This is a genomic window from Campylobacter sp. W0066.2, assembly GCF_024723515.1.
Classification (GTDB): domain Bacteria; phylum Campylobacterota; class Campylobacteria; order Campylobacterales; family Campylobacteraceae; genus Campylobacter_D.
The window spans coordinates 1-44,207 of sequence record NZ_JANQCV010000013.1 but is presented as its reverse complement, the minus strand read 5'-3'; the positions used below and the strand labels follow the sequence as shown (position 1 = coordinate 44,207).

44 protein-coding genes are annotated in these 44,207 nt (G+C 29.2%); 27 read left to right on the top strand and 17 right to left on the bottom strand.

What is annotated here, in order from left to right; translation table 11 throughout:
* Window positions 1-587: 587 nt before the first annotated feature.
* On the top strand, window positions 588-1,040 hold the full coding sequence (locus CAMP18498_RS06860) for a DUF411 domain-containing protein (protein ID WP_337198122.1): 453 nt from the start codon (window positions 588-590) through the stop codon (window positions 1,038-1,040).
* A gap of 10 nt (window positions 1,041-1,050) precedes the next feature.
* On the opposite strand, the gene CAMP18498_RS06855 is transcribed toward CAMP18498_RS06860, so the two are convergent.
* The 3 genes from CAMP18498_RS06855 to exbB are packed head-to-tail and all read right to left on the bottom strand — an operon-like array spanning window position 1,051 to window position 2,514.
* Window positions 1,051-1,704, bottom strand: coding sequence for an energy transducer TonB family protein (locus CAMP18498_RS06855; protein ID WP_337198121.1), 654 nt, complete (start codon window positions 1,702-1,704; stop codon window positions 1,051-1,053).
* Entirely contained in the window at window positions 1,701-2,090 is a 390-nt protein-coding gene (gene exbD, locus CAMP18498_RS06850) for a TonB system transport protein ExbD (protein ID WP_337198120.1), read from the bottom strand. The genes CAMP18498_RS06855 and exbD overlap by 4 nt, the downstream gene beginning before the upstream one ends.
* Window positions 2,083-2,514 carry a TonB-system energizer ExbB gene (gene exbB, locus CAMP18498_RS06845; RefSeq protein WP_149062773.1) on the bottom strand — a complete coding sequence of 144 codons (432 nt, stop codon included), beginning with the start codon at window positions 2,512-2,514 and terminating at the stop codon, window positions 2,083-2,085. The genes exbD and exbB overlap by 8 nt, the downstream gene beginning before the upstream one ends.
* A gap of 158 nt (window positions 2,515-2,672) precedes the next feature.
* Between exbB and cfrA the strand changes: the two genes are divergently transcribed.
* Window positions 2,673-4,766 carry a TonB-dependent ferric enterobactin receptor CfrA gene (gene cfrA / locus CAMP18498_RS06840; RefSeq protein WP_337198119.1) on the top strand — a complete coding sequence of 698 codons (2,094 nt, stop codon included), beginning with the start codon at window positions 2,673-2,675 and terminating at the stop codon, window positions 4,764-4,766.
* On the opposite strand, the gene CAMP18498_RS06835 is transcribed toward cfrA, so the two are convergent.
* Together CAMP18498_RS06835 and rho are read right to left on the bottom strand one after the other, a co-directional pair.
* Complete coding sequence (locus CAMP18498_RS06835; RefSeq protein WP_337198118.1) at window positions 4,763-6,295, bottom strand: DNA polymerase III subunit gamma/tau; 1,533 nt, start codon at window positions 6,293-6,295, stop codon at window positions 4,763-4,765. The genes cfrA and CAMP18498_RS06835 overlap by 4 nt on opposite strands.
* Window positions 6,296-6,297: 2 nt before the next feature.
* A complete protein-coding gene (gene rho, locus CAMP18498_RS06830) occupies window positions 6,298-7,602 on the bottom strand; it encodes a transcription termination factor Rho (RefSeq protein ID WP_337198117.1) in 1,305 nt (434 codons plus the stop codon).
* Between the two features lie 174 nt (window positions 7,603-7,776).
* Here rho and CAMP18498_RS06825 point away from each other — a divergent pair, with 174 nt between their 5' ends.
* Together CAMP18498_RS06825 and ccoS are read left to right on the top strand one after the other, a co-directional pair.
* Window positions 7,777-10,122: a heavy metal translocating P-type ATPase gene (locus tag CAMP18498_RS06825; RefSeq protein ID WP_337198116.1), complete on the top strand. Its 2,346-nt coding sequence runs from the start codon at window positions 7,777-7,779 to the stop codon at window positions 10,120-10,122.
* Entirely contained in the window at window positions 10,119-10,328 is a 210-nt protein-coding gene (ccoS, locus tag CAMP18498_RS06820) for a cbb3-type cytochrome oxidase assembly protein CcoS (RefSeq protein WP_337198115.1), read from the top strand. Before CAMP18498_RS06825 ends, ccoS begins: the two co-directional genes overlap by 4 nt.
* 11 nt (window positions 10,329-10,339) lie before the next feature.
* Here the strand turns inward: ccoS and CAMP18498_RS06815 are convergent, their stop codons facing one another.
* Window positions 10,340-10,645 (bottom strand): c-type cytochrome, encoded by a 306-nt coding sequence (locus CAMP18498_RS06815; RefSeq protein ID WP_087700117.1) that lies wholly within the window; start codon window positions 10,643-10,645, stop codon window positions 10,340-10,342.
* Between the two features lie 30 nt (window positions 10,646-10,675).
* Here CAMP18498_RS06815 and CAMP18498_RS06810 point away from each other — a divergent pair, with 30 nt between their 5' ends.
* The 4 genes from CAMP18498_RS06810 to gmhA are packed head-to-tail and all read left to right on the top strand — an operon-like array spanning window position 10,676 to window position 14,156.
* Entirely contained in the window at window positions 10,676-11,290 is a 615-nt protein-coding gene (locus CAMP18498_RS06810) for a D-glycero-alpha-D-manno-heptose-1,7-bisphosphate 7-phosphatase (protein WP_337198114.1), read from the top strand.
* Window positions 11,287-12,240 carry an ADP-glyceromanno-heptose 6-epimerase gene (gene rfaD / locus CAMP18498_RS06805; protein ID WP_337198113.1) on the top strand — a complete coding sequence of 318 codons (954 nt, stop codon included), beginning with the start codon at window positions 11,287-11,289 and terminating at the stop codon, window positions 12,238-12,240. The genes CAMP18498_RS06810 and rfaD overlap by 4 nt, the downstream gene beginning before the upstream one ends.
* Window positions 12,233-13,606 (top strand): D-glycero-beta-D-manno-heptose-7-phosphate kinase, encoded by a 1,374-nt coding sequence (gene rfaE1, locus CAMP18498_RS06800; RefSeq protein WP_337198112.1) that lies wholly within the window; start codon window positions 12,233-12,235, stop codon window positions 13,604-13,606. Before rfaD ends, rfaE1 begins: the two co-directional genes overlap by 8 nt.
* On the top strand, window positions 13,596-14,156 hold the full coding sequence (gene gmhA / locus CAMP18498_RS06795; RefSeq protein ID WP_337198111.1) for a D-sedoheptulose 7-phosphate isomerase: 561 nt from the start codon (window positions 13,596-13,598) through the stop codon (window positions 14,154-14,156). Before rfaE1 ends, gmhA begins: the two co-directional genes overlap by 11 nt.
* A gap of 7 nt (window positions 14,157-14,163) precedes the next feature.
* Here gmhA and pyk read toward each other — a convergent pair whose 3' ends face one another.
* From pyk to CAMP18498_RS06765, 6 genes are all read right to left on the bottom strand, one after another.
* On the bottom strand, window positions 14,164-15,615 hold the full coding sequence (pyk, locus tag CAMP18498_RS06790; protein WP_337198110.1) for a pyruvate kinase: 1,452 nt from the start codon (window positions 15,613-15,615) through the stop codon (window positions 14,164-14,166).
* A gap of 12 nt (window positions 15,616-15,627) precedes the next feature.
* Entirely contained in the window at window positions 15,628-16,974 is a 1,347-nt protein-coding gene (locus tag CAMP18498_RS06785; RefSeq protein WP_337198109.1) for an FAD-dependent oxidoreductase, read from the bottom strand.
* Window positions 16,975-17,082: 108 nt separating this feature from the next.
* Window positions 17,083-17,706, bottom strand: a complete 624-nt coding sequence (locus CAMP18498_RS06780) for a type III pantothenate kinase (RefSeq protein WP_337198108.1) — start codon at window positions 17,704-17,706, stop codon at window positions 17,083-17,085.
* Window positions 17,693-18,025, bottom strand: a complete 333-nt coding sequence (locus CAMP18498_RS06775; RefSeq protein WP_337198107.1) for a hypothetical protein — start codon at window positions 18,023-18,025, stop codon at window positions 17,693-17,695. Before CAMP18498_RS06775 ends, CAMP18498_RS06780 begins: the two co-directional genes overlap by 14 nt.
* 1 nt (window position 18,026) lies before the next feature.
* Entirely contained in the window at window positions 18,027-19,022 is a 996-nt protein-coding gene (locus CAMP18498_RS06770) for a hypothetical protein (RefSeq protein WP_337198106.1), read from the bottom strand.
* Complete coding sequence (locus CAMP18498_RS06765; RefSeq protein WP_337198105.1) at window positions 19,019-19,564, bottom strand: hypothetical protein; 546 nt, start codon at window positions 19,562-19,564, stop codon at window positions 19,019-19,021. The genes CAMP18498_RS06770 and CAMP18498_RS06765 overlap by 4 nt, the downstream gene beginning before the upstream one ends.
* 149 nt (window positions 19,565-19,713) lie before the next feature.
* Between CAMP18498_RS06765 and gatC the strand changes: the two genes are divergently transcribed.
* The 8 genes from gatC to CAMP18498_RS06725 are packed head-to-tail and all read left to right on the top strand — an operon-like array spanning window position 19,714 to window position 25,928.
* On the top strand, window positions 19,714-20,001 hold the full coding sequence (gene gatC / locus CAMP18498_RS06760) for an Asp-tRNA(Asn)/Glu-tRNA(Gln) amidotransferase subunit GatC (RefSeq protein ID WP_337198104.1): 288 nt from the start codon (window positions 19,714-19,716) through the stop codon (window positions 19,999-20,001).
* Between the two features lie 21 nt (window positions 20,002-20,022).
* Entirely contained in the window at window positions 20,023-20,592 is a 570-nt protein-coding gene (locus tag CAMP18498_RS06755; RefSeq protein ID WP_337198103.1) for a CvpA family protein, read from the top strand.
* Window positions 20,582-21,037, top strand: coding sequence for a Fur family transcriptional regulator (locus CAMP18498_RS06750; protein WP_039617809.1), 456 nt, complete (start codon window positions 20,582-20,584; stop codon window positions 21,035-21,037). The genes CAMP18498_RS06755 and CAMP18498_RS06750 overlap by 11 nt, the downstream gene beginning before the upstream one ends.
* An 11-nt stretch (window positions 21,038-21,048) precedes the next feature.
* Window positions 21,049-22,551, top strand: a complete 1,503-nt coding sequence (lysS, locus tag CAMP18498_RS06745) for a lysine--tRNA ligase (RefSeq protein WP_337198102.1) — start codon at window positions 21,049-21,051, stop codon at window positions 22,549-22,551.
* Window positions 22,552-23,793, top strand: coding sequence for a serine hydroxymethyltransferase (locus tag CAMP18498_RS06740; RefSeq protein WP_337198101.1), 1,242 nt, complete (start codon window positions 22,552-22,554; stop codon window positions 23,791-23,793).
* Window positions 23,790-24,335, top strand: a complete 546-nt coding sequence (locus CAMP18498_RS06735) for a DUF1882 domain-containing protein (protein ID WP_337198100.1) — start codon at window positions 23,790-23,792, stop codon at window positions 24,333-24,335. The genes CAMP18498_RS06740 and CAMP18498_RS06735 overlap by 4 nt, the downstream gene beginning before the upstream one ends.
* 19 nt (window positions 24,336-24,354) lie before the next feature.
* On the top strand, window positions 24,355-25,149 hold the full coding sequence (locus tag CAMP18498_RS06730) for an SPOR domain-containing protein (RefSeq protein ID WP_337198099.1): 795 nt from the start codon (window positions 24,355-24,357) through the stop codon (window positions 25,147-25,149).
* The gene (locus tag CAMP18498_RS06725) at window positions 25,146-25,928 is read left to right on the top strand and encodes a shikimate dehydrogenase (RefSeq protein ID WP_337198098.1); all 783 of its coding nucleotides are present in this window, start codon (window positions 25,146-25,148) and stop codon (window positions 25,926-25,928) included. The genes CAMP18498_RS06730 and CAMP18498_RS06725 overlap by 4 nt, the downstream gene beginning before the upstream one ends.
* Here CAMP18498_RS06725 and dnaJ read toward each other — a convergent pair.
* Window positions 25,925-27,046: a molecular chaperone DnaJ gene (gene dnaJ, locus CAMP18498_RS06720; protein ID WP_337198097.1), complete on the bottom strand. Its 1,122-nt coding sequence runs from the start codon at window positions 27,044-27,046 to the stop codon at window positions 25,925-25,927. The two genes, CAMP18498_RS06725 and dnaJ, sit on opposite strands and share 4 nt — an antisense overlap.
* Before the next feature lie 113 nt (window positions 27,047-27,159).
* Here dnaJ and CAMP18498_RS06715 point away from each other — a divergent pair, with 113 nt between their 5' ends.
* From CAMP18498_RS06715 to recR, 3 genes are read left to right on the top strand one after another with little or no spacing between them, the layout of a single operon-like run.
* Entirely contained in the window at window positions 27,160-27,831 is a 672-nt protein-coding gene (locus CAMP18498_RS06715; protein ID WP_012661225.1) for a response regulator transcription factor, read from the top strand.
* On the top strand, window positions 27,828-29,060 hold the full coding sequence (locus CAMP18498_RS06710; RefSeq protein WP_337198096.1) for an ArsS family sensor histidine kinase: 1,233 nt from the start codon (window positions 27,828-27,830) through the stop codon (window positions 29,058-29,060). The genes CAMP18498_RS06715 and CAMP18498_RS06710 overlap by 4 nt, the downstream gene beginning before the upstream one ends.
* Window positions 29,060-29,635, top strand: coding sequence for a recombination mediator RecR (gene recR, locus CAMP18498_RS06705; protein WP_337198123.1), 576 nt, complete (start codon window positions 29,060-29,062; stop codon window positions 29,633-29,635). Before CAMP18498_RS06710 ends, recR begins: the two co-directional genes overlap by 1 nt.
* On the opposite strand, the gene CAMP18498_RS06700 is transcribed toward recR, so the two are convergent.
* From CAMP18498_RS06700 to CAMP18498_RS06690, 3 genes are read right to left on the bottom strand one after another with little or no spacing between them, the layout of a single operon-like run.
* The gene (locus CAMP18498_RS06700) at window positions 29,622-30,644 is read right to left on the bottom strand and encodes a hypothetical protein (RefSeq protein WP_337198095.1); all 1,023 of its coding nucleotides are present in this window, start codon (window positions 30,642-30,644) and stop codon (window positions 29,622-29,624) included. The two genes, recR and CAMP18498_RS06700, sit on opposite strands and share 14 nt — an antisense overlap.
* Complete coding sequence (uvrC, locus tag CAMP18498_RS06695; RefSeq protein ID WP_337198094.1) at window positions 30,641-32,434, bottom strand: excinuclease ABC subunit UvrC; 1,794 nt, start codon at window positions 32,432-32,434, stop codon at window positions 30,641-30,643. The genes CAMP18498_RS06700 and uvrC overlap by 4 nt, the downstream gene beginning before the upstream one ends.
* Entirely contained in the window at window positions 32,427-32,900 is a 474-nt protein-coding gene (locus CAMP18498_RS06690) for a hypothetical protein (RefSeq protein WP_337198093.1), read from the bottom strand. The genes uvrC and CAMP18498_RS06690 overlap by 8 nt, the downstream gene beginning before the upstream one ends.
* Before the next feature lie 134 nt (window positions 32,901-33,034).
* Here CAMP18498_RS06690 and nhaD point away from each other — a divergent pair, with 134 nt between their 5' ends.
* Together nhaD and guaA are read left to right on the top strand one after the other, a co-directional pair.
* A complete protein-coding gene (nhaD, locus tag CAMP18498_RS06685; protein ID WP_337198092.1) occupies window positions 33,035-34,393 on the top strand; it encodes a sodium:proton antiporter NhaD in 1,359 nt (452 codons plus the stop codon).
* 9 nt (window positions 34,394-34,402) lie between these two features.
* Window positions 34,403-35,938, top strand: a complete 1,536-nt coding sequence (gene guaA / locus CAMP18498_RS06680; protein WP_337198091.1) for a glutamine-hydrolyzing GMP synthase — start codon at window positions 34,403-34,405, stop codon at window positions 35,936-35,938.
* Here the strand turns inward: guaA and CAMP18498_RS06675 are convergent, their stop codons facing one another.
* Complete coding sequence (locus CAMP18498_RS06675) at window positions 35,939-36,490, bottom strand: class I SAM-dependent methyltransferase (RefSeq protein WP_337198090.1); 552 nt, start codon at window positions 36,488-36,490, stop codon at window positions 35,939-35,941.
* Between the two features lie 112 nt (window positions 36,491-36,602).
* On the opposite strand from CAMP18498_RS06675, the gene CAMP18498_RS06670 reads away from it, so the two are divergent.
* The 6 genes from CAMP18498_RS06670 to CAMP18498_RS06645 all read left to right on the top strand — a co-directional run.
* Window positions 36,603-38,042: a hypothetical protein gene (locus tag CAMP18498_RS06670; RefSeq protein ID WP_337198089.1), complete on the top strand. Its 1,440-nt coding sequence runs from the start codon at window positions 36,603-36,605 to the stop codon at window positions 38,040-38,042.
* Between the two features lie 262 nt (window positions 38,043-38,304).
* A complete protein-coding gene (purD, locus tag CAMP18498_RS06665) occupies window positions 38,305-39,555 on the top strand; it encodes a phosphoribosylamine--glycine ligase (protein WP_337198088.1) in 1,251 nt (416 codons plus the stop codon).
* Complete coding sequence (locus tag CAMP18498_RS06660; protein ID WP_337198087.1) at window positions 39,552-40,010, top strand: RDD family protein; 459 nt, start codon at window positions 39,552-39,554, stop codon at window positions 40,008-40,010. The genes purD and CAMP18498_RS06660 overlap by 4 nt, the downstream gene beginning before the upstream one ends.
* Window positions 40,000-42,036 carry an LPS-assembly protein LptD gene (locus CAMP18498_RS06655; protein WP_442867729.1) on the top strand — a complete coding sequence of 679 codons (2,037 nt, stop codon included), beginning with the start codon at window positions 40,000-40,002 and terminating at the stop codon, window positions 42,034-42,036. The genes CAMP18498_RS06660 and CAMP18498_RS06655 overlap by 11 nt, the downstream gene beginning before the upstream one ends.
* Entirely contained in the window at window positions 42,036-42,692 is a 657-nt protein-coding gene (locus CAMP18498_RS06650; protein WP_337198085.1) for a sodium:proton antiporter, read from the top strand. Before CAMP18498_RS06655 ends, CAMP18498_RS06650 begins: the two co-directional genes overlap by 1 nt.
* Before the next feature lie 132 nt (window positions 42,693-42,824).
* A partial coding sequence (locus CAMP18498_RS06645; RefSeq protein WP_337198084.1) for a polyribonucleotide nucleotidyltransferase occupies window positions 42,825-44,207 on the top strand: 1,383 nt, incomplete at its 3' end.

Below are 44,207 nucleotides of genomic sequence, written 5' to 3'. Positions count from 1 at the left end.
ATTATTTATGGTTTTTATTATTATGAGCTTTAGTGATTTATATTTTGTTTTTGGGGTGGTTGGATATTTGACTTGGTTGATTTATATTTTTATTTCTATATCTTTAGTAATTTAATTGGCTTGACTGTTTTAATTTTTTCAATTTTAAATTGCTTATAGTAAATTTGTTTTTTTAGTGTTTAGTGGTTTTTATATTTTTAGTTGGTGATGGATTTTTTGGTGAGGTAGTAGAGCTGGTTAGCGGCAATACTTTAACTTGATGTTTGAATCCATTGTGGTCGATAGGTTTTAGTTTTTTATGTCTTTGTTTTTATTTGTTTTAATTGCTTATATTTTTGTTTTTAATTAATCTGATAAATTTGGGTTTAAGTTTTTAATAGAGTTTATAAATTTGGTTTGAAATTGTTCATTGAATGTTTTATTTGGTATATGGGTTGAGTTTTAGTTGTAGGTAAAAAATAAGTATTTGTGAGTGAAGTAAGAGTGTATTTTTGTATTTTTATAGATTTTAAAATAAAAATTATTGGTTTTATAAAAAATATTAATTTTTATAATGTATTTTATTTTTTTGTTTTTTTGGAGGATATATGAAAAAATTATTTTTAACTTTATCACTGGGTTTTGCAACTTTATTGGCTAATGAGAAATTATTAGATATTTATGAAAGTCCTACTTGTGGATGCTGTGATCTTTGGGCTAATTATATGAAAGATAAAGGTTATAACGTACAAATACACAAAAGTGAGGATTTTTTAAAAATAAAAGAAAAAATGAATATTCAGCCTATGTATCAAAGTTGCCATACTGGCGTAATTGATGGTTATGCTATAGAAGGGCATGTGCCTGAAGATGCAGTTGCTTGGCTTTTGAAAAATAAACCTGAAGATGTTATAGGTATTTCTGCTCCTGGTATGCCTCAGGGAAGTCCTGGAATGGAGCAAGGCTATGAAGAAGAATACCCTGTAATTTTAATGCTTAAAAATGGAGACTATAAAATTTATGGGATCTATAAAGGACATAATTTAGTCAAGACAAACTAAGCAATTTTGCTTAGTTTATTTTATATATTAATGGTATTCTTATATGAAAAGTTTTTTCATATTGTGGAAAATTTTTAGACGCTATACGTATAGTTTCTAAAGCACTATCGTTTAATAATTTATATTTTGATGGTTTTAATATTTTTAAATTTAATAGATTTTTATATTTAGTCCATGTGAATTCTACTAAAATTTCGCCACTCATTCGCATTTTTTTAGCTTGTCTAGGATAGATTAAAGCTTCATCTATGGCTTGTTTGACTTCTTTTAAAAGCTCATTGTTATTAGCTAAAGATATGCTTTCTTGAGAAGTTATTGGAGTATTTTTTTCTTGTGCTATAGTTTTTTGAGGCTTTATTTTTTCATTTAATTGATTTATTGCCTTGGTATTGGTTAAAGTATTTGTTTTTTTAGGTTGCATAATAGCTTTTTCTTTTGTTTGTTCTAGCTTTTTTATTTTTTCTTGTTTAGGTTGTTCAGTTTTTACTTTAGGGGAATCTTGTAAAAATTGTTTTATAGCTATATTAAATTTTTTTTCTTTTGAAGCACTATGTTGTATATGTAAAAAATTCTTAGTATAAATAAAAACAAAAAATAAAGGCAAAAAGAGAAATAAAGTGATAAAAAAGGATTGATTTTTATGATTGTTTATAAATGTTTTCATCTTTTTTGCTCTGTTAAAATTTGAAAATTTTCATGATTTTTATTTTTTAAAATATCAATAATTTTTACAAAACTTTCAAATTTTGCTTCTTTATCACTTTTTAACTCTACTAATGTTTTAGAATCTATAGTGTCAAATTTTGCTTTTATTTCTTCTAAGGAAGCTGTTTTTCCATCGATATAAAATTTATTTTCTTTATCAATCAAAATACTCACTTTGTCTTTGTTTTCACTTATAGAATTTGAATTTTCACTTTGAGGTAGATTGATTTTAATTTCACCATGCGCGATAAAAGTGGATATGCTTAAAACAATAGCTAGTAAAACAAGCATTATGTCTATAAAAGGAATGATGTTTAAACCTTCATTTTTTGGTAATTTAAGCATTTTTGTCCTTAAAAATGCGATATGCATTACTCAAGGTTGATATTTTTCTAAGTAATCCATTATAAGCCATCAAAGAAGGAATAGCAACTAAAATTCCCAATGCTGTAGCCTTTAATGCTAATGATAAACCAATAACAATAGATTTAACATCAATATTCCCACTTGCTCCCATGTCGTAAAATGTAATCATAATCCCCACTACAGTTCCTAAAAGTCCTACATAAGGAGCATTAGTGTAAATGATATAAAGCATGGTGAGATTTTCACTAATTGCATCATCAAATTTTTCTTGACATTGATAGTCGTTTAGCTTAATTTTTCTAAAAAACAAGATACGTTCTATAGTACACCATATAGCAATAAATGCCATTATTCCTAAAACAATAAATATAATTAAGTCAATGTAAGTTTTTAAAAATTCCATCATACCCTCATTTTAAAAATTTTTGTGATTATATTACTAAAAATTAAATTTTTTATTAATAACAATTATCATAATTGATACAATAAATTTATTTTAAATTAATAATTATTATCATAATATTCTAGTTTTGAAAATTTTATTTATCATGAAAGGAAATAATGAAAAAACATTGTTTATCATTTTGTGTCGCTAGTTTTTTGGTCTGCAATGCTTTATCACAAGAAGTTTTATTAGATAGCTCCATAGTAAGTGCTTCTGGTTTTTCTCAAGATATTAAAGAAGCCCCTGCTACTATAAATGTGATTAGCAAAAAAGATTTAGAAAGTAAGCCTTATAGAGATGTTGCCGAAGCTATTGCTGATATTCCTGGTGTGGATTTATTTGCTAGCAAGGGAAAAACTGGATCTTATAACATTACCATGAGAGGTATTACTGGATATACTTTAATTTTAATTGACGGACGCCGTCAAGGTATAGGTGGAGAAGTTGGACCTAATGGTTTTAATGAAATTTCAAATTCATTCCTACCTCCAATTTCTAGTATAGAAAGAATAGAAGTGATAAAAGGGCCAATGAGTACTTTATATGGCTCTGAAGCTTTAGGTGGTGTTGTAAATATCATCACAAAAAAAGTAAGCGATAAATGGGAAACATCAGTTGGTTTAGATAGTATTTTTAATGCACATAAAGAATGGGGTAATACTTATGGTACAAGTATATATTCAAGTGGTCCATTGATGAATGATCGCCTAGGATTAACCTTACGTTTTAGAGAGTTTTATAGGGAGCAATCTAATGTTGAATTTAGTAATGGGAGTGGACAAAGAGTGCAAGGTGATCAAGCACAAAGTCCTACAAAAGCTAATAATTTTAATTTAGGAACTAGGTTAAATTACTTAGTAGATGATTATAATACTTTGATATTTGATATTGATTTTTCAAGAAATCACTATGATAATAAAAAAGGCCAACTAGGCACATTAACAAAACCAACAGATAAAAATGATGGCTCTTTAACAGGTGGTTATACAGACACTATGCAAGTGGATAAGTTGGTAACTTATTTAAGTCATGAGGGTGTGTATGAAGATTTTTCGATTACTTCTACCTTGCAGTATAACCGTGTAAGTAATGATGGACGCGAGGTAGTTGGTCAAAAAACACAACCATTTTTGGGACAAAATAGAGATATAGTTGCTGAAGATATTATTGTAGATACAAAATCAGTTATACCTTTAGGCCAAAGTCATATTTTAAGCGTGGGTGGTGAATATAGACTTGAAAAAATGCAAGATAAAATCGCTAATCCTACGAATTTTGATCAATATTTATTAGCCTTTTTTGCAGAAGATGAATATAGTATAAGAGATGATTTAAGATTTACTTTTGGTGCAAGATATAATTATCATGAAATTTTTGGAAATAATATTTCACCAAGGGCTTATTTGGTTTATAATCCTACTAGCAAGCTTACTTTAAAAGGTGGTGTTTCAACAGGATTTAGAACCCCATATGCCAATAGATTGATAGCTGGTGCTTATAATTATAGTGGACAAGGAAAATATCCTATGTATGGAAATCCGAATTTAAAAGAAGAAACATCGCTTAATTATGAATTAGCTGCTGTTTATAATAATGACTTATTTTATATTTCAGCAACTGGGTTTTTGACAAATTTTAAAGATAAAATTTCTAGTCAAAAATTTAGCAATAGCAGTATGATTTTGGGTATTGGAAAGTGTGAAGCTGACACTTGTTATCAAGCGATTAATCATGGCAAGGTTGAATACAAAGGCATAGAGCTTGGAGTAGGGATTACTCCTATAGATCATTTAAATTTAGATTTAGCTTATACTTATCTTGATAGTGAAGTAAAAGATGCACAAGATAAAACTGTGATAGGAAAGCCAGAGATTGATAGTTTAAAACACAACATCATGTTAAAAGCAAGTTATAATATCTTTAATAAATTTACTCCATGGGTAAAAGGCGAGTGGCAAATAGATCGTTATATGGGTGATACAAATATTAATAGAGAATATTATCAAGATGTCTTTTTAGCTTCTATGGGTGTGCGTTATGATATCAATAAAAATTGGAATATTAATGCGGCAATTTATAATCTTTTTGATAAGAGTTTTACAAATGATTGGGAATCTTATAAGAGCGATGGCAAAGATGTTTGGGTAAATACTTATAACCGTATAGAAGAGGGAAGAAGAATTTATATTTCAATCAATGGTAGTTTTTAATTTTGTATTGTCGGAGAGCCAAAGAGTTTATTAAGAGCTTCTTTGGTTTCGTCTTTAGGATCGTATTTTTTAGCGTCTTTTTTAAAATTTTCAAAATGCTCATTTAAATTTGGAGTGCTTTTTACTTCTTGTTTTATGGGGGTTTTGAATATATCTTGTAGTTTTTGAGTATCTATGGTTTCTATTTTTTGGATTTTGATTTGTGCTTTTTCTCCAAAAAGCTCATGAAGTAATGTTTTGATTAATTTAAAACCATTGTTTAAAACCATTCTATCATCATCTTTAGCATGTGAGCTAATACTTAAAATGTCTTCTTCAAAAGAAACGAACTGTGTGGTTTTTTTGAAAACTTCAGCTAAGTCATAATCTCTTTTATATATCGCTTTTAAGAGATTTTCATAAGGACTAAGTTTTTCTTCTTTAGGGGTTTGTTGAATAGAAGGAATTTCTTGTTGTTTTGGATTTGGCATGCTATCTTGTTTTGAACTTTTAATAGCCTCATCAATGCTTTTTAGATAAGTTGCTTCTATAAGCATGAAAGCCATAACGCAAAGTACAAAACTATCATCATCACTAGAATTTAACATAGTCTTAGCGCGTGAAAGAATTCTAAAAAATCTTTCATAAATTAACATAGAAAAAAGATTATTTTTGGCAAAAAATGCTTCTTTTAGAAAAAATATCATCTCATCAATAACATTGTTTGCTTCATAATCTTCAAATTCTTTTAAAAACTCAAGAACTTTATCTTTATCATTAGCTAAAATGGCTTGATAAAATTCTTCAATTTTAGCTGGATCTAAAAAGCCCAACATGGCAGTAATTTTTTGTGTTTGTATATCATTTTGACAATATACTATGGCTTGATCTAGTAAGGTTAGGGTGTCTCTTAAAGAACCATTTCCGCTTCTTGCAATGAGTTTTAAAGCTTCTTTTTCATAGTTGATATTTTCTTTTTCCAAAATCCACTCAAGATGATTTAAGATATCATGGATAGAAATTTGCTTAAATCTAAAATGCTGTGTTCTTGAAAGAACTGTGGCAGGAAGTTTTAAAGGATCAGTTGTTGCTAGTATAAATTTAATATAACTTGGTGGTTCTTCTAAGGTCTTAAGCAAGGCATTTGCAGCTTGTGGGGTGAGCATATGCACTTCATCGATAATAAAAATTTTAAACCTAGCTAAAGATGGAGCGTATTTGACTTGCTCGATAAGCTCTTGAATGTCTTCTAAGCTTCTATGGCTTGCAGCATCCATTTCTATAATGTCTATATTGGAGCCACTGAGTGAAGATAAACATTGAGAACATTCACCACAAGGGTTAGCACTTGGTCCTTTTTCGCATACTAGGGCTTTTGAAAAAATTCTTGCACTTGAAGTCTTTCCGCTTCCACGTAGTCCTGAAAACAAATAAGCATGTGCTAAACGGTTGTTTTCAAGAGCATATTTTAAGCTTGTAGAAACAGTATTTTGCCCTACAAGTTCATTGAAATTTTTTGGTCTGTATTTAACAGCAAGAGCTTGAAGCATTGCTACTCATTCATGATGGATAATAACTCTTCATTGCTTTTGGTTTTTAGCATTTTAGAGTATAAGAATTTTAAAGCCTCTATATCATCCATTTGTGAAATAGCTGATCTAATTGCCCAAATTTTTTGAAGCTTTTCAACACCTTGGAGCAATTCTTCTTTTCTAGTGCCTGATTTTATGATATTAATTGCAGGGTAAATTCTTCTATCGGAAATATTTCTATCAAGAACGATTTCACTATTTCCTGTCCCTTTAAATTCTTCAAAAATCACTTCATCCATTCTTGAGCCTGTTTCTATCAAAGCAGTTGCTATAATGGTTAATGAGCCACCATGTTCTATATTTCTAGCTGCACCAAAAAAGCGTTTTGGTTTATGTAAGGCATTTGCATCAACCCCGCCACTTAAAACCTTACCACTACTTGGCGTAGCAGTATTATAAGCTCTTGCTAATCTTGTAATAGAATCAAGCAAGATAATGACATCTTTACCTGTTTCTACCATCCTTTTTGCTTTTTCTATGACAAGCTCAGCTACCCTAACATGATTATAAGCGGGTAAGTCAAAAGTTGAGCTAAAAACCTCACCTTTGACACATCTTTGCATATCTGTAACTTCTTCAGGACGCTCATCTACTAAAAGTACAATCAAATGAGCCTCTGGGTGATTTTTAGCAATAGCAGTGGCTAGTTCCTTCATTAGTTCAGTTTTACCAGTTCTTGGAGGTGCTACGATTAAGCTTCTTTGGCCTTTTCCTATAGGGGTAAATAAGTCAAGCATTCTACCTGTAAGTTTTAAAGGATCGTATTCTAATTTGATTTTTTCAGTTGGAAAAATTGGAGTAAGATTGTCAAATAAAGGTCTTTCTCTAGCTTCTTTTAATGGAAGATAATTAATTGCTTCGATTTTTAATAAAGCATAGTATTTTTCTTGATCTTTTGGCTCTCTAACTTGACCGGTAACTATATCCCCAACACGTAGAGCAAATTTGCGAATTTGTGAGTTTGATACATAAGCATCATTTACACTATCGCTTAAATTTGAATCCATTCCACGCAAAAAGCCATAGCCTTCAGGTGAAATTTCTAAAATCCCTGTAAAGAGTATAAAACCACCTTTTTTGGTTTGTGCTTTTAGAATTTCAAAAATAAGATCTTGTCTTCTAAATTCTCTTGGGTTTTCTATTTCTGCTTCATTGGCAATTTTAACTAAGCTTTCTAGATCAAGCAACTTTAAATCTTCTATCTTATAACCTTCCACTGGAATGTGTGTTCTTTGATGTTGTTTTTTTTCTTTTGTATTTTCCATATATCCTCTAAAATGTAGAAAATGTAGTATTTAATAATGAATAAGAGATTTTATTCAAAAAAATGCTTCTTTGTCAAATTTTTAAAATTATAATATAGCTTTGTAAATAATTTTTAAAATAGTGATTTTAAAAAAATGATAAAATATTGTAAAAATTATCAAAGAAAGTATAAGATGAAATGCAAACACTGCCAATTAAGTTTCAGACAAGATCAAATGATAGAAAAAAATGGAAATTATTTTTGCTGTAAGGGTTGTAAGAGTGTTTATGAGATTTTACAAGAAAATAATTTGGAAGAATTTTATGAAAAACTTGGCAATCAAACCCTAACTCCTGCGATAATAGAACATAATGTTAAAGATTATGAAAAATACATACAAAAAACCAAAGAAGGTTTTCGTGAGATTTTTTTACTTATAGAAGAAATTCATTGTGCTGCCTGTGTTTGGCTTAATGAAAAAATTCTTATTAAAAGTGAAGGAGTGATAGAAGTTGATATTAATTCTATTACTCATAAAGCTAGAATTGTTTTTGATGAAAAAAGCATAAATTTAGCAAAAATTATCCAAAGTATAGAAAGTATTGGTTATAAAGCTAGTGTGTATTTGCCTACAAAAAATGAGCAAAGAGCAACTCAAACCAAAAGAGATTTTTATGCAAAATTAATAGTTGCCATAGCTTGTGTGATGAATATCATGTGGATATCTGTAGCTAAGTATGCTGGGTTTTTTAGTGGCATGGAAGTTGATACTAAGGATATTTTACATTTTGCTGAATTTTTACTTTGCACTCCTGTGCTTTTTTACACAGGTTCGATTTTTTATAAAAATGCCTATTATGCTTTGAAATTTAAAAGTGTTAATATGGACACTTTGGTAATTAGTGGAGCAAGTTTAGCTTATATATATTCAGTGTGGGCAATGTTTTCAAGAGCTTCGCAAGTGTATTTTGATTCTGTGGCAATGATTATTTGTTTTGTTTTTATAGGAAAGTACTTAGAGCTTTTAAGTAAGAAAAAAGCTCTTGATACGCTTGGTCATTTACGATCGTTTTTAAGTAATGAAGTAAGGGTATTAAAAAATGACAAAATAGAAAATATCGATATAGAAGAAGTGCAAATAGGAGATATTATAGAGTTAAAAGAAGGCGATAGAGTTTTAATAGATGGAGTATGTGTTAGTGGTAATATTAGCTTGGATATGTCTAGTTTAAGCGGAGAGAGTTTACCGCTTGATGTGCAAAAAGATGATATGATTTATTCTGCTTCTTTGGTTTTAAGCGGGAATGCTTTATATAAAGCAAACACACTTTATAAGGATTCTAAATTAGTTAGGATTATTAATTTACTTGAAAACTCCAGTTCAAAAAAAGCCAAAATAGAAAAAATGGTACAGCAAGTAAGTAAGTATTTTTCACCTATTATTTTAACTTGTGCTTTGCTTTGCTTTGCTTTTACTTTTTTTGTGTTAAATTTGGGTTTTGAAGAGGCTATGATACGCATGGTTTCTGTGTTAATTATAGCTTGCCCATGTGCTTTAGCTTTAGCTACACCGGTAAGTTCTTTAGTAGCAATTAGTGCTGGTTTGAAAGAAAAAATTTTATTCAAAGAAGCAGGTGTTGTGGAGGATTTGAGTAAATGTAATGTGGCTGTGTTTGATAAAACAGGGGTTTTAACAAAGGCTAGTTTAGAAGTTAAAAAAAGCTTTTTGGATGAGAGGTTAGATAAAAATGAGTTATTAAATTTCTTACACCTGACTAACCACCCAGTGGCTAAAAGCATTTTGAAATTTTTAGATGAAAAAATTGATAGCAGAATAGAATTTGAAAAAGTTCAAAATTTTCAAGCAAGAGGTTATAAAGCCTTTTTGGGTAAAGATGAATTTTTGGGAGGAAATGAGAAATTTTTCAAAGAAAATCATATGCAAGTACAAGAATTTCAAACTACGCATTTTATATTTGCTAAAAATAAAACTATATTAGCAGTTTTTGAATTAGAAGATAGTATGAGAGAAAACTCTGAAGAGTTGATCGAATTTATGAAAGAATGCAAAATGCAAATTTATATGTTAAGTGGTGATAATTTACATGCTGTGAGCAAGGTGGCTGAAAAATTAAAAATAAATCATTTCAAAGCTTCATGTATGCCAGAAGATAAAATGCAAATAATAGCTAACTTAAATCAAACAGGTAAGGTTTTAATGGTAGGAGATGGGGTAAATGATGCTCTAGCGCTTTCTTATGCAGGTGTTGGGGTTTCTTTAAAAGAAGGTTCTGAACTTGCTATGGAAAATAGTGATATTATATTGTTAAAAAATGACCTAAAAAGCTTACAAAAAGCCATACAAATAGCTAAAAAAACTTATCAAATTATTAAACAAAATTTGGCTTTTTCTTTATTTTATAATGCCTTGAGCATGCCTTTAGCTTTTTTTGGTTTGATTAATCCCTTAATCGCGGCTTTATCAATGTCTTTTAGTAGTATAATAGTGATTTTAAATGCTTTAAGGATTAAAAAATGAACGGTGTTTTAATGATGATGATAGGCGTTTCTTTGGTTGCTTTATTTTTGGCAATTTGTGCTTTGCTTTGGGGTATAAAGAATAAGCAATTTGATGATGATTATAAATTTACTATTTTAAATGATAGTGAAGATGCTTTAAATGATGCGGTGATTTTAGAAAAAAGAAAAAAAGAAGCTTTAGAAAAGAACAAAAAACAGCCATAAAGGCTGTTAAATTATTTTTTTAAGCTTTCAATATAATCTTCAATTGCTTTGAAATCTGCTTCTGTTAAACCTTTAAGGTTAATTTTCATGATCGCTCCTTGACCATAAGCATTTCTTTTACCTGCTGCATAGTCTTTCATATATTGTAATCTTTCAGCTGCAGTTAAAGTATTTAAAGCAGGAACTTTGTTAAGGTAAACTTTATCTGCTTTAGCACCATGACATACTGCACATTTTTTATAAAGTGTAGCACCATCTGCAGCAAAAGCTGAAACACCAAGACATGCTAAAGCTGATAAAACAAGTAGCTTTTTCATTGTATCACTCCTATATAAATTGAAAATAAAATGTTTTTAATTATATGCTTTTTTTATTTAAAGTCGCTTAAAAAACTTTTTTACTTGATAAATTATAAAATCTTAAAAAAAATTCATTATAATTTTTTTATGAAAACAAAGGCGTTATTTTTAGATAGAGATGGGATTATTAATATAGATAAAAAATATGTTCATAAGATTGAAGATTTTGAATTTTGTGATGGTATTTTTGAGTTTTGTGATTTTTTTCAAAAGCAAAATTTTTTAATTTTTGTAGTTACTAATCAATCAGGTATTGCAAGGGCTTATTATAGTGAAAAAGATTTTGAAATTTTGAGTTTGTATATGCTAGGTGAGTTTTTGAAAAAAGGTATTAAAATAGAAAAAATTTATCACTGCCCACATTTAGAAAATTGCGAATGTCGTAAGCCAAAACCTGGTATGCTTCTAAAAGCACAAAAAGAATTTAATATAGATTTTTCTCAATCTTTTTTTATAGGGGATAATTTAAGTGATATGCAAGCTGGAATCAATGTTGGTATAAAAAATCTATTTTTGATTAGTGAAAATTATAATGATGATGAAAATTATAGAGTATTTAAAAATTTAAAAGAACTTTTGCATTATTTAAAGGATAAAAAATGAAAATAGTGATAACGGGTGGAGCAGGTTTTATAGGCTCTGCTCTTGCTTTAGAACTTCAGGATAAACATGAGGTTTTGATTGTAGATAAAATGCGCTCAAGTGCTACTTTTGAAAATGGAAATTTAGAAAGCTTTGGTCATTTTAAGAATATTTTAGATTTTGAAGGTGAGCTTTATGTGGGTGATATTAATGATGAAAAAACTTTAAAAGTTATAAAAGATTTTAAACCCGATGCGATCTTTCATAAGGCTGCAATTTCAGATACAACTGTTTATGATCAAAACAAAGTTTTAAAGACTAATTTAAACACTTTTAAAGATTTTATAGAACTTGCTTTAGAGCTTAATGCAAAATTAATCTATGCAAGTTCAGCTTCAGTTTATGGAGATGCACCAAGCCCACAAACTGTAAATTTAAGTGAAGCTCCTAAAAATCCTTACGCATTTTCAAAGCTAATGATGGATAAATTAGCAAAAAAATACTTTGATAAAATACATATAGTTGGGCTTAGATATTTTAATGTATATGGCAAGGGAGAATTTTTTAAAAATAGCACTGCTTCTATGATTTTGCAATTTGGACATCAAATTTTAGCGGGTAAAAGTCCGCGTTTATTTGAGGGAAGTGATCAAATTTATCGTGATTTTGTATATATTAAAGATGTTGTGAGCGCAAATTTGCAAGCTTTAGAAGCAAAAAGTGGAATTTATAATGTAGCTACAGGTAAGGCAAGAACTTTTCAAGATATAGTTGATATTTTACAAAAAGAATTAAACACTAATTATCCTTGTGAGTATATTCCTAATCCTTATAAAAACGCTTATCAATTTCATACTCAAGCAAAATTAGATGAGAGTTTTTCATATAAAGCTAAATTTAGTCTTGAAGAGGGAATAAAAGATTATTTAGATGAGATTAAAGGGCTTTATGAAAAGGAAGTAAATGCTTGATTTTTTAAGTTCTAAAAAGCCAAAAATTTTAGTTGTTGGGGATTTTATGGTGGATCATTATATATGGTGTGATTGCACTAGAATTTCTCCAGAAGCTCCTGTAATGGTGATGAAATCACAAAAAGAAGATAAAAGACTAGGTGGGGCTGGCAATGTATATGCAAATTTAAAAAGTCTTGGCGCTGAGGTTTTTGCTTTGGGGCTTGTGGGTGATGATGAGAGTGGGAGATTTTTAAAAGAGAATTTAAATGCAAAATTATTAGTAGAAAAAGGTAGAAAAACCCCTCTTAAGAGCAGGGTTTTATCACATTCTCAGCAAGTTTTAAGACTTGATGATGAGAATGATTTTGACACTAAATTAGAAGATAAAATTATTCAAGAGTATAAAAAAATCGCAAAAGATTATGATGCGATTATTTTGAGCGATTATGCTAAAGGAGCTTTAACTTCAAAAGTTACAAAGGCTTTGATAGAGCATGCAAATACTTTAAATTTACCTATTTTGATTGACCCAAAAGGAAGTGATTTTAGCAAATATCAAAATGCAACCTTGCTAACTCCAAATAAAAAAGAAGCCATTCAAGCTTTGGGTGTAGAAAAAATTGATAATTTAGAAAAAGCTTTAAAAAAATTAAAAGATGATTTAAATCTAGCTTATTCTATTATAACTTTATCTGAAGAAGGAATAGCACTTTTTGATGAAAAATTGTATATTATTCCTGCAAAAGCCTTGGAAGTTTATGATGTAACAGGAGCTGGAGATAGTGTTATAGCTATGCTTGCTTATGCTTTAGCCTTAAAAGTTGATATTGTAAAAGCGTGCGAGCTAGCAAATGATGCAGCAGCTGTTGTGGTAGCAAAAGTAGGAAGTGTGAGTGTAAGTTTAGAAGAGATTAAAAATCTAAAAAAAGCTTCTTTTGAAGATAAAATTAAAAGCAAAGAAGAGCTTGTAAAATTAATACAAAATCAAAAAGTAGTTTTTACCAACGGATGTTTTGATATTATGCATTATGGTCATATAAAATATCTTGAAAAAGCTAAAAAATTAGGAGATATCTTAGTTGTAGGTTTAAATTCAGATGAAAGCGTAAAAAGACTAAAAGGAAGCTCAAGACCTATAAATTTAGAGTTCCAACGTGCATGTATGCTTGCGAGTATGTATTTTGTAGATTATGTAGTGATTTTTAATGAAGATACTCCTTATGAATTAATAGAGTTTTTAAAGCCTGATGTGTTAGTTAAAGGAGCTGATTATAAAGGCAAAGAAGTAGCGGGCTCAAATTTAGTAAAAAAAGTAGAATTGATTGACTTTGAAGATGGATTTAGCACTACTAATATAATTAATAGGATTACAAATGATAAATAAAATTGAAAAGGAATTTATTCAACATCAAAAAACTTTAGAACAAAGTTTGAATTTAAAAGAGCAAATTGCTATGGTTGCTCAAGAGTTAAAAGTATGTTTGGAAAACGGAGGGAAAATTTTAATTTGTGGAAATGGTGGAAGCGCTGCAGATAGCCAACATTTTGCAGCTGAACTTAGTGGAAGATATAAAAAAGAAAGAAAGGCTTTAGCTGCTATTGCCCTAAGCACTGATACTTCTGCTTTAAGTGCTATAGGAAATGATTATGGTTTTGAATTTGTTTTTTCAAGACAAGTTGAAGCTTTAGCTAGTGATAATGATGTATTGATTGGAATTTCTACTAGTGGAAAAAGTTCAAATGTGGTCAAAGCTTTTGAAAAAGCCAAAGAAGTTGGTGTTAAATGTATAGGACTTAGTGGAAAGGGTGGTGGAGTGATGAATGCATTATGTGAATATAATATAGTCATTCCAAGCGATGATACGGCTAGAATTCAAGAAATGCATATTTTAATCATACACTGCTTATGTGATTTGATAGAAGAAGAATATTAAGTTTGGGTTATTTTCCCAAACTTAAATAATATTCAATTTGATCTTTTTGTAAAATTCTAATTAAATTTGTACTTCCTGCAACACCTACTGGAAATCCTGCAGTAAGAGTGTAAACCCCATCTTTTTTTATAAGGCCTTTTTCAACTCCAAGTTTTACAGAATTGCTTAAAAGTTCTGTTAAATTTTCATGCTTTTCTATCAATATAGCAGGTTGAACTCCCCAAACTATACTTAAAAAATTTAAAGCTTTTTTAGAATGAGTAATAGCTATGATATCCATTTTTGGACGATATCTTGCTGTTTTAACTGCAGAAGCACCACTGCTTGTGATGGTAAAAATTGCATTTGCATTTAAATCAGTAGCTAATTGTGTGCTTGATTTAGCAATGATATCGGTTTCATTGAAACATTTAAAGCTTTCAAATTTTTCATAAGGATAGTTTTTTTCTGTTTCTATAATGGTTTGAGTCATAATATCAACCGCATTTGCCGGATCAATCCCCACTGCACTTTCTTCGCTAAGCATAACTGCATCAGTGCCATCAAGTACTGCATTAGCAACATCTGAAATTTCAGCTCTTGTGGCAGTTTTTGATTTTGCAAGAGAAAAAAGCATTTGAGTGGCAGTGATGACAGGTTTATTAGCCTCGTTAGCTTTTTTAATGATGAGTTTTTGTATATTTGGCACTCTATAATAAGGCACTTCAATGCCCAAATCCCCTCTTGCTACCATTATACCATCACTACAATTTATGATTTCATCGATATTTTCAACAGCATCAAATTTTTCTATTTTTGCAAAAATAGCAATTTTAGCATTATTTTCATCAAGTATTTTTTTAACTTCATCAATATCATGAGCATTTTGCACAAAAGATATGGCTAAAAAGTCAACATCATTTTTAATACCCCATGCAAGATCGTCTTTATCTTTTTGGGTGATAACATCGATATTAATTTTTGTATTAGGAAAATTAATTCCCTTGTTTGAACTAAGCACCCCGTTATTTTCTACTTGGGTTTGAATAAAATCTTTTTCAACTTGCACTACTTTAGTTTTGATGGAGCCATCACAAAGATAGATGTATTCTCCTACCTTTAGCATTGAAAGAATTTCAGGATGATTAATACAGACTTTATAATGTTCATTAGAAAGTTTTTCTCCTTCAAAAGTATCCTTGTAAAAGTCTAGTCTATCTCCATTTTTTAATTCAAAAGCTTCTGGAATTTTTAAGGTTCTAATTTTTGGTCCACTAATATCTTGTAAAATTCCAATTCTTGCATTAAGTTCAGTTGCTACTTTTCTAATAGTAGTCAGATTTTGACTATGATACTCATGGGTTCCATGTGAAAAATTTAAACGAAAAACATTCACCCCATTAATAATCATTTGTCTTATTGTAGCTTCGTTTTCACTTGCTGGTCCAATCGTTGCAACTATTTTTGTTTTTTTTAACATTTCTTATCCTTTTTATAGTAGTTCGCTAGTAAATAAATCCTCATTAAAATTAGCACCCAAGTACTGACAAATAAGTTTTGCATCTCTATAGCCATTACCAAGACAGCTTGTAGCACCTGGACTTGGTGTCATATTGAAAATTATACCTGGAATTTCAGTGATACTTGCTTCACCAAGCATTAATTCTCCTGCCTTTTTATCAAGCACTTGAGGACGCACTCCGCCAAAGTTTTTAGCATAGTAAATATCATCTGTTTTTAAACTAGGAACTATTTTTTTGGCATCTTTTACAAAAAGTCTTTTGTTAATATAAGGAATTTCAAACAAATAATTATAAAGAATATAATTTCTAATAGTAGAATCTTTAAAAAGATTAAGGCAAATTTTGACTACATTCATGTCTAAGTTAAGTGTTTTGAAAAATTCAGGTAGTGATTTAAAACCATGGTATCTTTCTAACATAGGGATAACTAAGGCAGTAGGGCCAAAGCGTGTATTCATATTAGCTAATAAATCAGGATCACCATGTAGCGCAGCAAATGGTAGTTTTGGATTTTGCACCATGTAAACTTTACCATTTAAAATTTTTCTTTTAGACATATAAAAACTTCCTGCAACCGGAAAGCAAGATTTGTCTAAACCTATACCCATTTTATGTGCTAAAAATAAAGAATGCGCTCCTGCATTTACTATAATAGATTTCGCGCTATATTCTTTAAAATCTTTTGTTTTAATATAAAAAATATCATCTTTTTTTTCTATAAACACAACTTCTTGATTATAGGCAACATGAGTATTTTTTCCTTGTTTGCAAGCTTGTTCTATAAGATTTTGACTCATCAAGCCAAAATCTACTGTAGTATAAACCGCTCCTGCTTCTACACCCATAGCTACTACTTCATCGGTTCTATCATTTATGCCATCTTCGCCTAATACAACATTAGGTTCTATTTGCTTAATTTCATCTTTAGTATAAAATTTAATATAAGGATATAATTCTTTAAATTCTTCATATCTATTTTTCATATACTCGTATTCTTTGTCTCCAACTGCAAGTGCGAGTTTTTGGTGTGAGTGCATAAACTTATTTTGTGCATTTTGCAAAAGACCATATTTTACAATCATATCTGCTGTTGTTTTAACTTTTTTTGCTTTTTCTAAAGTGTAATTTGTCTCTATATCACCACAGTGGATAGTTTGTGAATTGCTTGTGCTATGGCTATTTAAAGTTGCAGCGCTATTGTATTTTTCTAACAAAGCAATATTTTGAATATTTGTGTATCTAGCCAGCTCGTAAAATACTGCAGCACCAGAAATCCCACCGCCAATTACCACGGTATCAAAATGTTTTTGATCCATTGTTATCAATTCCTTTTGTGTGTTTGATTTTGTTAATAATATCAAAATATAGTTGTTTTGAGTAAATAAATTTTTATAATTTCAAGCGCTTGGGTATAGAAATAAATTTTAAAGTATAAAATTTTCACAAACAGCTTTTTTCATACCTCTAAAAATTAAAAATTTATCATAAATTGCATAGTCGAAAAAATTTGCAAGAAATTGCCCATCTCCGCCTGTAAAATATAATTTTTTATCATATGCACTATCTTTTATAAGTAAATATATGCTTTTAAAAACTCCATAACTTAAAGCATCAACGGTTCTTTGAGGGAAAGCATCAAAATTAATCTGTGTGTTTAGCTCGTATCTTAAACGTGATGAAATATTGGAAAAAGACTTTTTATAGCTTTCAATACCTGGGAGTATAAATCCCCCAAGATGAATAGAATTAGAAATAATATCTACAGTTATTGCAGAACCCGCATCAACTACAACACCATCTTCTATAGTGTAACATGCTGCTATTCTATCAACCCCTAAATTCTCATAAATAGTATCAAAATTAAAATATGGGGCAAGATTGATAAATAAAGGATTTTGTTCTAATCTTTGCTCTAAATTTGGATTTACATTGATATAAAATACTTTTTGTGTAGGTTCGTATTGTAAAAACTGCTCAATACTCATAGAATAAAATTTTTGCTCATTCAGAAAACTAGCGGTTGTATTACCAATATCACATAAAAGCATAATTTTTAATCCCTTTAGTAGCTAGATATTCTTTTGCTTTAGAACAAATTAAAGCTTGGTGAAATATAAAATAATTTTGAAAATTTAAGTTTAGAGTTTGGTTTATATTTTGAAAAATACTTTCAAATTCTAGACATTCTTTTGTTAAAATTTTACTTTTTGCAAAAGAAAATAAAATCAAACAACACTGTTTATTTGTATTCTCTCCATAAATACAAATTAATTTTTTCTTTTTACTAAAAGCATGGATATTTAAGGATTTAGTATTTTTTAAAACAATCCCATATTTTATAAGAATATCACTAAGCTCTTGATTCATTTTAGTTTAATTGTAAAAATTTATTTTGAAAGAAAAATTTACCATTAGCCATAAAACTTTTTTTATCAACGGCTTCACTTAGTTTATATACTGTATAATCTTTCAAATTTGTATCTAGCTTGATCAAATAACCTGTTTTTTCAAAAATATACAAAGAGTTATTGTACAAGGTGCTTTTGGAAAATAGAGCAAATTGAAATTTTACTTCATCGATTTTTCTAAGATTATAATCATTTTTAATAACTCTTCCATCTTTTGTTAGTACAAAAATTTCATTATCATTAGTGTTTACTTCTTTAATATTTTCGTTTAAATATAAGGTTCTATTTGGAGTAACAACGATGATTTTTTGTGCAGTTGCAGCAACCATAGTATCATTTTTAACATGAAGATAGATGATATTGTTAAAAAATTCCTCACTACTTACTAAAATTTCTTTACTCACTTTTAGTGTGCTTTTATTAAGTATGGCTAATTTTCCATTAAGCATAGGATATATAATAATGGTATTTAAAAAATAAGGATTAGCATAGCGACTATCCTGAGCATAAGCCGTACCAAGATTTTGAAGCATTTTAATACCAAGATTTTTATTTGCATATACTAAGGTATTGCTAGCTAAAATTAAAGCTATATCATCTCCATCTATACTTGCACTCACTATACTTTCATTAAATTTATGAGAAAATAATTCATCACCTTGTAAATTTAAAATCTTAAAATTTCCATTATCATCGCCAATAAGAACCTCTTCTTGTTGCATATTTATAATATGGTAATTTTTATCTAGTTTAAAATTAATAATATTTCCCATAGTATCTATAAAGGAATTATTGCTTAATTGTGCTATATTGTTATTGAAATTTATAATTTTACCATTAATACTTTGAGAGCTATAAGGAAGCTGTTCTGCTTGCGTTGGTTGGTAATACTCCCTTTTTGTGCCACAAGCACTAAAAAATATTAAAGCAATGATAAATAAATAAAAGTGTTTCATTTTATTCCTTGATAATGTTTTAAGCTTGTAATAATCTGCCATAAAGGAGAATTTATAGGTATTTTATTAAATTCTATATCTGCATTTTTAAAATCGTTTTGTTTTAGAAAATCAAAACCTACTAATAAGGTATTATAATCTTTCAAAAAGTCTGATTTTTGATTGTTTTGAGCAAGCACTATTTGTTTTAACAAAGGATCTATGTTAAGAATTAAAGTTTGATTAAGATCTTGATTGTTTTGACTCATCATGAATATGGTGTATAGATTTGCATTTTTTTGTTTTAATTCTTCAAGTAATTTTTGGTCTGAAGGATTTTTCAATAAGTTGTTAAAAATTATATTACTTTCTTGAATATTACTTTCTTGTTTTAGATTGTAAAAATAACTTCCGCTAAGATATGCGATTAAAAGTACAATGATTACAATGAAATAGTATTTGTATTTTTTTATAAAGCGCTCAGATTTGATAAAATTTTCCATCATTTGCTCTTGAGAGCTTAATTCTGCTTGAACCGCTTTTAGGTTTTCTTTTAAAGCCATATTTTCCCTTTTTTAGCAAGAATAAATATTATTTATTGTTTTAAGTCTATAATTGTAACATATAAAAATGAAAAAATAAATGATTTTATGTTATAATTTTTAACCTAAAAAGAGTTTTCTTGAGTTAAAAATTAAGATTAAGGTAAATTATGCAAATTGATGATAAATTATTAACCAAACTTGAAAAGCTAAGTGCTTTAAAAATTGCTGATGAGAAAAGACAAGAATTAGAAGAACAATTAAGTCAGATTGTTAATTTTGTAGAAAAATTAGATGAGTTAAAACTTGATGATGTTGAAGCTATGACTAGCACTACAAATGCTGCAACTCCATTTAGACTAGATGAAAGTAGAAAATCTGATGTGATAGATATGCTTAGCAAGCATGCTCCAAATTCTCAGGATGGATTTTTTATAGTCCCTAAGATAATTGAATAAAATATTTGGAGTTTAATATAGATGGAAAATTTTTCTTGGTTTGATGTATTTGTTTTAGGTTTAACTGCGATTTTAGGTTTAAAAGGTTTGGTAAGTGGCTTATTTAAGGAAATTTTTGGTTTATTAGGCATAGTTGGTGGGGTTTTACTTGCTTCAAGATATGCTAAAGAAGTAGCAGAAATTATTAATAATAATTTTTATGCAATTGAAAACGAAAATCTTGCGATTTTTGCAGGATTTTTGGTTTTGTTAATTGTAATTTGGGTAGCTTGTATGGCTTTAGGAAATATATTATCAAAGATTTTTAGTATGAGTGGTCTTGGTTTTATAGATCGTATAGGTGGATTTTTATTTGGTAGCGCTAAAATATTTTTGATTTTTGCAATTTTAGTGGCTTGTATTAATAATATAGAATTTTTAAATGCAAACTTAGAAAAATATGCTAAAAATAGTTATACATTAGATCTACTTAGACAAACAGGTGATTTTATAATGAATACTGATTTTACTCAAAATGGTTTAGATAAAATACAAGAACAAATTATAGATTCTAATTTAAGTCTAAATTCGGAGGTAAATAATGCAAATTGAAAATATTGAATATGATGTTTTGCTTGAGCGTTTTAAAAAAACACTTAAAGATAATGGTCTAAAATATACTAAACAAAGAGAAGTGCTTTTAAAAACTTTATATAATAGCGATATGCATTATACTCCAGAAAGTCTATATGTAGAAATAAAGCAAAAAAATCCCGAATTAAATGTAGGCATTGCAACAGTTTATAGAACTTTAAATTTGTTAGAAGAATCCGGTATGGCTACTTCTATATCTTTTGGTGCTTCAGGGAAGAAATTTGAACTTGCAAATAAACCTCACCATGATCATTTGATTTGTAAAAGTTGTGGCGAGATTGTAGAATTTGAAAATCCTATTATCGAACAGCAACAAATGTTAATCGCAAAAGAATATAATTTTAAATTAACAGGACATTTAATGCAACTTTATGGCCTATGTCCACAATGTAGTAAAAAATAAAGGTATATTTAATGTTTGATAATATTTTAGAGCAACAAAAAATTCAAAAAGCGCAAGAGTTAAAAAAACTAGGAATCAACCCTTATCCACACTTTTTAAAAAAAGAAATGAGTATAAGTGAATATAAGGCTAAATTCATCTATATTAAAGATATAGAAAATCAGCGTGATGAAAATGCTCATGGAGTATTAGCAGGAAGATTAAAGCTTCTTAGAATAGCTGGTAAATCAGTATTTGCTAATATAGAAGATGAACAAGATAATTTACAAATTTATTTCAATCAAAACATTTTAGGGGAAGAATACTTTGCCATTTTAAAAAAATATCTTGAAGTAGGAGATATTGTTTTGGTTAAAGGTTTTCCTTTTATGACAAAAACAGGAGAATTTAGTCTTCATGTAGAACAAATTCAAATAGCTACAAAAGCTATAGTGCCTTTACCGGAAAAATATCATGGACTGACAGATATTGAGCAAAGATATAGAAAAAGATATCTTGATATGATTATGAATAGTGAGGTGAGAAAAGATTTTATTTTGCGTTCTAAAATCGTTTCTTACATTAGATCTTTTTTTGATAACAAAGGATTTTTGGAAGTTGAAACACCAATGATGCATCCTATTGCAGGAGGAGCAAATGCAAAGCCTTTTGTAACTTATCACAATGCTTTGGGTGTGGAAAGATTTTTAAGAATTGCTCCAGAGTTATATCTAAAACGTTTGATTGTAGGTGGCTTTGAGGCGGTTTATGAGATTAATAGATGTTTTAGAAATGAAGGGATGGATTTAACACATAATCCTGAATTTACTACAATCGAGTTTTATTGGGCTTATCATAATTATCATGATTTAATGGATTTAACAGAAGAGCTTTTTGCTATGCTTTTAGATAGATTAAAATTAGATAAAAAACTTGAATTTGATGAAAAAATAATTGATTTTTCTAAGCCATTTGAAAGAATTACTTATAAAGACGCATTAAAAAAATATGGCGGTTTGGATGATGAGCTTATTAATAATAAAGAATTAATTTTGGAAAAGCTAAAAAAAGATGGATTTGAAGCCAATGAAAAATTGGAATTAGGTCATTTACAAGCTGAACTTTTTGATAATTATGTTGAAGATAAATTGATTGATCCTACTTTTGTGATAGATTTTCCTATTTCTATAAGTCCTTTATCTAGAAGAAGTGATAAAGATGCAGATATTGCTGAAAGATTTGAGTTGTTTATCGCAGGTAGAGAAATTGCTAATGGATTTAATGAGCTTAATGATCCTCTAGATCAATATGAGAGATTTTTAAAGCAAATTGAAGCAAAAAATGCAGGTGATGAAGAAGCATGTGAAATGGATGAGGATTTTGTTAATGCATTAGGTTATGCCATGGCACCAACTGCAGGGCAAGGTATAGGAATAGATAGATTGATTATGCTTTTAATTAATAAAAAATCAATTCGTGATGTAGTGCTTTTCCCAGCCATGAGACCACTTAAAAATGAGATAAAAGGAGAGTAAATGTTGGAAAATTTTGATAAAGAAATTTTTGATTTAACCCAAAAAGAGTTAGCAAGACAATGCGATGGTCTTGAAATGATAGCAAGTGAAAATTTTACCATACCAGAAGTTATGGAGGTAATGGGAAGTATTTTAACAAATAAATATGCAGAAGGCTATCCTGGTAAAAGATATTATGGTGGATGTGAATTTGTAGATGAGATTGAAACGATTGCTATAGAAAGATGTAAAAAACTTTTTAATTGTAATTTTGCCAATGTGCAACCTAATTCGGGCTCACAAGCAAATCAAGGTGTATATATGGCATTGTTAAATCCAGGTGATAGAATTTTGGGTATGGATTTAAGCCATGGAGGACACCTAACTCATGGTTCTAAAGTAAGTTCTTCTGGAAAGGTTTATGAAAGCTTTTTTTATGGAGTTGAGCTTGATGGAAGAATTAATTATGATAAAGTTAGAGAGATAGCAAAAGAAGTTAAGCCAAAACTTATTGTTTGTGGTGCTAGTGCTTATCCTAGAGTGATTGATTTTGCTAAATTTAGAGAAATAGCAGATGAGGTTGGTGCATACTTGTTTGCTGATATTGCGCATATTGCAGGTTTGGTTGTAGCAGGTGAGCATCCTAGTCCATTCCCTTATGCTCATGTTGTAAGCTCTACAACACATAAGACTTTAAGAGGCCCAAGGGGTGGGATTATTATGTGTAATGATGAAGAAATTGCTAAAAAAATCAATTCCGCAATTTTTCCAGGTATTCAAGGTGGTCCATTAATGCATGTAATTGCTGCTAAGGCAGTTGGGTTTAAATATAATTTAAGCGATGAGTGGAAAATTTATGCTAAGCAAATCATTAGAAATACTGCTACTTTGGCGCAAGTTTTAATAGATAGAAAATATGATTTAGTTAGCGGTGGCACTGATAATCATTTGATTTTATTAAGCTTTTTAAATAAAGAATTTAGTGGTAAAGATGCGGATTTAGCACTAGAAAGAGCAGGTATTACAGCTAATAAAAATACTGTTCCAGGTGAAACTAGAAGTCCTTTTGTAACGAGTGGTTTAAGACTTGGAACAGCGGCTTTAACAGCAAGAGGCTTTAAGGAAGAGCAAATTACTATTGTTGCAAATTATATAGCTGATATTTTAGATGATATACAAAATACTAAACTACAAGAGGAAATCAAGGTTAAACTGAAGGATTTGGCAAGTAATTTTATTATTTATGAAAGGGCTTTATTTTGATTACAACAATGGATTTAGCTTTAATTAAAATGGTTACAAGCCATTATTATATAAAGCGTGATACTATAGTAAATAAATATGAATACAAGGGTAGAATTTTCTTTGATAAATTTGAGAAAGTCAACGCTCCATTAACTGCTAGTGTTATACAAGAGCATATGGAAAAAAAGATAATCGTGGCACATTCTTTGATTAATAGTTTTGATAAGGTTGAAAATATTGTATTTGATTATAATGGTTTTAATGCAGAGCGTTTTTGGCATAGAGCGCAACTTGTTTTAAGAGAAGAAGGTTTTATTAATTTTACCGCTTATAGAACAAGAACTAATAATCACTTGCATTTATATATCCATAAAGGGCATACAACCTTTAACGAGGCTTGTTCTTTGGGTTCAAAATTATCTTTACTTTTTTCTCAAAAAATACCTGTAGAGTGGAAAGTTTTTCCTAGTATGGATATACCTAGAGAATTTAATATATTAACCTTGCCTTATGAAGTTTATCAAAAAGAACGCGGTGCTTCTTGGTCTAAACATATGTAATTTTTTGAAAGGATGAAAAATGGAAGAAAATAACAAAAATGAATTTGATGATATTATTTTACAAAAAAGTAATAAAAGTGAAAAGCTTAAAAAAATTTTACTTAGATCAATTATTTTAATCATTGTATTTTTGGTTGTTATGATAGCAATGAAGCTAATTAATGATCCAGGTGAAGAAAAAACATTGCAAATGCCATCAGAGCCACAAGAGCAAGCTACTTATGAAAATAATTTTAATTCTTTATCTATTACAGATAGCACTAAAGAAGAAGATGAATTTGAGGCTTTAGCTAGAAAATTAAAAGAAGAAAGCTCTCTGAGTGATACAAATACTTCTATAGAGGAAAAGCAAGAAGTTCCAAGTAATAGTGTTTTAGATCAAATTACTACAATAGAGCCAAAAGAAGAGCCAGCTAAGGTGGAAGAAAAACAAGAAGAGATTAAATCTATAGAAAAACCAACTCAAAAACCTTCCGAAAAACCAAAAAATAATATAGTTGAGCAGCAAAAAGCTCCAGAGCAAAGCAATACAAATGAATTATTTGAAAGTATCAAAACACCAAATATTCAAACACAACTTCCTTCAGGTGCTTATATTCAAGTTTTTTCTTTAAATAGTTTAGATCCTAAATCAAAAGAATTAAATATACTTAAAGAAAATGGATATGATTATAAAATTTATAAAACAACAGTAAATGGCAAAGAGCTAACGAAAGTTTTAGTTGGACCTTATAAAGAGAGTGAAGTAAAGACCGAATTAGAAAAAATACGTTCTAAAATTGCAAAAGGTGCTTTTACATTTAGAGTAAAATGAAAACTTTTGCAGTTATAGGTGATCCTATTATGCATTCTAAATCTCCAAGAATGCATAATAATGCCTTGCAAACACTCAAAGAAGACGCAGTTTATACAAGATATCATCTAAAAGATAAAGCAAAACTAAAAGAGATTATTCAAAAGTTAGATGGTGCTAATATCACCATACCTTTTAAAGAAGCAGCTTATAAAATAGCTGATTTTAAAGATGAAAGTGTTATACATATAGGCTCTGCTAATACTTTATTAAATAAAGATAATAAAATTTATGCTTATAATACAGATTATTTGGGATTTTTAAAAGCAATTGAGGATTTTTCTTTTATCAAAAATGCTTTGATTTTGGGTGCTGGGGGTACAGCAAAAGCTTTAGCTTATGCTTTAAAATCTAGAAATATTGAAGTTACAATAACAAATCGCTCTAGTGCTAGATTTGTAAAATTAACTGATTATCCATGTTTTTTATATGCCCAACTTGATTTAAGTAAAAAATTTGATTTGATTATCAATACGACTAGTGCAGGTTTAAATGATGAGAAATTACCTTGCCAAGAAGAGATTTTAAAAAGTATTTTTCAACATGCCAAATATGCTTTTGATGTGATATATGGTAAAAATACACCTTTTTTAAAATTAGCAAGAGAAAATGGCTTAAAAATAAAAGATGGTACACAAATGCTTTTATGGCAAGGTGTTTTTGCTCTTGAGTTATTTTTAGAATGTCAAAAAACAGAAGAAATTTTTAAAGCCATGGAAATGGCTTTAAAACTTCCTTAGTGGCTAAACCAAGATTTGATTTTATCAAACAAACTTTCTTGTTCTATAAAGTCTTCTTCATCTGCTAAGCCAAAACTTTTCTCAAGCTGTAATAGTAGATTTTTTTGTTCATCAGTAAGCGTTTTTGGAAATTTTATTTCAATTTGTACAATATGTGAGCCTAATTTTCCATTGTGAATATTTTTAACACCTTCGTTGGCTAATTCGAATTTTTGTTTATCTTTTGCACCGACTGGAAGTTTAAGATCAGCCTCTCCTCTTATAGTGGATACTTTAATAGTTTTTCCAAGAGCAGCTTGGGTAAAAAATACAGGTACTATGGTATAGATATCATCATCATGTCTGATAAATTTATCATCATCTTCTACGATGATTTTGATATATAAATCACCTCTTTGAGAAGAATTTGGAAGCTCATTTGCTTTATTTTGTACTCTAAGACTCATACCGCTGTCTATGCCTTCTGGTATATCAAGTTCTATATGATCTTTTATTTCTTCATAGCCATTACCATGACATGTTTTGCATTTATCTTTTATAATCTGACCGCTACCTTTACAATGATCGCAGCTTTGCACAAAGGTCATAAAGCCTTGTCTAACACCAACTTGCCCTTTTCCTCCGCAATGAGGACAAGTATCTAATTTTCCATTTTCTGAACCACTTCCTTTGCATGATTTACAAAAACTTTTATAGGTAAAATCGATCTTTTTTTTACAGCCAAAAACAGCTTCTTTAAAGCTAATTTTTGTTGTTATTTTTAAATCTTGAGGATATTTATTTCCTTTTTCTTTTTTACGCGTTGAGCTGCCAAAACCAAATCCATCTCCAAAAAAGCTCGAGAATATATCCCCTAAATCAACATCTCCAAAACCACCAAAACCACCGGCTTGACCTTTAAGCCCTTCTTTTCCGTATCTATCATATATGCTTCTTTTTTCATCATTGCTAAGCACCTCATAAGCTTCATTTACAAGCTTAAATTTCTCTTCCGCTTCTTTATCTCCTTGATTTCTATCAGGATGATATTTTAAAGCCATCTTTCTGTATGCTTTTTTTATGGTTTCTTTATCTGAAGTTCGGGAAATTTCTAGTATTTCATAATAATTAAGTTCCACTTTTTTCCTCTCTTGAAAAATTAATATTGTAATTTTAGCAAAAAAATAAATGAATAGTTAAATTATGTGTTATAATGTTAAGTTCGTAACATATTTTCACTAAAGGGGTAGAGATGATTAATGTTTTAATGATCGAAGATGATCCAGATTTTGCAGAGTTTTTGGCAGAATATTTGGCCCAGTTTAATATAAAAGTTACTAATTATGAAGATCCATATTTGGGAATGAGTGCTGGTATAAAAAACTATGATTGTTTAATTCTTGATTTAACTTTACCTGGACTTGATGGTCTTGAAGTTTGTCGTGAAATAAGAGAAAAATATAGTATTCCTATTATTATTTCTTCAGCTAGAAGTGATTTGAGTGATAAAATTGTAGGACTTCAAATAGGTGCAGATGATTACCTGCCAAAACCATATGATCCAAAAGAAATGCACGCAAGAATTATGAGTTTGATTCGTCGTTCTAAACGAACCAATGAAACTCCTGAGAAAATAATCAATTCAGCATTTAAAATTGATGAAAAAAGACATGAGATAAGTTACAATGATGAGGTTTTGGTTTTAACTCCTGCTGAGTATGAAATTTTAAGCTATATGATAAGACAACATGGTTTTTCGGTTAGCAGAGAACAACTTGTGTATCACTGTAAAAGCTTAAAAGATAAAGACTCTAAAAGCTTGGATGTTATTATTGGTAGACTTAGAACTAAAATTGGCGATAGCTCAAAAGCACCAAAACATATTTTTTCAGTTAGAGGAATAGGATATAAATTAATAGGATGAAAGTAACTATTAATCTTAAAATCACCGTTCTTTTTGCAACAGCTTTTTTATTTGTTTGTGCCTTGTTTGTGCTTTTAGGAAAGGTTCAGATTGATTCTTATTTAACTAACGAACAAGGAAGACAAAAAGAAATTGTAGAAAAAATAATATATAACCTAGAAAGAAAAGAAGATTTTTCAATACATGAGTATCTTCTTTCTAAATCTTTTAAATTAGTTGAAAATGAGCGTAATATAAAACATATCATTGCAAAAGGTGAAAAGGTATTTAGGATTAATTCTTTGTATGGAAGTTTTTCTTCTATTATTTATCATAATCAAATTTTTTTCTATGTAGAAAGATTGAATGCAAAATATCTTTATGAATTAAGTGCTTCTACGCGTTTAGAATATTTATTTTTATTAAGTTTCTTTTTTAGTTTGATTTTGATTATATTTTTATATTTTTCAGTATTAAGATCTTTAATGCCTTTAAAAATTCTAAAAAAGAAAATTAAAAATATTAGTGCAGGTAAAATTGAACCTTTATCTGAATACTCTCAGATTAATGATGAAATTTCAGAAATATCTTTTGAATTTGATCATGCTATCAATAAAATTCAAGAGCTTGTAAAATCAAGACAGTTTTTTTTAAGAATGATTATGCATGAGCTTAAAACACCTATTGGTAAAGGTAGAATAGTTTGTGAAATGCTAGATAATCAAAAGCAAAAAGATCGTTTGGTGGCGATTTTTGAAAGACTTGAATTGTTAATAGATGAATTTGGAAAAATTGAAAAAGTTTTATCAAGAAATTGTCAGCTTAATTTGCAAACCTATCATTTGAGTTTGATTTTAGAGCAGGCTGAAGATTATTTAATGAGAGATGATTTTTATCAAAAAGTAAAGATTACTTATAAAGAGGATACTATGATAATTGCTGATCTAGAGCTCTTTTCTTTAATGCTTAAAAATTTAATTGATAATGCTATTAAGTATTCAGTTGATAAAGCTTGCGAGATTATATGCTCTGGGGATTATATTATTGTTAGAAACAAGGGAATTCAACTTAAAAAAACTTTTGATTATTATTTAAAACCTTTTGTAAGAGAGCATAATACCCAAGTAGAAGGAATGGGACTAGGACTTTATATTATTAATAATATTTGCAATCTTCATGGTTATAATTTAACCTACAGTTATGAAGATGGTTATCATACTTTTAAAATTGTTTTTTCAAGGTTGAAATAATTTTGAAGGGCTTAGAAAAATTTAATGAGTTAATAGCTGCTTTTTCTGCATTGCCTACCATAGGAAAGAAATCTGCTTTAAGGCTTGCATATCATGTTTGCATAAAAGATCCTTTATTAGGCTCTAAGCTTGCTTATCATATTGAAGAATCCATAAGAATGATAAAAAAATGCACACAATGTGGTGCTTTAAGTGAAAATGAATTATGCGAAGTTTGTTCTAATATAGAAAGAAATCGTAATATTATCTGTATAGTTCAAAATTCTAAAGATGTTTTGGTTTTAGAAGATAGCAGAAGTTATGATGGGCTTTATTTTGTACTTGATGATACAAGTGAGGAAAATATTGCAAAATTAAGAAGTATGATTGAGTATAATAAAACTACAGAAATATTTTTTGCTTTCACACAAGGCCTAAATTCTGATGCTATTGTTTTTTTTATTGAGGAAAAATTAAAAGATTTAAATTTAAGTTTTTCGCAAATAGCTCAAGGTATCCCAAGTGGTGTGAGTTTAGAAAATGTTGATTTTATATCTTTGCATAAAGCTATAAATCATAGAACTAAGCTTGATTAATATATTTTTTTAATAATGCCAACCATTTATTTTTGTTAATATCATTTAAGATTATATTGGCAAAATCACAGTTTTTAACTCTATCTTTGGAAAAAAGTAAAATGGCATTTTGTGGATTTTTTATTTTATATTCTTGCAAAATTTGACTGATATATGTAAAATCAAATTTTATAACTTCATAATCAATTAAAATCAATTTGAAATTTAATTGTAAAGTTTTTTTAAAATCACTTAAATTATTTACAGTTTGGTTGTTTTGGCAAAATTGATTGGTTATATTTAAAATAAGATCGTTTTCAAAACTAGTAGATTTAAAAATTAAAACATTATGAGAATTTCTTTTTTTGTAAGTTTCTTGTGTGAAATTGGCATTTAAAAAATTAATAATATCTTCAGCACAAATTTTAGTAAAAGTAAAATTTAAAATATCATCAACCTTTTCTTTTGAGATAATAAGGCTAAATTTCTTTTCCTTGTAATCCTTTATAATTTCACTACTAATTCCTATATTTGATAATATACATTGCAAAAGAAAATTTTCAATAATATTGTTGTTTATAATACCTGCATGTATATTTTCAAAACAATCGTTTATAGGAATTTTATTGTGCTGGTATTGTTGTAAAATTGGTTTTAGTGTGCATAAGTTATCTGTTTGTAAGTAATTTAAACCTTGAATAAGATATTGAAAATCTTTTTGCGTAAGTTGATTTTGTAGTTTTTGATCTTGTAGTTGCTTATTGATTAAATCAAACGATAGTTTTAAATTTTCTTTTAATTCTTCTAAAGAATTTGATTTTGGTAGAGAAAGATATTTTTCAATTTCTTGGGTCAAAATTTTATTTTTTTTGATTTTTTGATTTTTTAAGATTATATAAATGCATGCAATGATAAAAATCAAAATACTCATAAAAGTATAAATGAAGAATAGTTTTTGATCGATAGGGTATAAAAAATAATAATTTAAAAAACATAAAATTAAAGTCAAAAGACTAATAAATAATATCATAAATTTTCCTTGATTAATTTAGCTATTTTTACATTGGAAAGTGATTTTAATTCATCAAAGCTGGCTTTGCTAATTTCATCAAAACTACCATAATAATCTAAAAATTTTTTAATATATCCTTGGGAAATTCCAAGTTGCATTAACCTAGAACTTTGTAAATCTTGTTTTCTTTTTGTTTTTTGATGAAAACTAATTGCAAAGCGATGTGCTTCATCACGTAATTTTTGCAAAAATTGTAATTTTTTATCATCAGTTGAAAGTTGAATTTTGCCTTCTTGAGTATAAATTTTATCTTTCGCACTTCCTTTTGCTCTATAAGCTTTTGCGTCTATTTTTTCTTTAGAAATAGCTAAAATATCTACATTTGCCCCAGAACTTTTGATGATATCATTTGCTAGCTTTAATAAAGCATCTCCCCCATCAATTAACCATAAATCAGGCGGAGGATTTTTATCAAATGACATAGCTCTTTTACTAAGAGTTTGAAGCATTTGATCATAATCATTTTTATAGGATAAATGGTAGTGTCTATAAGAACTTTTATCAAATTTTCCATCTTTATAGGCTACCAAAGCACCAACATTTGCCTCACCTTGCATATGAGAATTGTCAAAAATTTCTATATAGTTAGGATAATTTTGTAGGTTAAAAAATTCTTTTAATTCTTTCAAAAATAAATAATCATCACTTTTTAAGTGTTTTTGTATGTTTATTTTTGCATTTTCTAGTGCAAGTTCGCACAAAGCTTTTTTTTCGCCAAGTTTTGGAGTCTTAAGGTGAAATTTTCTAGAAAATCTCTCACTAAGTAAATTTTGCAAAAGGTTCATATCTTCAAATTCTTCATGCGTATAAATTCGGGTTGAATTTATTGGACTATCTTGGGTGTAATTTTCTAATATGTATTGCTTATATACAGCATTTAAGTCAAATTCTTCTTGATGATTTAGGGTTAGCACTTTATGGTTTGAGCTAATTACCCTACCATTATTTATAACAAAACGTACCATAGAGAGTATATTTGCTTCATGATATATGACAAAAATATCAAAATCTTCTAATTTTGCAAGGTCTATTTGTATTTTTACGCTTAAATCTTCTATTGTTTTGATTTGATCCCTTATAATAGCTGCTTCTTCGTAGTTTTCATTTTTTGCATATTCAAGCATTTTATTTTCTAAATTTTTTGTTAAAGATAAGGGGTTTAAAAGGGCTTGAGTGGCCTTTTGGATAATTTTTTCATAATCTTGTTTGGAAATTTTTTGCTCGCATGGTCCTTTACAACGCTTGATTTGATAAAAAAGGCAAAGTTCTTTGCAGGATTTTTTTTGTCTTAGTTCAAATGATAAATACAAAGCATTTAAAAGCTCTTTTGCTCCTTTAAAAAACGGACCAAAATATTTTATTTTGTTTTTTTTGATGATTTTTCTTGTAATTTCAAATCTAGGAAAATCTTCGTTTAAATCTATGTAAATATAAGGGTAGGTTTTATCATCTCTTAATAATATATTGTATTTTGGATGAAGTTGCTTTATAAAAGAATTTTCTAGTATTAAAGCATCGGCCTCGCTTTTTGTGGTGATAAATTCTAAATGATGTGTTTGGCTAATCATTTTTTGAATTCTTAAGCTATTATTAGGATTTGGGCAAAGATTTGGAGTAAAGTTAAAATAACTTCTAACACGGTTTTTTAAATTCTTGGCCTTACCTACATATAAAAGTTTATCTCGAATATCAAAATACTGATATACACCTGGCAAATTTGGCAAGGTTTTGAGTTCATTTTCAAGCATTTTTTATAAGCTTTCGTAATTCTTCAAATTTATTATATAAAATAGGATTTTCAAAATGATTTTTAAAATTTCCATTAGAAAGCTCTAGATGAGTTTTTTTATGATCAGCAAAAATACTATTTTTAGATATAAAGTTTTTATCGCTAAGTATTTTTATATTTTCTACCTTTGCAAAATTACTCATTGGTTTAGCTAAAGTATAGTTTTTTATGAGACTTTTAATCATTTTTTTGGTATTATCGTGATTAAGCTCCATATACGCAATGTGGTGTTTAACTAAAATAATCAAAGTATTATTTTTTATAAAGAGTTTAGTAATCATTTGTTGGTGATTATGATTAAACAAATTTAAAAACTCTTTATATTGCAAAAGTGCTTTTAAAGGTCTATAATGTTTATATTTTTCAGAATTAACAAAAATGTCAATAACATCACGACTTGTTTTAATATCATTTTTAACTTCCATTTAATTATTGTAACATTTTTTTTATTAATATTTTTAAGTGCATGTGGTTATAAAGCTGCTCCATTTTATGAAATAAAAGATAACAATGGCAGTGTAAAAGAGATTAAAAAATTCCAATCTTTGGAGAGTGAAATATGAGTAGAATACTTTTTTTACTTTGTTTTAGTATTAGCTTTTTATTAGCAGGTCAAACTCATGAGTTAAATTTGGCTTTTAGTGCTTTGGGTATAGGTGTTTTAATAATTTTTATATTAGGTTATTATTTTATCGCAGCAGAAGAAAAATATCATATTAACAAAACTAAGCCTGCTTTGTTTATAGGTACTTTATCTTTTGTTATCATAGGTATATATATGGTAATGAATGATTTAGATACGCAAATACTTGAAGAAAGTGTTAATCATCTTATTTTAGAAATTGCACAAATTGTTTTTTTCTTAATAGCTGCTATGACTTTTATAGAAGCATTGATAGAAAGATCAGTTTTTGAAACTTTAAAATACAAACTTGTAAGCAAGGGTTATACATATAGAAAGTTATTTTGGCTCACAGGTATTTTAGCTTTTTTTATTTCTCCAATTGCAGACAATCTTACAACTGCTTTGATTTTATCTACTGTGCTTTTAACCATAGATAAACATAATAAAGAATTTTTAATCCCAGGTGCTATAAATATTGTCGCTGCAGCTAATGCTGGTGGAGTTTGGTCGCCTTTTGGTGATATTACTACTTTGATGGTTTGGACAGCAAAAAAAGCCACGTTTTTTGAATTTTTTGCTCTTTTTCCTGCTTCTTTTATTGGTTGGTTGCTTACTGCTTATTTGTTATCGCGTTATGTGCCTGATATTAAGCCAAATTTCCACAAAGATAATTTAGAAAAAGTAGAAATTAAACCAGGCGGTAAAGTTTTTATTGTGCTTGGTTTTTTAACTATAGCTTTAGCGGTATTTATTCATAGTATTTGTGATTTACCTGCAATGTGGGGTATGATTTTTGGCCTTTCATTGCTTAGTTTATATATGTATTTTTTCAATAGAAAACAAGGTAAAAAAGATTTAAATATTTTTCATTATATGACGCGCATTGAGATGGATACTTTATTATTTTTCTTTGGTATTTTATCTGCTGTGGGTGCCTTGCATTTTGTTGGTTGGCTTGCTTATGCTTCTGATCTTTATGCAAAATTTGGAGCTACTAGTATTAATATAGGAGTAGGATTTTTATCTGCTATTGTAGATAATGTTCCGGTTATGAGCGCGGTGTTAAAAGCAAATCCAAGTATGGATGATACTCAATGGCTTTTAGTAACTCTTACAGCGGGAATAGGGGGATCTTTGATTAGTTTTGGTTCAGCTGCTGGAGTGGGAGTAATGGGTAAAATGAAAGGAATTTATACTTTTAATGCTCATTTAAAATACGCATGGACGATTTTGGTTGGTTATATAATATCTATTATAGTTTGGTATGTACAATTTCAATTGTTAAATTTATAAAGGAGTTAGATGAAAAAAGCAGATATTTTAGTTTTGGACTTTGGTTCACAATACACGCAACTCATTGCTAGAAGATTAAGAGAGCAAGGTGTGTATGCAGAAATTTTACCTTTTAATGTGAGTTTGGATGAGATTAAAGCTAAAGAACCTAAAGGTATTATTTTAAGTGGTGGGCCAGCTAGTGTATATGCAAATGATGCTTATTTTTGTGATAAGGGTGTTTTTGATTTAAATATACCAGTTTTAGGAATATGTTATGGTATGCAACTTATGGCACATCATTTTGGAGCAAATGTTGCCCCAGCAGGTCATAAAGAATATGGCAAAGCAACTATAGATATTCAAAATGATAGTGACTTGTTTAAAAATCTACCTAAAAAGCAAACGGTATGGATGAGCCATTCTGATAAGGTTGAGAATTTACCACAAGGTTTTGAGGTTTTAGCAACTAGCGAAAATAGTCCATTTTGTGTATTTGGAGATGAGAAGCGTAAATTTTTTGCTTTACAATTTCACCCTGAAGTGCAACATAGTGAATTTGGAAAAAGCATCTTGAAAAATTTTGCTAAGTATGCATGTAATTGTGATAGTGTATGGAATATGGGATCTTTTGCAAAAACTCAAGCACAAAAAATCAAAGAAGAAGTAGGAAATGATAAAGTGCTTTGTGCAGTAAGTGGTGGAGTTGATAGTAGCGTAGTGGCTGCATTATTAGCAAGTGCGATAAAAGATCAAGTAGTAGTTGTTTTTGTTGATAATGGTCTTTTAAGAAGCGGTGAAAAAGAACAAGTTGAGTATATGTTTAGACACACCTTGGGCATTGATTTAATCAGTATTGATGCTAGAGAGATTTTCTTAAGTCGTTTAGCGGGAGTGAGAGATCCTGAACAAAAGAGAAAAATCATAGGAAATACTTTTATAGAAGTTTTTGAAGAAGAAGCTAAAAAACATAAAGATGTAAAATATTTAGCACAAGGGACTTTGTATACGGATATTATCGAAAGTTCAGTTGTAGGAGCTAGTAAGACTATAAAATCTCATCACAATGTGGGCGGTTTGCCTGAAAAGATGAATTTAAAACTCATCGAGCCTTTAAAGGAGATTTTTAAAGATGAGGTAAGAGCTTTAGGAATGGAGCTTGGCTTAAGTAAAGATGCAGTTTATCGTCATCCTTTCCCAGGACCAGGTCTTGCTATACGTATAATGGGTGAGGTAAATGAGCCTAGTTTGGAGCTTTTAAGAAAAGCAGATGTGATTTTGATTGAAGAATTAAAAAGCAGTGGCTGGTATGATAAGACATGGCAAGCTTTTTGTGTGCTTTTAAACGTACAAAGTGTTGGTGTAATGGGAGATAATAGAACCTATGATAACGCAGTTTGCGTGCGTGTTGTTAATGCAAGCGATGGTATGACTGCAACTTTTTCTCATTTACCTTATGAATTATTGGAAAATATTTCACGCCGTATTATTAATGAAGTAGAAGGAATCAATCGCGTGGTATATGATATTTCTAGCAAGCCACCAGCAACGATTGAATGGGAATGATTATTTAGTACAAAAATATACAAAAGCAGGGGGAAGATTTTGCCAAATGATAGGTGAAATTTCTACCTTGCTAAAAGTAGCAAAAAGTTTTTTCTTAAAAGCCCTTCCTTTTGGTGTTGGGAGTATATAAGCAAATGTTGCAAAACAACCGTTTTCCTCTAAAGCATCATGAATAGATTTTAGTAATAAATCTTGCTCTTTGGAATTTAATAAAGCCCAAGGAATTCCTGAGATAATCAAATCAACACTGTTGATCGCTCTTTTTTCTAACATATTTGGTAAAAATTCTGCTGAATTAACTTCTATATCTATATTTTTTATATTTTGTTTTAATTTTTTTGCCATGTGAGGGTTGATTTCAACGGCAAAAAATCTTGCATTATGGCTTTTTTGTTTGAGGATATACTTTGTAAAATTTCCCGTACCAGGCCCTATTTCAACGATATTTTTTGCATATTGAACATGAGAAGTTATAAGTTTGCTTAATTTTTTGGAGCTTGCGCAAAATGCTCCTGTTTGTTTTGGGTTTTTAAAATATTGATATAAAAACATAAATAAAATACCTAAAGATGTTTATTTTGTGAAATTTTAAAATATAATTGTAAATTTATGAAAACAAAGTTAAAATAAGAATTGAATTTTTCTTTAGATCAAGGATTTGGATATGCACGGAAAAATAATGGTTTATGTGGATGCTACTGGAAGAGGAACAGTAATCAATCTAGCAAAAACATTTTTTGAATTTAATAAACACGCATGGCATGATAAAAGAAGTATGCCAACGGTTGGTATGTTTGTTGAATTTAGATCCGATGAAAAGCATATTACCGATTTACGTCCTTCTAAATTTCAAGAATTTACAGATAATGATTTTATTAAAGAAAGAGATTTTTGGAAAACAGATAGCGATGATGAATTAGAAGATTTAAGACTGACAAGACGCGATGCTTATGTTCAAGAACTTTATAGAGAAACAGATTATGATAATCTTGATAAAATCACATTAAATTTAACTATCCCACAAGCCATTCAAAGATATTTTTATAATGAAACCTTGTCAATTAATGCAGTAAAAGACATTAACACAGATGAGGTGCCATATATTATTGATTTTTTTGCTATGAAGCGTTTTTTATATAAGGCTTTAGATACTTTATTATTTTTGGATAATACTATCAATCAAGCTGATTTTTCTGCAATGAAAAATATCATAGTGCACCTTGAAATGTCATATAAAGATATGAAAGACAAGCAAAAGCATATCAATATGGAACGCTTATATGAAGAGGTTTTTTTATCTCATCAGTGTCATTACCAAGCGCTTTTAGCTTCGATCGATAATAGAAAAAATAGAAAATTAGCACTTTATCGTCAAATGAGCACTTTAATAACAGATATAAAATCAAAACAAGCAAGATTAGAAGCAGAAGGTGGAAAAAAACACCAAGAATTAGAAGAAATGATACAAGGTAAAAAACAAAAACTAATAGAATTAAAAAATGAAGCTGATTATTTTACTAAAAGCGTAGAAAGACTAGAGTTGATAAAAAAATCTTTTTATGAAAAAAATTTTACAATTTTTAGTAATAGTTTTAATATGGCAAGAGAAAAGCTTTTTGAAAAGATTAAGCAGGGTTTAAATATATGTGCAACAAAACTAGATATAGAGATTTGGAAAAAATCTTTAAAATCAACAAGCATTAAAAACTCTTATTTTAAAACAGCAAGTGAAATTTCTTTTTGTACGCTTTCTTTTGCTGAGCTTTATTTAAACAGACTAAACAAACATGCTTTAAACCCAAATGATCAATTGTTATTTTCATATGTAAAGAAAGTAAAAAAAGAATGTGAAAAGAAATTCCTAGTTGTAACTTCTAATCCTGATTTATATGTTAATATGAAGATTCAAATTTTTTCAATGAATCCTTATTATGTAGTTAAGCATGCACTTAAGAAAGTAAATTACCAAGGGTTAATGAAAAACACTGAATTTGATATAGTTTATGTCGATGAAAAGACTATATGGGCGCCTATTGCTGATGTTATTTTGGAAGGAAAATATTTTTTAAAGAAAGATTCTAAGACAAAATTTAAGATTTTATAAAAACCTTTTAAACGCTATTTTTAAGTTTTGTTAGCTATAATTATGCTGCCTAAATGGTTCGATATGGTATTAAAGAGGATCCAACACATTAATTATAAGCTGTGATGTGTGATTTACCGTGTTCTGTGACTTCGTTTGAGTTTTGAAAAAAAGCGAGAAGCTGCAGCCTTTAAAAATCACCTAATGGCATACTTTGACCTTTTGAGGGTCAGACACTTATACTCCGGCCATTTGGGTTTTTGTAATATTTTTAAGGAAAATAATGAAAATTTTAATACTAGGAAGCGGTGCTAGGGAGTATTCTATCGCTTTGGCTCTTCAAAAAACAAATGATAATTTAGAATTTTATTTTGCTCCAGGAAATGGTGCTACTGCTAAAATAGGAACAAATCTTAATATGAAAGATCCTAAAGTTATAACAGCTTATGCAAAAGCATCTGAGATTGATCTTTGCATAGTTGGGAGTGAAAATTTTTTAGCAGAGGGTATAGTAGATTTTTTTAAAGAAAACAATATTGCTATTTTTGGACCTACTAAAGCTGCTGCTATGTTGGAAGCTTCAAAATCTTTTATGAAGAGTTTTTTAAAAAAATATAAAATCAAAACAGCTAAATTTTTAAACACAACCGATTATGAAAAAGCTAAGAAATTTATCACATCTTTAACACCTCCTATTGTTGTAAAAGCAGATGGCTTATGTGCAGGTAAAGGGGTGATTATCGCGCAAAGCCATGAAGAAGCTTTAGAAGCTACTAAAAATATGCTAAGTGGAGAAAGCTTTGGGGAAGCTGGAAAAATTGTTGTGATTGAAGAATATCTTGATGGTTTTGAATTAAGCGTATTTGCAGTTTGCGATGGAAATGATTTTATATTGTTGCCTGCAGCGCAAGATCATAAAAGGTTATTAGATAATGATAAAGGGCCTAATACGGGTGGCATGGGGGCTTATGCTCCAAGTGCTTTAGCAAGTGAAAGTTTGTTAGAGCAAGTGAAGAAAGATATAGTGGCGCCAACTCTTAAAGGCATGAAAGAAGAAGGTGCTGAATTTGTTGGAGTGTTGTTTATAGGCTTGATGGTTGTAAATAATAAACCTTATGTTTTAGAGTATAATGTGCGTTTTGGTGATCCTGAATGTGAGGTTTTGATGCCTTTAATAGAAAATCCTTTGGATTTATTTTTAGCATGTGTGAATAAAAATCTTGCTAATACTCATATAAAAATTAAAAATGAATTTGCTGTGGGTGTGGTTTGTGCAAGTAAAAATTATCCTTACAAGGACTCACCAAAAGCTTTGATTGAGATAGGCGATATTCCACAAAATTCTCATATTTCTTATGCTGGTGTGAGTTTAGAAGATGATAGATTATATGCCAGCGGTGGTCGCGTGTTGGTTTGTGTGGGAACTGGCAAAAGCATTGAAGAAGCTCAAAAAAACGCTTATATGCTTTGTGAAAATGTCCATTTTAAAGGAAAACAATACAGAAAAGATATTGCCTTTCAGGTTCTTAAATGAGTACCAATCAAGAATTATTTGATAAGCTAGAAAAAGAAGAAATAAAAATAGCAAGTTTTAAAAAAAGATTTTTAGCTTATGTTGTTGATAGTTTTGTAATTTTGGGCATCGTAAGTATTATTTTACTCGATAAAATTAATTCTATGCAAACTTATGAAGAAATTCATAATCTTTTAATGCATTTTGCTGGTGGGATTTTGATTTTGCAGTTTGCATACCATAGTTTATTTACTTATTTATATGGCGCAACTTTAGGAAAAATGCTTTTGAAGATCATGGTGATTGATCAAGAATTGCTAGATAAACCAAATTTTACTCAAAGCGCTCTAAGAGCAGGTGTAAGACAAATTAGTGATATGTTGTATGGTTTAGGATTTGCTTGGGCTTTGAGTAATATTGTTTTGAAAACTTGGCATGATTATGCAGCCAAAACAGTGGTGATAGATCTTGCGTAAAATATTGCTTTCTTTAGCTTGTGCAGGGAGTTTGTATGCTTCTAAGGTAGACATTTATGCTTTAGATGTTGTAAAAACAAATGATATCATAGAAGCAAAAAACAATGTAGTTGTAGTTTCTGATTTGTATTTAATCACCGCAAGTAAGGCCAAATTTAATGAAGCGACAAAAGATTTAGAATTGTTTGGTGATGTGAATATCTTACGAGGGCAAAAAGAAAGAACTAATTCTACTTATACTAAGATTAACCTCAAAGATAATACAACAGCTTTTAAAAATTTATTTTTTTCAAATAACGATTTAGAGGTTTGGTTGCAATGTCATCAAGCAGATTTAAATGATAAGTTTGTTGTAACTAAAAAGTCGGTTGTTTCTAGTTGTAATGTTGAAAATCCTGATTGGGAAATTCGTTTTGATGAAGGAAAATTAAATAAAGAGAGTAATTTTTTACATCTTTATAACGCAAGATTGTATGTAAAAAATACTCCTGTAATGTATTTGCCGTATTTTGGCTTTAGTGTAGACACCAAAAGAAAAAGCGGTTTATTAATTCCTCAGGTGGTTTTAAAACAAAGCGAGGGGTTATATTATAACCAACCAATCTATTATGTTATTGATGATAATGCAGATATTCAATTTGAACCTCAAATTAGGACAAAAAGAGGCTATGGATTATACTCAACTTTAAGATTTATTGATAGTCCTTATTCTCAAGGTGAAATTAGCGGTGGTATTTTTGGAGAAAAATCAAGCTACAAAAGAGAGGAAAATTTAAAAAACAAAGAACATTATGGTTTAGAAATTAAATATTCAAGCGAAGCTTTATTCAAGAGCCTTTTGAGCGATGAATTTCAAGAAGGCTTATGGATTGATGCTACTTATTTAAATGATGTAGATTATATGAACTTAAGCTCTAGTGCAAAAACTGAAGCTTCTTTGGTTACCTCAAAAATAAATTATTTCTTATCTGATGATGATAATTATTATGGTGCTTATGCGAAGTATTATGTAGACACTTCTAAAATTAGCAACAAAGATACCATGCAAGAATACCCTTCTTTTCAATATCATAGATATTTAAATGGTTTTTTTGATAACTATATACAGTATAGCTTAGATGCTTCTTTTCATAGATATTATAGACATACGGGTATTTATGCTAAAACTTTAGATTTTGATTTGCCTTTAATTTATCATACAAGTTTTTTGGATGATTTTTTAAATTTTGCCTTTACAGAAAGAGTTTATGTAAATTTTGTAGATTATTCTAATACAGATATTAAAAATCAAGAGCATTTGTTTAGAAATTCACATAATTTTTCTTTATATACAGATCTTTCTAAGCCTTATGAAAATTTTTATCATACCTTATATTTAGGTGCTAATTATTTTATACCTGGAGCCAAATCAGGTAAAATTACCGAAGATTTTATAGAATTAAAAGATGATCCTGAGCAGTTTAATTTTTCGATGTATCAGTATTTTTATAGTGCTTTAGGCAAAAAAAAGCTATATCATGGTTTAAAGGCTAAATATTTTACCAAAGAAGGTAGTTTTGGTGGTTTTGATAATGTTGTGGAATATTTTTATAATGATTATATAAGTTTAAGAAATGAGGCAGAATATTCAGGGGTAGATAATCGCTTTGATAAGGTATTTAGTGAAGCCTTATTTGATTATGGTGAGTGGAAAGTTAGTTTAAATCATGCTTATAGAATATATGAAAAAGAAAAATATAATTTTTTAGGAACTAAAGCTCAGTATGATATAAATACCAACTATCAAATATTTGGTGGTTTGTGGTTTGATTTGAATAAAGATCCTGAAAAATGGGAGATAGGTTATACTTATCAAAGAAAGTGTTGGAATTATTCTTTGATATATCGTAAGGATATTTCACCTAAACTTACTAGTGGTGGGATTAGTGCTAAAGATCAAAGTGGTGTGTATTTTATGTTTAATTTTTATCCTTTGGGTGGTGTATCTTATGATTTTTCTCTGGAAGAAAATGAAAGGTCTATATAATGCTTTTTGAAGATGAAAAAGATGCGCTTGCTAGATTGTATGATATATTGCCACTAAATAAACTAAAAGATTATATTATTATTACACCTTCTTTAAAATCTATAGTTTTTGTTGATGCATTAGCACAAAAATTAGAAATTCCGTATAATTTTTTATTTACAGAGCAAATCAAAGCTCCTAATAATGATGAGTGTCAAATAGCTATGATTAGTGAGACAAAAGAGCTTGTTTACAATGAGGCTTTAGTTAAAGCTTTTGATATAAGCTTAGATTATATTTATGGTGAGGCAAATAGGACTTATGAAGAAAAAATTTTAAAAAATGTATATCGTTACAGAAAAGGAAATCTTTTAAAAGACTTAAAAGGAAAAAATATTTTAATGTTACATGAGGGTTGTGAAAGCGGGATTACTGCTTCTTCATGTATTAAAAGTTTGCTAAAGGAAGAAGTAAATAGCATTATTTATGCCACTGCTTTAATGCCAAGTGATGTGTATGATTATATTAGTGTTTTTGTAGATGAGGTTTATTGCGCGCAAAAGATTGATCATTTTGTGAATATTGAGTTCTATTTTAAAAATAAAACGATTTTGCAAGCCCATGAAATTTTAGATATTTTAGAAGAAAGTAAATATTATCTTCCTTTAAAAAAGTAAATTTATATCTAAACAATTTGTTGTTTAGATATAAATTTATAGGCAAAATAAAAACAGGCTTTTTAAGTTTTAGTTTTTAAAATTTAAAAAGCTTATTTGGTTTTGCCTATGATAAAAATTTAAAGGAAAATCATGCGACATGAAATAAATATCAATAATCATCTTGAAATATTTGATACTGATAAGGTAGCAAAACAAGCTGCTGGTGCAATTTTAATGCAAGAAAAAAATGCAGTAGTTTTAGCAACTGTAGCAAGAGAAGAAAAAATGGTAGAAGAGGATTTTTTACCTCTTACGGTGCAATACATAGAAAAAGCTTATGCAGCAGGTAAAATTCCAGGTGGCTATGTAAAAAGAGAAACCAAACCAGGTGATAATGAAACTTTAAGTGCAAGGATTATAGATAGAAGCCTAAGACCTCTTTTTCCAAAAGGCTATGCTTATCCAACCCAAATTGTAGTTATGGTTCTTTCTGCTGATCCTGAAGTAGATTTACAAGTAATGAGCCTAAATGCTGCAAGTGTTGCTTTATATTTAAGTGATATTCCTATTAAAGCACCAGTTTGTGGTGTAAGAATAGGTCGTATAAATAATGAATTTGTTTTAAATCCAAGTAACAGTGAGCTAAAAAATAGCACTTTAGATCTTTATGTAGCAGGTGTTAAAGACGAGCTTTTAATGATAGAAATGAGAGCTTTGGCAAATAAGCAAGATGATAAACATCATATGAATGAACTTAGCGAAGATGATACTTTAAAGGCTTTGGATTTTGCAAGCAGCGCAATCTTGCGTGGCTCCAATGAATATGAAAAAATATTTGCCGCTTATAGAAAAAATTCCCAACTTGAGTTTAAAATAGAGCTAGATAATGCTCAAATTATTGACTATATAAAAAATACTTATATGACAAAACTTAAAATTGCCATCAATCAAATGGCAAAAAGTGAAAGAGCGAGTGAAATTTTGCAAATTGCAAAAGAAATTGAAAGTGAAGTAATAGCTATCGAAAATGAATGGAAATTTGAAGATATTGAAAAAGCTTTGCATACATGTAAAAGAGAACTTATTAGAAGTCAAATTATTAATGAAAATAAACGAGCAGATGGTAGAGGTTTGAAAGATGTTAGGAAAATAGACATAGAAACAAATATTTTACCAAGTGCTCATGGATCTTGTCTTTTTACTAGAGGACAAACCCAAGCTTTAGTTGTTGCAACTTTAGGAAATGATAATGATGCGCAAATGTCAGATTTGCTAACAGAAAAAAATCCAATTTGTGAAAAATTTATGGTTAATTATAATTTTCCAGGTTTCTCTGTAGGTGAAGCTAGCCCTATAAAAGCTCCTGGTAGAAGAGAACTAGGGCATGGAAATTTAGCAAAACGAGCTTTACATCCTAGCGTGGATGTAGATTGCGCTCATACCATTCGTTTGGTATCTGAAATTTTAGAAAGCAATGGTTCTAGTTCTATGGCTACTGTTTGTGGCGGTGCTTTGGCTTTAAGAGCTGCAGGA

Bases quoted from the DNA above. Each gene is read 5' to 3' on its own strand.
- CAMP18498_RS06860 (WP_337198122.1), top strand. From the start codon at position 588: ATGAAAAAATTATTTTTAACTTTATCACTGGGTTTTGCAACTTTATTG.
- CAMP18498_RS06855 (WP_337198121.1), bottom strand. From the start codon at position 1,704: ATGAAAACATTTATAAACAATCATAAAAATCAATCCTTTTTTATCACT.
- exbD (WP_337198120.1), bottom strand. From the start codon at position 2,090: ATGCTTAAATTACCAAAAAATGAAGGTTTAAACATCATTCCTTTTATA.
- exbB (WP_149062773.1), bottom strand. From the start codon at position 2,514: ATGGAATTTTTAAAAACTTACATTGACTTAATTATATTTATTGTTTTA.
- cfrA (WP_337198119.1), top strand. From the start codon at position 2,673: ATGAAAAAACATTGTTTATCATTTTGTGTCGCTAGTTTTTTGGTCTGC.
- CAMP18498_RS06835 (WP_337198118.1), bottom strand. From the start codon at position 6,295: ATGCTTCAAGCTCTTGCTGTTAAATACAGACCAAAAAATTTCAATGAA.
- rho (WP_337198117.1), bottom strand. From the start codon at position 7,602: ATGGAAAATACAAAAGAAAAAAAACAACATCAAAGAACACACATTCCA.
- CAMP18498_RS06825 (WP_337198116.1), top strand. From the start codon at position 7,777: ATGAAATGCAAACACTGCCAATTAAGTTTCAGACAAGATCAAATGATA.
- ccoS (WP_337198115.1), top strand. From the start codon at position 10,119: ATGAACGGTGTTTTAATGATGATGATAGGCGTTTCTTTGGTTGCTTTA.
- CAMP18498_RS06815 (WP_087700117.1), bottom strand. From the start codon at position 10,645: ATGAAAAAGCTACTTGTTTTATCAGCTTTAGCATGTCTTGGTGTTTCA.
- CAMP18498_RS06810 (WP_337198114.1), top strand. From the start codon at position 10,676: ATGTTTTTAATTATATGCTTTTTTTATTTAAAGTCGCTTAAAAAACTT.
- rfaD (WP_337198113.1), top strand. From the start codon at position 11,287: ATGAAAATAGTGATAACGGGTGGAGCAGGTTTTATAGGCTCTGCTCTT.
- rfaE1 (WP_337198112.1), top strand. From the start codon at position 12,233: ATGCTTGATTTTTTAAGTTCTAAAAAGCCAAAAATTTTAGTTGTTGGG.
- gmhA (WP_337198111.1), top strand. From the start codon at position 13,596: ATGATAAATAAAATTGAAAAGGAATTTATTCAACATCAAAAAACTTTA.
- pyk (WP_337198110.1), bottom strand. From the start codon at position 15,615: ATGTTAAAAAAAACAAAAATAGTTGCAACGATTGGACCAGCAAGTGAA.
- CAMP18498_RS06785 (WP_337198109.1), bottom strand. From the start codon at position 16,974: ATGGATCAAAAACATTTTGATACCGTGGTAATTGGCGGTGGGATTTCT.
- CAMP18498_RS06780 (WP_337198108.1), bottom strand. From the start codon at position 17,706: ATGCTTTTATGTGATATTGGTAATACAACCGCTAGTTTTCTGAATGAG.
- CAMP18498_RS06775 (WP_337198107.1), bottom strand. From the start codon at position 18,025: ATGAATCAAGAGCTTAGTGATATTCTTATAAAATATGGGATTGTTTTA.
- CAMP18498_RS06770 (WP_337198106.1), bottom strand. From the start codon at position 19,022: ATGAAACACTTTTATTTATTTATCATTGCTTTAATATTTTTTAGTGCT.
- CAMP18498_RS06765 (WP_337198105.1), bottom strand. From the start codon at position 19,564: ATGGCTTTAAAAGAAAACCTAAAAGCGGTTCAAGCAGAATTAAGCTCT.
- gatC (WP_337198104.1), top strand. From the start codon at position 19,714: ATGCAAATTGATGATAAATTATTAACCAAACTTGAAAAGCTAAGTGCT.
- CAMP18498_RS06755 (WP_337198103.1), top strand. From the start codon at position 20,023: ATGGAAAATTTTTCTTGGTTTGATGTATTTGTTTTAGGTTTAACTGCG.
- CAMP18498_RS06750 (WP_039617809.1), top strand. From the start codon at position 20,582: ATGCAAATTGAAAATATTGAATATGATGTTTTGCTTGAGCGTTTTAAA.
- lysS (WP_337198102.1), top strand. From the start codon at position 21,049: ATGTTTGATAATATTTTAGAGCAACAAAAAATTCAAAAAGCGCAAGAG.
- CAMP18498_RS06740 (WP_337198101.1), top strand. From the start codon at position 22,552: ATGTTGGAAAATTTTGATAAAGAAATTTTTGATTTAACCCAAAAAGAG.
- CAMP18498_RS06730 (WP_337198099.1), top strand. From the start codon at position 24,355: ATGGAAGAAAATAACAAAAATGAATTTGATGATATTATTTTACAAAAA.
- CAMP18498_RS06725 (WP_337198098.1), top strand. From the start codon at position 25,146: ATGAAAACTTTTGCAGTTATAGGTGATCCTATTATGCATTCTAAATCT.
- CAMP18498_RS06715 (WP_012661225.1), top strand. From the start codon at position 27,160: ATGATTAATGTTTTAATGATCGAAGATGATCCAGATTTTGCAGAGTTT.
- CAMP18498_RS06710 (WP_337198096.1), top strand. From the start codon at position 27,828: ATGAAAGTAACTATTAATCTTAAAATCACCGTTCTTTTTGCAACAGCT.
- CAMP18498_RS06700 (WP_337198095.1), bottom strand. From the start codon at position 30,644: ATGATATTATTTATTAGTCTTTTGACTTTAATTTTATGTTTTTTAAAT.
- uvrC (WP_337198094.1), bottom strand. From the start codon at position 32,434: ATGCTTGAAAATGAACTCAAAACCTTGCCAAATTTGCCAGGTGTATAT.
- CAMP18498_RS06690 (WP_337198093.1), bottom strand. From the start codon at position 32,900: ATGGAAGTTAAAAATGATATTAAAACAAGTCGTGATGTTATTGACATT.
- nhaD (WP_337198092.1), top strand. From the start codon at position 33,035: ATGAGTAGAATACTTTTTTTACTTTGTTTTAGTATTAGCTTTTTATTA.
- guaA (WP_337198091.1), top strand. From the start codon at position 34,403: ATGAAAAAAGCAGATATTTTAGTTTTGGACTTTGGTTCACAATACACG.
- CAMP18498_RS06675 (WP_337198090.1), bottom strand. From the start codon at position 36,490: ATGTTTTTATATCAATATTTTAAAAACCCAAAACAAACAGGAGCATTT.
- CAMP18498_RS06670 (WP_337198089.1), top strand. From the start codon at position 36,603: ATGCACGGAAAAATAATGGTTTATGTGGATGCTACTGGAAGAGGAACA.
- purD (WP_337198088.1), top strand. From the start codon at position 38,305: ATGAAAATTTTAATACTAGGAAGCGGTGCTAGGGAGTATTCTATCGCT.
- CAMP18498_RS06660 (WP_337198087.1), top strand. From the start codon at position 39,552: ATGAGTACCAATCAAGAATTATTTGATAAGCTAGAAAAAGAAGAAATA.
- CAMP18498_RS06650 (WP_337198085.1), top strand. From the start codon at position 42,036: ATGCTTTTTGAAGATGAAAAAGATGCGCTTGCTAGATTGTATGATATA.